The organism is Thalassococcus sp. BH17M4-6 (assembly GCF_049323015.1).
Taxonomy (GTDB): Bacteria; Pseudomonadota; Alphaproteobacteria; order Rhodobacterales; family Rhodobacteraceae; genus Puniceibacterium.
This window is the reverse complement of the sequence record NZ_JBMPGU010000014.1, coordinates 56,026-111,787: the sequence shown is the minus strand read 5'-3', so window position 1 is coordinate 111,787 and position 55,762 is coordinate 56,026. Positions and strand designations below refer to the sequence as shown.

Here is a 55,762-nt window from a genome sequence, read left to right as displayed (position 1 = left end):
TCACCCACGATCAGGTCGAGGCGATGACCATGGCCGACAAGATCGCCGTGCTGCGGCTGGGGGCGCTGGAACAGTTCGGCCGCCCGCTCGACCTCTACAACCGGCCGCGCAACCTGTTTGTCGCGGGCTTCATCGGGTCGCCCAAGATGAACTTTCTCGCGGGGCGCGTGTCGACGCAGGATGCGCGCCTGCTCGAGCTTGAGGGCGGAGAGACGGTGCCGCTGCCCGCTGACGGTTTTGCCCAGCGCCCGGGCGAGGCTGTGACGCTGGGCGTGAGGCCCAACCACATGACGATGGCCGAAGACGGCCCGGCCGGCATGACCGTGCGCAGCGTCGAACAGCTGGGCGGTGAATCCTACATTTACGGCACGCTGGCCAATGGCACCGCCCTGACGCTGCACCTGCCCGGCCAGATCGGCGCCACGATCGGAGAGACGCTGCGCGTCGCCCCGAAAACCGAAGAGGTGCACCTTTTCGACACCGACACGGGGCTGTCGCTGCGCCGGGACTGATGGGGCAGACCCCCGCTGGTCAGCCCCCGGACACCCCCGCCTCGGCAAAGGTGGCCATGCCGTTGTGACACTCCAACGCCGCGCGCAGCACCCCCAGCGCCAGCGCCGCGCCCGACCCTTCGCCCAGCGCCATGTCGAGCGACAGGATCGGGTCTTTCCCCATCGCCTCGAGCAGCCGGGCGTGGCCCGGCTCGGCGCTGCGGTGACCGACGAGGCAGTGCTCCAGCAATGCGGCATCCGCATCGAACAATGGCACCGCGGCCGCCGTGCAGATGTATCCGTCGAGGATGACCGGAATGCTCAGTGCGCGGGCCTGCAGCACCGCGCCGCAAATCGCCGCCTGTTCGCGACCGCCCAGCGCCTGCAACAGCGCCAGCCCGCGCTGGCCTGCGTGACGCGCCACGCCTTTCGCGACCACCTGCGCCTTCCGTTCGACCCCCTGGGCATCCGAGCCGGTGCCGCGCCCGACCCAGTCCTGCGCGGCGCCGCCAAAGCCTGCATGGGCCAGCGCCGCCGCGACGGTCGAATTGCCGATGCCCATTTCGCCAAGGATCAGCACCTGCGCCTCGGGGTCCACCGCTTCGGCCCCACGGCGCAGTGCCGCCAGCACCTCGGCCTCGTCCATCGCGTCGGCGGTGGTGAAGTCGCGGGTGGGCCGGTCAAGATCCAGCGCCACCACCGACAGATCCGCCCCGGCCGCCCGGCACAGCTGGTTGATCGCGGCGCCGCCGGCCTCGAAATTCGCGACCATCTGCGCCGTCACCTCTTGCGGAAAGGGGTTCACACCCTGCGCACAGATGCCGTGATTGCCGGCAAAGACCAGCGCCTGCGCCCGGGTGATCCGCGGCCTGTCGGTGCGCTGCCACCCGGACATGAACACCGCCAGTTCCTCCAGCCGCCCCAGCGCGCCGGGCGGCTTGGTCAGGCTGTCCTGCCGCGCCCGCGCGGCGGCGGTCGCTTCGGCGTCCGCCTGCGGCAGGGTTTCGGCAAGGCCTGCAATCTGCGCCAGCGCCGTGATCTCAGAAAGGATGGTCATTCGGTTTCACCTTCACCGGATAGCCCGCCACGCACAGCCAGACAGCTTCAGCCGCCTCCGCAACGGTTTGATTGAGCCAGCCCGCCGCGTCGCGAAACTCGCGGGCGAGGCGGTTTTCGGGCACGATGCCGGCCCCCACCTCGTTGGTGACGAACACCACCGGTGCGCGCTGCGCGGCCAGCGCATCGGCCAGGTCCTGCCCCGCCGCGCGCCAGTCAGCGCCAGACAGCATAAGGTTGCTGAGCCAGAGAGTCAGGCAATCCACCAGTCTGGGATCGCCAGCCTCATTGTCGCTTTCGCGCAAGGCGCCGAGCAGATCCAGCGGCACCTGCAGCGTCGTCCATTCCGCCCCCCGCCGGGCGCGGTGCGCGGCGATGCGTTCCGACATCTCGTCATCCTGCGCCTCTGCCGTGGCGATATAGACCGCGCGGCCCGTGGCGCGGAGGGCCAGCCTCTCTGCCAGGGCGGATTTGCCAGAGCGCGCGCCGCCCGTGATCAGTATCGACTTTTCCATGGCTCCGTGAGAAAGCAAATTTCAACCGGAATGGAAAGCGCGAAAGCGGAAGGACGGAAGGCCCGTGTCACAGCCAGGCAATACCGGCGCGCAACTGGTGCTGATCCGGCATGCGCCGGTCGCGCAAGCCGGTCGCCTGGTCGGGCGCACCGATGCCGACGCGCGCATCGACGCCAAGGCCGTCGCCGCGCTGGCAGAGGGGCTGGGCCGCGTCGCCGGGGTCGTCACCAGCCCGGCCCGGCGCTGCCGCCAGACCGCTGCAGCGCTTTGGCCAAAGGTCGATGCCCCCACGGATGCGCGGCTGTGGGAACAGGATTTCGGCGCGCATGACGGGCTGGCGTTGGCCGACCTGCCCGACCTTGGCCCGATGAGCAGCGCCGAGATCGCGGCCTATCGCCCGCCGGGCGGCGAAAGCTTTGACGACCTGTGCACCCGGGCCTTTCCGGCCCTGTCGGACTGTGCGGCCCGGGCGCATGCGCTGAGCGCGCCGCTGGCGCTGGTGGTGCATGCGGGCATCGTGCGCGCGGCGCTGGCGCAGGTTCTGGCGCACCGCCCCGCCGCCATGGCGTTCGAGGTCTCGAACCTGTCGGTCACACGGTTGCGGGTCGGGGCCAAGGGCGCCTTTTCCGTGATCGAGGCCAACCGCACATGGCCGTGACCGGGGTCGCCGTGGCCGGGCATTTCGGTGAATGGCTGCAAGGGCGTCTGGGCGCCGACGGGCCGCTGGCGCTGGTCACCGTTGCCTGCCCCGCCTTGCAGGTGCGCACCGGGCCCGGACCTGCCTCCGTGCCGCTGTTCGACGCGGCACAGCTGGCGCGCTTTGCGGCGGACCTTGGCCTGCGCGACCCGGCCTGGCCAACGCTGCAATACGACATGCCCTTCGGCTGCGGCGCCGGTGCCTCCACCGCGACACTGGTCGCGCTGGCCCGCTGGGCCAGCTTTTCAGGAACGGACGCAGAGCTGGCGCGCGCCTGCGTCAGGGTCGAGGGCGCGACCGACCCCCTGATGCTGCCCGCTCCCGACAGCGTGCTTTGGGCCCCGCGCGAGGGCCGGAGCCTACAAGCCCTGCCCCCGCCACCGGGGGCGGTGATCGTCGGCGGCTACTGGGGCGCACCGCAGCGCACCGACCCGGCGGACACCGCCTTTGATGATATCGCGGACCTGATCCCGGACTGGGACGCCGCCTGCCGCGACGGCGATCTGGCGCGCGCCGCAGCACTGGCCGCGACCTCGGCCCGCCGATGCACCGCGTCACGCGGCCCACAGGATCCGATGCCCGAACTGGCCCGCGACCTGGGCGCCCTGGGGCATCTGCGCGCGCATACCGGATCGGCGCGCGGCCTGATCTTCGCCCCCGGCGACGTGCCGGAGCATGCCGCCACAGCGCTGACCGAGGCCGGGCTGACCGGCGTGCTGCACTTCCCCACGGGCGGCAGCGCATGAGCTTTGCCGCGATGATGCTGATCGGCCTGTGCCTCGACGCGGCCCTGGGCTGGCCCGCCGCGGTCTATGCGCGCATCGGCCATCCGGTGACCTGGCTGGGAAAGCTCGTGAGCTCTTGCGAGAGGCGCTGGAACCACGGCCCCCGCGACCGGCGGCTGAGGATGGGCGCGGTGACCCTGTCGGTCTGCGTGATCGCGGTGATCCTGCCCGCGCGTCTGGTGCAGGCGGCCCTGCCCGACGGCGCGGTGGGGCTGATCCTGACCGGCGTGCTGGCCTGGCCGCTGATCGCAGTGCGGTCGATGCACGACCATGTCCGGCACGTGGCGTTGCCGCTGGCCGCTGGCGATCTGACGGCCGCGCGGCAGGCCGTGGCGATGATCGTCGGGCGCGATCCCGGGCAGCTTGATGACGCAGGCGTGGCGCGGGCGGCGACCGAGAGCCTCGCGGAAAACACCAGCGATGGCATCGTCGCGCCGATCTTTTGGGGCTGCGTCGCGGGCCTGCCGGGGATCGCGGCCTACAAGGCGATCAACACGCTTGATTCGATGATCGGCCACCGGTCGGACCGGTACGAGGCGTTCGGCAAGTTCGCCGCCCGGATGGACGATGTGGTGAACTGGGCGCCCGCGCGGCTGACGGCGCTGCTTTTTGCTTTGACCTCGGGCCGGGCGGCGGGCCGGGCGCTGCGCGTTGTGCTGGCGGATGCGCGCCATCACCGCTCTCCCAACGCGGGCTGGCCCGAGGCGGCGATGGCCGGCGCATTGAACGTGCGGCTGTCGGGCCCCCGGCTTTACGGCGACGTCATCGCAGAAGAGCCGTTTGTCAACGCAGCCGCCCCCGATCCCTCCCCATCGGACGTGGCGCGGGGCCTTGCACTTTACCGCCGGTCCATGGTCTTGCTGGCCGCGGGGCTGGCGGTCATCGCACTGGCCTGAGGCACGGGAGGCAGCGATGCAGATACACGGCGGCGATCTGGACCGCGCGCGGCGGGACTATGGCGGGTCCGACTGGCTCGACCTGTCGACCGGCATCAACCCCCGGCCCTATCCGATGCCGGACCTCGGGCCAGAGGTGCTGGGCGCGCTGCCGCTTGCCGATGATGTCGCGGCGCTGGAACGCACCGCGCGCGACAGCTTTGGCGCCCGCGACGAATGCGGTTGCCTGGCGCTCGCGGGGGCGTCGGCGGCGATCCAGATCATCCCGCGCCTGAGCCGCCGCCCGGGCACCGCGCGCATCCTCTCGCCCACCTATGGCGGCCATGCCGAGGCGCTGCGCGCCGCGCGCTGGACGGTCGAGGAGGTGGAGACGCCCGAGGCGCTGGCGGATGCCAACATCGCGGTCGTGGTGACTCCGAACAATCCCGACGGCAGGCGGTACAGCCCCGAGGAACTGATCACGATCGCGACCTCCACCGGTCTGCTGGTGATCGACGAAAGCTTTGCCGATGCCGCGCCGGAAGAGTCGTTCCTGCCGCACTGGCACCGGTTGCCGCAGGGCGCGGTTGTGGTCGTGCTGCGCAGCTTTGGCAAATTTTACGGTCTGGCCGGGCTGCGGCTGGGCTTTGCGCTGTCGGATACGCCGATCCTGCGGGACATGCGCGACAGGGCCGGCCCCTGGGCCGTCAGCGGACCGGCCATCGCTGCGGGCCGCGCGGCCTATGCGGACCGTGACTGGCAGCAGGCCACCGCCGCCCGGCTTCAGGACGACGCCGCGCGGCTGGACGCGCTGACGGCGGCGGCCGGCTGGACGCTGGTCGGCGGCACGCCGCTTTTTCGCACCTATGCCACGCCCGATGCCGCCGCCGCGCAGGACAAGCTGGCGCGCGCCCGAGTCTGGAGCCGGATCTTTCCCTACTCGTCGATCTGGCTGCGCCTTGGCCTGCCCGGCACCGAAGCGGGCTGGGACCGGCTGAGTGCAGCGCTCTTGCCATGAAGATGGACGACGGGCACGCCGCCGCGCTGCTGGACCTGATGACCTGGCGGCGCGACACCCGGCATTTCCGCCGCGATCCGCTGACGCCCGATCAGCTGGACCGGTTGCGCGCCGCGCTGGACATGGCGCCGTCGGTCGGCAACGCCCGGCCCTGGCGGGTGATCCGGGTGCGGGACGCCGATCTGCGCGCCAGGGTCCGGGCGGAGTTCGACCGCTGCAACGCCGCGGCGGCCGAGCGATATGACGACGCGACCCGCGCCGAGTATGCGCAACTCAAGCTCGCGGGCCTCGACCGCGCACCCGAACAGTTCGCCGTCTTCACCGACACCGCGCCCGACGCCGGGCGCGCGCTGGGGCGGCGGACCATGCCTCAAACGCTCGAACAATCGACCGCCATGGCGGTCCACGGCCTTTGGCTGACCGCGCGGGCGATGAATCTGGGGCTTGGCATGGTGTCGATCCTTGATCCCGGCCGGATGCGCGCGCTGTTCGACGTGCCCGATGACTGGCGGTTCACGGCCTATCTCTGCATCGGCCATACGGAGTTCGAGGATGACACCCCGCTGCTGCACCGCGCCGACTGGCAGGCCAATCTGCGGACCGAGTGGGACGAACGTTAGCCCGCCAGCGCCAGCAGCCCCGCGACATCAAGATGCGCCTCAAGATGGTCTGTCAGCGCGTCCAGTGTCGCCTCCACCGTTGCGGCATACCCCTGCTCCGACGGCACCGCACCCATTTCGGCAAGCCATGCGGCGCGAAAACCATCGTCGGCGAACATCCCGTGCAGATAACTGCCTGCGACCCGTCCGTCGGCGGAAACCGCCCCTTCGGGCCGCCCGTCGATCTGGGCAAAGGGTCGGGCGCGGTCGGGGCCATCGGACTGGCCGATGTGAATCTCGTAGCCCGAAAACGCCTGCTCCAGCCGCGCATGCCGCGCGCTGACCTCGCGCAGGCTCTTGTCACCGCCCATGACCGTGCGGATGTCCAGCAGCCCAAGCCCCGGCGTTTCGCCCGCGGGCCCCTCGATCCCGTCCGGGTCGGCCACCACCTGCCCCAGCATCTGGTAGCCGCCGCAAATGCCCAGCACCCGCCCGCCGCGCCGGTAATGCGCCAACAGGTCGATGTCCCAGCCTTGCGCGCGCAGAAACGCCAGATCACCACGCGTGGATTTGGAGCCGGGCAGGATCACCAGATCGGCATCCGCCGGGATCGGCTGGCCGGGGGGCAGCATCGTCACCCGCACGCCCGGTTCCTGCGACAGCGGGTCGAGGTCGTCGAAATTGGCGATGCGCGACAGGCGCAGACAGACCACGTGCAGCCCCTGACCTCGGGGGGCCGCCGCGATATCAAGCGCATCTTCGGCGGGCAGTTTCCAGGCCTCGGCGAACCAGGGGGCGACCCCGTAGCCGCGCCAGCCGGTGTGCTGCGCGATCAGCGCATAGCCATCGTCGAACAGCGACGGATCGCCCCGGAACTTGTTGATCAGAAAGCCCTTGATCCGCGCCGCATCTTCCGCAGGCATGACGGCCTGAGTGCCGACGATCTGCGCGATCACCCCGCCCCGGTCGATGTCACCGCAAAGCACCACCGGCAGCCCTGCCGCCTCGGCAAAGCCCATGTTGGCGATGTCGCCCTTTCGCAGGTTGACCTCGGCCGGGCTGCCAGCGCCTTCGACGATGACCAGATCGTGACGGGACTTGAGCCGCTCAAAGCTTTGCTGCACCGCGCCCATCAACGTCGGCTTGAGCCTGGCATAGTCGCGCGCCTTGGCGGTCGTGAGCCGCCTGCCCTGCACCACCACCTGCGCGCCCACATCGGTTTCGGGTTTGAGCAGCACGGGGTTCATATCCGTATGCGCCGCCAGCCCGCAGGCCAGCGCCTGCAACGCCTGCGCGCGCCCGATTTCGCCCCCATCGGCGGTGACGGCGGCATTGTTGGACATGTTCTGCGGCTTGAACGGCGCGACGCTGAGGCCCCGCCGCAGCGCCGCCCGACACAACCCCGCCACCAGCATCGACTTGCCGACATTGGACCCCGTGCCCTGGATCATCAGCGCTCGGGTCATGCCAGCCCCAGTACGCGCGGCAGGTCAGCGCGGGTCTGATCGGTGAAGTGAAACCCCCGCCAGCCGCGCGCGGTACAGGCGGCGATATTGGCGGCGGTGTCGTCGATCAGCAGGATGTCGCGCGGCGGCAGACCGGCCCATCGCTCTATCTGCGCAAAAAAGCCCGGATCGGGTTTTGCCACCCCCATCCGGCCCGAAGCGAAGATATGATCGACCCGCGCGCCGAACCCCATCGGCCCTTCGATGAATGCCGCCCGGTGGCGTTCGTTGTTGGTGCCGATCACGTGACGCGCGGGATGCGCCGTCAGCCAGCCCAGCACCTGCGCGTCGGGGTGGACATCGCGGGTGAACCAATAGTCCAGGAAGGCCTCTGCCGAAAGATCGTGGCCCTGCGCCGCCAGCCAATCGGCCACGAATTTCCGCAGGTCGATCTGCCCGCGCATGACCCGACGTGCCACGCCCGATCCGAAAAGGGCCGATGAAAACGCCTTTGGATCGATGCCCAGATCGGCCTGCAGCCGGTCAGCCCAGACGAACCGGCCCTGCACCACATTGGCGTTGAGCACGCCGTCGAAATCCCAGACGATCAGCGCAGGTGTCACCAGCCTGGCCCCTTATCCGACATGGTAGGGCTTGCGCTGTGTTACCGCGCCCATCGCATCGCGGTAGACCTTTTCGCCATCTTTCACTGTTACCGTGCCGCCCTCTGCATCGGTGTAGGTCACCTCGTCATCGCCCGACCGGGTGCCAACCACCAGATAGCGCACCGGGGCTGCGCCGCGGTTTTCCAGACAGTGCCCCACCGCCACCCCGGCCTTGAAACAGGCGGCCTGCCCCGGGGTCAGTGGCGTCGCCATGCCATCCTCGATCAGCGTGACCTCGCCCTGCAGGACATAGACCATCTCGTCCTCGCTGCGGTGCCAGTGCGGCCGCGACGACCGCCCACCGGGCCAGAGCGTTTCAACAAAGGCGCCGAACTGTGTCAGGCCGCCGCTGTCGCTGAGCAGATCGGCCTGCCAGCGGCCTATCTTATCCTCGCCCGCCTCGGTACGGATAGTGTCGACCCTGGGCATGGCCCTAGAACTCCACGCCCTTCTGCGCCTTCACGCCGTCGCGGAACGGATGCTTGCTCAGGGCCATCTCGGTCACCAGGTCCGCCGCCTCGATCAGTTCCGGCTTGGCGTTGCGGCCGGTCAGGCAGACATGCGTCATGAAGGGCTTTTGCGTCAGCAGGAAATCCACGACCTCGTCGATGTCGAGGTAGTCGTATCGCAGGGCGATGTTGATCTCGTCCAGCAGCACGAACTGGATCTCGGGGTCGAGGATCTGTTCCTGCGCGATCTTCCAGCCGTTCTGCGCGGCGGCGATGTCGCGTTCGCGGTCCTGGGTTTCCCAGGTAAAGCCTTCGCCCGACACGAAGAACCGGCACTCATCGGCAAAGCGTGTCCGAAGAAAGGTTTTTTCGCCGGTGTCCCAGTTGCCCTTGATGAACTGCACCACGGCGCAGGGCATGCCATGCGCGATGCAGCGCATGATCATCCCGAACCCGGCCGACGATTTGCCCTTTCCCGAACCGGTATGGACCATGATCAGGCCCTTTTCCTCGGTCTTGGTCTCCATCATCCTGTCGCGGGCCGCCTTGATCTTGCGCATTTTCTCGGCGTGGCGGGCGTTCACGTCTTCGGTCATCTGGCGATCCTCATTCTTGACAAGCGGGGCGGATTCGGCGCATCTGCCATTCTGCTGGTGCCTGTGTAAACAGGTGAAAAGGGAATGTGCAGCCGGGAAATGCCCGGCCAGGTACAGCCGCCCCCGCGACCGTCACCGGAAAGGTCGTCCCATGCCACTGGCGCGTTCGCCGGGAAGGCCGGACAACCGCGGGCCGCCCGACCGACCGGGCCGCCGTGATCCGCAAGCCGGGAGACCTGCCAGCGCAGAAACGACGAAGACCGGACGGGGTGTTCCGGTGTCGGGGTCAGCCCGCGCACGACCATGGGCCCCTCGCCATCTGACCCGCGTCCCATGACCCATGGGACCGAGGATATGACCGAAACGGCGCAACCGCCCGAACTGCCGCAGGCCGAGCTTCTGGTCTGCGTGAAATGCCGTCGCGGTCGGGAAATTCCCGCCGATGAACGCCGCCCCGGCCAGCGGCTCTTCGAGGCGCTGACCGCGACCCAGGCGCCCCACGGCCTGCGTGTCACCCCAGTCGACTGTCTGCAGAACTGCGATTTTGGCTGCACCGTGGCGCTGCGCGGCGGCGCGCGCTGGACCTACGTGTTCGCCAATGTCGACGAGGTGTCGCATCCGGACATGATCCTTGACGGCGCGCGGCGCTATCAGCAGACCCAGGACGGGCTGATCCCCTGGCGCGAACGGCCCGAACATTTCAAGCGCAACTGTGTTGCCCGTATTCCCCCGCAGGAGAGCGAACATGACTGATCTGGCAAAACTCCCCGTAACCGTCGTCACCGGCTTTCTGGGATCGGGCAAGACCACGCTGATCCGGTCGCTGATGCAAAACCCGGGGGGCAAGCGGCTGGCCGTTGTGGTCAACGAATTCGGCGATGTCGGCGTCGATGGCGAGATCCTGAAAAGCTGTGCGATCCCCGACTGCCCGGCGGAAAACATCATGGAACTGGCCAACGGCTGCATCTGCTGCACCGTGGCCGACGATTTCATTCCCACGATCGAGGCGCTGATGAAGCTGGACCCGCGCCCCGATCACATCCTGATCGAAACCAGCGGCCTGGCGCTGCCGAAACCGCTGCTCAAGGCCTTCGACTGGCCCGACATCCGGTCGCGCATCACCGTCGACGGCGTCATTGCGCTGGCCGATGCCGAGGCGGTGGCGGCGGGCCGGTTCGCGCCCAACGTGGCAGCGGTGGACGCGCAGCGTCTGGCCGATGACAGCATCGACCACGAAACGCCCCTGTCCGAGGTCTTCGAGGATCAGATCTCCTGCGCCGACATCATCCTGCTGACCAAACCCGACCTGGCCGGTCCCGAAGGCGTGGCCAAAGCGCGCGAGATAATCGCGGCCGAGGCCCCCCGCCCCCTGCCGGTGATCGAGGTGGCCGAAGGCGTGATCGATCCGCGCGTGATCCTGGGCCTCGAGGCCGCGGCCGAGGATGACATGGACGCGCGCCCCAGCCATCACGACACGCCGCATGATCACGACCATGACGATTTCGAAAGCATCGTTGTGGACATCCCCGAACAGGCCGACCCCGCGCATCTGGTCGCGGCGATCGAGGCACTGGCCCGCGATCACAACATCCTGCGCGTCAAGGGCTATGCCGCGGTCGCGGGCAAGCCGATGCGCCTGCTGGTGCAGGCCGTCGGCGCGCGGGTGCGTCACCAGTTCGACCGGCCCTGGAAACCGGACGAGGCGCGTCAGGGCCGGCTTGTGGTCATCGCCGAACATGACGACATCGACACGCGCGCGATCCAGGCGGCGCTCGGTGCGGTCAGCGAACCGGCGGAATAGGTGTAGGGTGGGTTTGTAACCCACCGCAGGTGGACCCCGGCAATGCATGTCATCTTTCGCGAAAGCCACGGGCTGGACGAGGCCGAGACCCCGAGCGATCTGGGCCAAAGCCCGGCGGAACTGGTGGTGCTGTCGTTTTCCGACAGCGACCTTGGCGCGTTCAGCGAAGGCTGGCATCGCGGCGGCGGGCCGCAGGGGCGCATGCCGACGCTGCGGCTGGCGAACCTTACCGCACTCAAGCATCCGCTGTCGGTCGACACCTATGTCGACCAGACGCTGGCGGGGGCCAAGGGCATTCTGATCCGCCTGATCGGCGGCGTGTCCTACTGGGCCTACGGGCTGCAGCAGGTGCAGGCGCTGGCCGCCGCGCGCGGCATTGCGCTGGCCGTACTGCCCGCTGACGGGCGGCCGGATGCGCGGCTGGACGACGCCTCGACCCTGCCCGCATCGACGCTGCGGCGGCTCGCGCATCTGTGCGACACTGGCGGGGTCGTTGCGGCGCAGGCAGCACTGGCACAGATGGCGCTGGCGGCGGGGCTTTACGCGGGGCCAGTCATCGGATCGAAGGTTCTGCCGCAGGTCGGCGCCTGGACGCCCGAGGATGGCGTCTGCTGCCCTTTGCGCGCACTCGATCAGACAAAGCCGCGTCTGATCGTCACCTTCTACCGGTCCTATCTCGTTTCTGCGGATCTCGCCCCGATCGCCGCCCTTTTCGACGCTTTCCGCGCACGCGGTTACGACGTGCTGGGGCTTCTTGCACCGTCGCTCAAGGCCCCGGATGCGGCGGGCTGGCTGCGCCGCCAGATCCGCCACCTCGCCCCGCGCGCCATAATCAACGCCACCGCTTTTTCGGGTCGTGGGGACGACGCGACCTCGCCGCTCGATGCGGGCGAGGTGCCGGTGTTTCAGGTGGCGCTGGCCACCTCGACCCGCAAGGCCTGGGACGAGGCCGACCGCGGCCTGTCGCCCGCCGATCTGGCCATGCATGTGGTCCTGCCAGAAGTCGATGGCCGCATCATGGGCGGCGTCGCGTCGTTCAAGGAACCGGGTCGGCGCGACGATCACCTGCAGTTTTCGCGCTTCTCGCACGTGCCGCAGACGGACCGGATTGACGCCATCGCCGACCGGGTACACGGCTGGCTGACGCTCGCCGCAACCCCCGCCGCGCATCGCCGCCCAGCGCTGGTGCTGTCGACCTATCCGGGCAAGGACTGGCAGATGGGCCATGCCGTGGGTCTGGACGCGCCCGCCTCCTGCGCCGCGATCCTGCAGGATCTGGCAGAGGCGGGCTATGACATCCCCGCCCCGCCCGCCGATCTTGGCGCGGCGCTGCAGGCGCGCAGTCTGGCGTGGCCGCTGGCCGAGTATCGCGCCGCGCTGGACGGGCTGCCGCAAACCCTGCGCGACGATCTTCACACCGCCTGGGGGGCGCCCGAAGACGATCCCGATCAGCACGACGGCGCGTTCCATTTCTCCGCGCTGAAGCTTGGCCAGGCTTTCATTGCCCTGCAGCCGGAACGCGGCACGCCGCGCACACGCGACGACGATTATCACGACCTGTCCCGCGTGCCCCGGCACGGCTATGTCGCCTTCTATCTGTGGCTGCAGCAGCGCGCGCAGGCGCTGGTGCACATCGGCGCGCACGGCACGCTGGAATGGCTGCCGGGCAAATCCGTGGCCCTGTCGCGCAACTGCTGGCCCGATGCGCTTACCGGCGCGCTGCCGGTCATCTACCCCTTCATCGTCAATGACCCCGGAGAGGCCGCTCAGGCCAAACGCCGCATCGGCGCGGTGACGCTGGGCCACATCCCGCCGCCGCTGCGCGCCAGCGGTACGCCCGACCGGCTGGCCCGGCTCGAGGCGCTGCTGGACGAATTTTCCAACGCCGACGGGCTCGACCCGCGCCGCCGCGACCGGCTGCAGACCGACATCCGGGACGAGGCGCAGGCGCTGGGGGTCGAGGAGGATCTGGGCCTGGACCGCGCCGCCTGCAGCGCCGAGGCGATCACCCGCATCGACCGCTTCGTCTGCGATATCAAGGAAAGCCAGTTCGGCGACGGGCTGCACGTCTGGGGCCGCCCGCCCGCCGTGCCCGGCAGCTTTGACACCGCCGCGTCGGTCATCGCCGAACGCGACGCCCTTCTTGGCGCGCTCGACGGGCGGCGCATCGTGTCTGGCCCGTCCGGCTCGCCCTATCGCGGGCGCGCTGACGTGCTGCCCACGGGCCGCAACCTCTTCACCACCGATCCCCGGTCGGTCCCGACCCGCGCGGCCTATGCGCAGGGCGAACGGCTTGCGGCCGAGTTGATCCGCCGCCACCTGCAGGACGAAGGCGACTGGCCGCGCGGCTTGATCGTCGATCTTTGGGGGTCCGCCACGATGCGCACCGCGGGCGAGGAATTCGCCATGGCGCTGGCGCTTCTGGGCGTCCGCCCGGTCTGGGATGCCGGGTCAGAACGGGTGTCGGGCATCGAGGTCCTGCCGGTGGCCGAGCTCGATCGCCCCCGCATCGACGTGACGCTGCGTGTTTCGGGCCTGTTCCGCGATGTTTTTCCGACGCTCTCGACCCTCTTTGGTCAGGCCGTGCGGGCGCTTGCGGCGCGGGACGAGGCGGCGGACTGGAACCCCTACGCGGGCCGAAGCGATCTGGCGCGGGTCTACGGCCCCGCGCCGGGGCAATTCGGACTGGGCATGGGTGCGGCGCTCGACAGCTATGACGCGGACAGCAGGAGGGCGGCGGGCGAGGCCTGGCTCAAGGCCAGCGCCTGGGCGCTCGACGGCGATGCGGCCACGCAGGATGCGACCGGTCTGCGTGCCCGGGTAGCGGGAGCGGAGGCCTTTGTGCATCCGCAGGACCTGCCAGAAACCGATCTGCTGCTGGCCGAGGATTACGCCGCGCATGAGGCCGGGTTCGCCGCCGCACAGGCCATGACAGGCGGCAAGGCCGCGCTCTATCACCTTGACAACACCGACCCCGCCCGCCCCCGCGCAAGAGGCTTGAGCGAGGAAATCGCGCGCGTCGTGCAGGCCCGTGCCGCCAACCCCGGATGGATCGCAGGCATGCGGCGGCACGATTTTCGCGGTGCCGCCGAAATTGCCGCGACGCTGGATCATATGGCCGCCTTCGCGCATCTGGCGGGCGCGGTCAGCCCGCATCTTTTCGACCTTTACCACGACGCCACGCTGGGCGATCCGCAGACCGATGCCTTCCTGCGCGAGGCCAACCCGCAGGCCCATGCGGCGATGCAGGCGCGCTTTGCCGCCCTGCTAGAGGCGGGGCTGTGGCAGACCCGCCGCAATTCGGTGCTGGCCGGTCTGGGGGCGGCGGAATGAGCGTGCCACAGATCAAGGGCTGGTGCCCCGGCGCGCATCGCCCCATGCTGTCGGGCGATGGGCTGGTGGTCCGCGTCCGCCCGTTTTTCGCAGAACTGACGGCGGCGCAGGTTCTGGGCCTCTGCGCGCTGGCCGAACGGTTCGGCAACGGCACGATTGATCTTACGTCACGCGCCAATCTGCAAATTCGCGGCGTGGCAGAGGCGGATCATGCAGAGCTGCTGCACGGGCTGGAAGAGCTGGGGCTGATCGACGTCGACCCGGCGGTCGAGGGCCACCGCAACATCCTCATCGCACCTGACTGGACGCGGGGTGATCAGACCCACCGGCTGTGCACGGCGCTGCTGCGGGCGCTGCCGGATCTGCCCGATCTGCCGCAAAAGATGGGCTTTGCCATCGACACCGGTGCCGCTGGTCACCTGGCCGCAGGGTCGGCGGATGTGCGGTTTGAACGCGACGCCGACGGCGCGCTGATCCTGCGCGCGGACGGCGCGGCATTGGGCACACGGATCACCGAGGCCGATGCGATGCCGACGCTCAGGACGCTGATGGACTGGTTCATCGACACCGGCGGCGCGGCCTCTGGCCGGATGGCACGGCATCTGAAAACCACAAAGCTGCCTGCCCGGTGGCAAGAGGTGCCGCCGCGTTCGCAGGGCGATCCCTGTCAGCCCGGCCCGACCCCGGAAGGGGCGATCATCGGCCTGCCCTTCGGCCACGTGACCGCTGCCGATCTCTCGGCGCTGATGCGCGACAGCGGGGCGGGCAGCTTGCGGATCATGCTTGGCCGAATGCTCTGGCTGCGCGGCGCGGGCAAGGTAAAGGCCAAGGGCTTTGTCACCCGATCCGGCGACCCGCTGCTGACCGCCCACGCCTGCCCCGGCGCGCCCTTCTGCCCGCAGGCCAGCGTTGCCACCCGCGACCTGGCCCGCACGCTGGCCCCGCGCCTGCCCCGCGGCGAAACCTTGCACGTGTCGGGCTGCGTCAAGGGCTGCGCCCACCCCCGCGCGGCGGACCTGACGCTCGTCGGACGCGACGGCGCTTTCGACCTTGTCAGGCAAGGGTCCCCGTGGGATGAGCCGGAGCGCCGCGGCCAAACCGCCCAAGACCTTCTGGACCTGATGACCTGACCATGCCTTACGAATACGAAACCGACGGTGCCGCGATCTACACGCAGTCCTTTGCCACAATCCGGGCCGAGGCGGATCTGGCCCGGTTCGATCCCGACGAAGAACCCATCGCCGTGCGGATGATCCACGCCGCCGGCATGGTCGGGCTTGAGGAATTCATCCACTTCTCCCCCGGTTTCGCGACCGCCGCCCGGGCCGCGCTGGCATCTGGTGCGCCGATCCTGTGCGATGCGCATATGGTCAGCGAAGGCGTGACACGCCCCCGTCTGCCCGCCGACAACCGGGTGATCTGCACCCTGCGCGACGACGGCGTGCGCGATCTGGCGGCGAAGATGTCCAACACCCGCTCTGCCGCCGCGCTGGAGTTGTGGCGCCCGCATCTGGCAGGTGCACTGGTGGCCATCGGCAACGCGCCGACCGCGCTTTTCCACCTGCTCAACATGCTCGAAGATCCCGATTGCCCGCGCCCCGCCGCCATCATCGGCTGCCCGGTGGGCTTTGTCGGGGCGATGGAAAGCAAGGACGCCCTGTGGGCCGATCAGCCGGTGCCCTGCTGCATCGTCAAGGGGCGTCTGGGCGGCAGCGCCATCACCGTCGCCGCTATCAACGCCATCGCGAGCCGCGCGGAATGACCGACCGCACGCCCCCCGGCACGGTCCACGGCGTCGGCCTTGGCACCGGCGATCCCGACCTGATGACCCTGCGCGCGCATCGGCTGCTGACCAATGCCCGCCACGTGGCGTTCTTCCGCAAGGCCGGGCGCAGCGGCCAGGCGCGCCGGATCGTCGATGGGCTGCTGCCCGAAGGCGTGACCGAGTTCGCGATGGAATATCCCGTCACCACGGAAATTCCCCTGTCCGATCCGCGCTACAACGAGATCCTGTCGGCCTTTTACGCCGACTGCACCACCCATCTTCGGCAATTGGCGCAGGCGGGCGAGGACATCGTGGTGCTCTGCGAGGGCGATCCGTTCTTCTACGGCTCCTTCATGCACCTTTATACCCGGCTCAAGGACCACGTGCCGGTGCAGGTGGTGCCCGCGATCACCGGTATGTCGGCCGCCTGGACCGCCACCGGCCAGCCGATTACCTGGGGCGACGATGTGCTGACGGTGCTGATGGGCACCCTGCCCGAGGACGAGCTGGCCACCCGCATGGCCATTACCGACGCGCTGGTCGTCATGAAGATCGGGCGCAACATCGACAAGATACGCGGCGCGCTGAAGACCGCAGGCAAATACGATGCCGCCTGGCTCGTGGAATTCGCCAGCATGCCGAACCAGACGGTGCAAAAGCTGGCCGAGGCCGAGGGCAAGGTCACCCCCTATTTCTCGATCGTGATCGTGCACGGTCAGGGGCGCAGGCCGTGACCGGGTCGCTGATTATTGCGGGGCTTGGCCCGGGGGCCGACCACCTTGTCACGCCCGAGGTGACGGAGGCGCTGGCCCAGGCGACCGACATCGTGGGCTACATTCCCTACGTCGCGCGGGTAGCCGAACGTCCGGGCCTGACCCTGCATCCCAGCGACAACCGGGTCGAGATCGACCGGTCACGCCACGCCTTGGAAATGGCCGCGGATGGCCGCCAAGTCGTTGTGGTTTCGTCTGGCGATCCCGGTGTGTTCGCCATGGCCGCCGCCGTGTTCGAGGCGGTCGAGGCGGGGCCGGACCATTGGCGCGATCTCGACATCCGCGTCGCCCCCGGCATCACCGCAATGCTGGCCGCCGCCGCACGCGCGGGCGCGCCCCTGGGCCATGATTTCTGCGCCATCAACCTCAGCGACAACCTCAAACCCTGGGCGTTGATCGAACGGCGGCTGCGGCTGGCGGCAGAGGCGGATTTCGCCATGGCGTTCTACAATCCCCGGTCGAAATCCCGGCCCGAAGGTTTTGCCCGCACTTTGGATGTGCTCAACGACGCCTGCGGCGACGCGCGCCCGGTGATCTTTGCCCGCGCGGTCAGCACGCCCGAAGAGGCGATCCGCGTCGTGCCCCTGCCCGACGCCCGCCCCGAGATGGCGGATATGCGCACCATGGTGATCGTCGGATCCTCGACCACCCGCATCATCACCCGCGACGGCGCGCCCTTCGTTTACACACCCCGGTCGGTGGCATGACCCTGCGCCCAGGCCAGAACCTGCGCGACGTCATGCGCCTCGGCCCGCGCGGGCAAAGCGGGGCGGTCGATCATGATGACCGGCAGGCCCAGATCCCGCGCCGCGATGAGCTTGGCCTTGGCCCCCGTGCCGCCGGAGTTTTTCGAGACGACCAGATCAATGCGGTGTTCCTGCATCAGAGCCAGATCACCCGCCGTGGTGAACGGCCCACGATCCACGACGATGGCGTGGTCGGGAAATGGCGGCGGATCTTTCGGCGGATCGACCAGCCTCAGAAGGTAGAAGTGCTGTGGGTTTGGGGCAAACTCAAGCAGATGCATGCGCCCCACGGCCAGCATCACTCGCCGGGCATGGCAGTTCAGCGCCGCCACCGCACCGGGGATATCCGGCACGTGACTCCAATGATCGCCGTCCTGCGGCTGCCAGGGCGCGCGGGTCAGGGCGATCAGCGGAACGCCGGTCAGCGCGCTGGCGGTCACGGCATTGTGGCTCATCTGCGCGGCGAAGGGATGTGTGGCATCGACCAGATGGGTGATCCTGTGATCACGCAGATAGGCCGCCAGCCCCTCGGCCCCGCCGAACCCACCCACCCGCTGCGGCAGCGGCTGGCGCACCGGCCGATCCACCCGACCGGCAAAGGAAATGGTGCCGTGAAGGCCTGCCTCGGCCATCGCGCGGCAAAGTGCCGTCGCCTCGGTCGTGCCTCCGAGGACAAGCAGGTTTGGTGTCATGGCTGATCGTCCCTGGCTGACCCTGATCGGGCTGGGCGAAGATGCCCCGGACGGGCTGTCGCCTGCAAGCAGATCGGCGCTTGAGGCGGCGGAAATCGTCATGGGGCCGCCGCGGCATCTGTCGCTCTTGCCTGGGATCGCGGCGCGACAGGTCGAGTGGCCGGTGCCCTTCGCCGACGGCATCCCGCAGCTTCTGGCGCTGCGCGGGCAGCGCGTGGCGGTGCTGGCGTCGGGCGATCCGTTCTGGTTCGGGGCGGGCACGACGCTGGCCCGGCATCTGGAACCCGGCGAATGGCACGCCCTGCCCGGCCCGTCGACCTTTTCGCTGGCCGCGTCGCGCATGGTCTGGCCGCTGGAAGCGACCTCCTGTTTCGGCCTGCATGCCGCCCCGCTGACCCGGCTGCGGCCTGTGCTGGCGAAAGGGCTGCGCGCCATCGTGCTGCTGCGCGACGGCGACGCTGTGCGCGACCTCGCGACCTACCTCACCGACTGCGGGTTTGGCGCATCGACGCTCACCGTGCTCGAGGCGCTTGGCGGACCGCGCGAACGCCGCACCGAGGCGCGCGCCGACGCGATGCCCGTGCAGGACTTCGCCCACCCGGTCTGCGCCGCCGTGCACGTGGCAGGCCGTGGTGCGGCGCTGCCGCTGGCGTCGGGGCGGCCGGACGACTGGTTTGAAAGCGACGGCCAGATGACCAAGCGCCCGGTGCGCGCGCTGACACTGTCGGCATTGGCCCCGCGCCCCTTCGAGCATCTGTGGGACATCGGCGGCGGATCGGGGTCCGTCGCGATCGAATGGCTGCTCAGCCACCCGACCCTGACGGCCACCAGCATCGAACCACGCGCCGAGCGTGCGGCCAATATCAGCGCCAATGCCGCGCGGCTGGGGGTGGACCGGCTGAACGTGGTGACTGGCGCGGCCCCCGCCGCGCTGGCGGGGCTCGACGTGCCCGATGCGATCTTTGTCGGCGGAGGCCTCTGTGACGACCTGCTGGGCTGGCTCACGGCCAACCTGCGCCCTAGCACGCGGATCGTGGCCAATGCTGTCACGCTTGAGACAGAGGCGCTGCTGACCCGCGCGCAGGCGGATCACGGCGGCGAGCTGCTGCGCGTTGAGCTGGCGCAGGCCGCCCCCCTGGGGCCGCGCCGGGGCTGGAAATCCAGCTATCCGATCGTACAATGGAGCGTCACGCTATGATCGTTGCGGGCTTCGGATTTCGCGCCGCGGCCAGCGCCGCCAGCCTGCGCAATGCCTATGACCTGGCCTGCGGCGCGCATCGGCCGCAGTGCCTTGCCACCGCCGCCGACAAGGCGCAAAGCCCGGCGTTCGTCGCCCTCTCGCGCGCGCTTGGCCTGCCCATCCGCGCGGTGCCGCCGCAGCGCCTGGCACAGCAAGGCACGGCCACACGCTCGGCCACGTCCATGGCCGCGCGCGGCACCGGCAGCGTGGCAGAAGCGGCGGCGCTGGCCGCCGCGGGTGCAGGCGCGACGCTGCTGCAGCCGCGCCGCATATCGACCGACCGCATGGCCACCTGCGCATTGGCCGAAGGAGAGAATGAATGACCGTGCATTTCATCGGCGCCGGCCCCGGCGCGCCCGATCTTCTGACCCTGCGCGGGCGCGACCTGATCGCCGCCTGCCCGGTGTGCCTTTATGCCGGATCGCTGGTGCCCGAGGCGGTTCTGGCCCATTGCCCGCCCGACGCGCGCATCGTCAACACCGCGTCGATGGACCTTGACGCGATCATCGCCGAGGTCAAGGCCGCCCATGCCGCTGGACAGGATGTGGCCCGGCTGCATTCCGGCGACCTGTCGGTCTGGTCGGCCATGGGTGAACAGATGCGACGGCTGCGCGCGTTGGATATCCCCGTGTCGGTTACCCCCGGGGTGCCATCCTTTTCCGCCGCCGCTGCGGCGCTGGGGGCCGAACTGACCCTGCCCGGGCTGGCGCAATCGGTGGTGCTGACCCGCACACCGGGGCGCGCATCGTCCATGCCGGAGGGTGAAACGCTCACGAATTTCGCCGCCACCGGCGCGACGCTGGCGATCCACCTTTCGGTGCAGAACCTCACCAGCGTCGTGGCGGACCTCACACCGCAATACGGCGCCGATTGCCCGGTCGCCGTGGTCTACCGCGCCAGCTGGCCGGACCAGCAGATCATCCGCAGCACTTTGTCGGGGATCGAGGCCGCAGTGGACAGCGGCATTTCCCGCACGGCGCTGATCCTCGTGGGGCCCGCGCTTGCAGGCGAGGGGTTCGATGAAAGCTGCCTCTATGCGGCGGATTACGACCGCCGCTATCGCCCGCAAAGCGCCGAAAGCCCCTGGGCCAGCTGGACCCCGGAAAGCGAGCAAAGCCATGACTGACCCGCGCGGCATCCTTGTTTCGGCACCTGCGTCGGGCACCGGCAAGACCACGGTGATGCTGGGCCTGCTCCGGGCACTGGCCGATGACGGGGTGAAGGTGCAGCCTTACAAATCCGGGCCGGATTATATCGACCCGGCCTTTCACCTTGCCGCCTGCGGGCGCGCGTCCTTCAACATCGACAGCTGGGCCATGGGTCCAGAGCTTTTGTCCGCCATCGCGGCGCAGGCGACGGGCGCGGATATCTGCGTCGCCGAAGGGTCCATGGGCCTGTATGACGGGGTCGCCACGCGCGGGCAAAGCGGGTTCGGCAGCAGCGCTGAAACCGCACAGCGCATGGGCTGGCCGGTGGTTCTGGTCGTCGATGTCAGCGGTCAGGCGCAGTCGGCGGCGGCCACAGCACTTGGGTTCCGGCAGTACAATCCCGACCTGCCCTTCGCGGGCGTGATCCTGAACCGCGTCGCCTCGCCCCGGCACGAACGGCTGGCGCGGCTGGGGATGGACCGCGCGGGCCTGCCGGTGCTGGGCGTGCTGCCCCGGCGCGGCGATCTGGCCCTGCCGGAACGGCACCTGGGGCTGATCCAGGCGGTCGAGCATCCGGACCTCAACGCCGCCATCGCAGGCTATGCCGAGTTTCTGCGCGCGCACGTGGATCTGGGCGCCATCCGCGAAGCCGCGCGCGGCGTGCCGCTGCCTGCCACGCCCGCGACGCTGCCGCCGCCACCCGCGCAACGCATCGCGCTGGCCCGCGATGCCGCGTTTTCCTTCACCTATCCGCATCTGATCGAAGGCTGGCGCGCCGCGGGGGCCGAAATCCTGCCGTTTTCACCGCTCGCCGACGAAGCGCCCGACCCATCGGCCGACCTGGTCTGGCTGCCGGGGGGATACCCCGAATTGCACGCGGGCAAGATCGCGGCGGCGGAAACCTATCGCGCGGGGCTGTGCAAACACGCAGAAACCCGGCCCGTACACGGCGAATGCGGCGGCTACATGGCCCTGGGCGAGGCGCTGATCGACAAGGACGGCACGCGCCACGCCATGGCCGGGCTGCTGGGGCTGGTCACCAGCTATGAAAAGCGGAAATTCCATCTGGGCTATCGCCGCGCCGTCCTGCGCAGCGCCCTGCCCGGTCACGCCCCGGGCGCGGCCCTGCGCGGGCACGAGTTTCATTATTCGACCATCCTCGACCAGCCCGACGCGGCGCTGGCGGATGTGGCCGATGCCGATGGCAACGCGGTGACTGAGACCGGATCCTTCCGGGGCCATGTCACCGGCACGTTCTTTCACCTCATCACCGCAGAGGAGCCTGCCGCATGACCGGTTTCGTGAGCTTCGTCGGCTCCGGCCCCGGCGATCCAGAGCTTTTGACGCTCAAGGCGGTGGACCGGTTGAAACGCGCCGATGCCGTGCTCTTTGACGATCTGTCGTCGGGGCCGATCCTGACCCACGCGCGGTCCGGCGCGGATCTGGTCGGGGTGGGCAAACGCGCCGGGCGCGCCTCGCCCAAGCAGCACCATGTCAGCCGTTTGCTGGTGGATTACGCGCAGATCGACCAGCGCGTGGTGCGGCTCAAATCCGGGGACAGCGGCCTGTTCGGGCGGCTGGAGGAAGAGCTGACCGCCTTGCGTGCGGCGGGTATCCCCTACGAGATCATTCCCGGCGTGCCCTCGGCCTGCGCGGCGGCGGCGGCGGCGGGCATCCCGCTCACGCGTCGGCTGACCGCGCGGCGCGTGCAGTTCGTGACCGGGCATGACGTGACCGGGCAACTGCCCGAGGATATCAACCTCGACGCTCTGGCCGACCCGACGGCCTCGACCGTGGTTTTCATGGGCAAACGCACCTTTCCGCGGCTGTTGGCGGCGCTGACCGCCCGTGGCCTGCCCGCCGATACGCCGGCGATCCTGGCCGAAGGCGTGAGCGGACCGGAACAACGCATCCTGCGTACCACCGTCATCGCCCTTGCCGATACGCTGGCCCAGGAGGTCGGCAACCAGCCCGCGCTGATCCTCTACGGCCCGCTGGCCGAGGGGTAGCGCCATGATCCGCGACCTTTGGCTTGTCGGGATCGGAACGGGCAGCCCCGCGCATGTCACCATTGAGGGGATGCAGGCACTGCGCGACGCGGCGCTGATCCTGATCCCGCACAAGGGTGCCGGCAAGGATGATCTGGCCGGAATGCGGCACGCGATCCTGCAAGCGAGCGGCAGCACGGCCCACGTCGTTCCCTTCGACTATCCGGTGCGCGACCCGGCGCTGCCCTATCAGGCGCGTGTCGCCGCCTGGCATGACGAGATCGCGCGCCGCTGGCAGGCCGCCGTCACCGACGCGGCACCCGACGGGCCGGTGGCGCTGCTGGTCTGGGGCGATCCGTCGCTTTACGACAGCACCATGCGCATCGCCACGCGGCTGGACCCCGCGCCGCGCCTGCGCGTGGTGCCCGGGATCACCGCCATCCAGGCGCTGACGGCGGCGCATGCCATCCCGCTCAACACCGTGAACGGGCCGGTGCAGATCACCACCGGGCGGCGGCTGCATGACGCAGGCTGGCCCGAGGGCACCGATACGCTGGTGGTGATGCTGGACGGAGAGGCGCGGTTCATGGATCTTCCACCCGACGGCGTGACCATCTGGTGGGGTGCGTTTCTGGGGATGCCGGAACAGATCCTCGACAGCGGTCCGCTGACAGAAGTCCGCGACCGCATCCTTGCCACCCGCAAAGACGCTCGCGCGCGTCATGGCTGGATCATGGACACGTATCTTTTGCAACGCTGAGGCGCGGCCCGCCACTTCAGATCGCGACCGCCTGCCCGGTCAGCGCCGACTGCTGCGCCGCCAGCCCCATGCGTACCGCCATCAGCCCGTCGTGCAACGTGACCTCTGTCCCGCCCTGCCCGCGCAGCATCCGCAGGAATCGCTGGTGCTGGTAATAGGTCGATCCGTTGTGATCCCCCGCCGCCAGCAGCGCGGGATCCACAGGGATATCCACTGCCACCGGACCCTTGGGCGCGCGCGGGCTGACGATGACCTGCGGCACCGGCGGCGCGCCCAGATCGGCGGGCCAGAACCGGCCCGGCCCGGGCACAAGGGCCTCGATCTTGCCCAAGGGGCCGACGGCGCTGATCTCTTCCTGATAGCGGCTGCCTTCGGCGAACATGCAAAGCTCCAGCATGGCGCGGGCGCCGCTGGCGAACTCCACGATGACATAGCCATGGTCCCAGATATCCGGCACCTCGCCATCATAGGATTCATCACGGTGGTTGACCGCCTGACCGGCGCTGGCCATGACCCGCACCGGATCGGACCGCAGCACCAGCCGCATCAGGTCAAAGAAGTGGCAGCACTTTTCCACCAGCGTCCCGCCGGTGTTGCGGTTGAACCGGTTCCAGTGCCCGACCTTGGGCAGGAACGGAAACCGGTGTTCGCGGATGGTCAGCATCTGCACCCCGCCGGTCGCCGCGTGCGCCTGGTCGATCAGCGCCGCAACCGGGGGCATATAGCGATATTCCATCGCCACCCAGACCGGCGCCGGGTATCGGGCCAGAAAGTCGGCCATCCGGGCGTCATCCTCGGGCGCGGTGTAAAGCGGCTTTTCCACCAACACCGGCAAAGGGTTGCTTTGCGCGATCAGCTCCATCTGCGGGACGTGCAGGTGGTTGGGTGACACGATCACCAGCGCGTCCAGACCGGGATGCGCCAGCAGCGCCTCGACCGACGCGGCGGCCACGGCCGCCGGGGCCAGATCCAGTGCCGCTGCACGCATCGCCGCGTCGGGTTCAAAGATCACCGCCACCTCGGCCCCGTCCAGCAAGGCGATGTTGCGCAGATGCTCCTGCCCCATCATGCCGCAGCCGATGATCCCGTAACGCAGGGTCCCCATGCCAGTCATCCTTAGGTCAGCCGCGCGACGTAGGTCGCGACGGTCGTGTCGATCCAGTTGCGCGACACCTCGGCCCGCGCGCCGTCCTGCGCCCAGCTGATCCGTTCCACCATGACGCAAGGCGTCCCGGAGGCGTTGCCGAACGCCGGATCGGCCCAATCCGGCACCGGGGCCAGTCCGACACGATCCTCGACCCGGCTGATCCAGAGGCCCAGCTTTTCGCGGTAGTAAAGATAAAGCGACTCTGACAGGTCATCCGCGTCGATCCGGGGCGTGTAGGCCGCATCAAGCCAGATCTCCTCAAGCACCGCGGGCGTACCGCTCAGACTGCGCAGGCGGCGAATTCGGTGGCCCGCGTCGCTGGTGCCAAAGGCGGGCAGACCGGCCGGCTTGGCGTGCCGCCCGACATCCAGCAATCGCGCGGTCGGCAACCCGCCACCCTGCAAAAGCTCAACCCGGAAAAACGCATATACGCTCTGCGTGTCCGTGCGCGCCCGCACATAATTTCCGGACCCCTGCACTCGCTCCAGCAGGCCCTTTTCAGTGAGTGTCGCAAGCGCCTTGCGCAACGTCCCGACCGAGGTGCCAAGCTGCGCCGCCAGCACGCGCTCTGGCGGCAGCCGGTCGCCGTCCACATAGCGCCCGGCGGTGATCTCACGGATCAGAAGCTCGCTCAGCTGCACGTGCAGCGGCAGGGCATGGCGGTCGGTCACGGCGGCGGGCACCTTTGAAATTGATGCATTATTGATTTACATTAGATGCGGTGCTACGCAAGCGCAATTGATGCACTCCGGGGGGCTGCGCATGACCATCGTTCCGATCACCTCACCCGATCTTGGCGCGGCAGAGGTGTCGTGGTTTTCCGCCCTCTGTTCAGACGATTACGCCTATCTGGGCGTGCCCGACGGCAGCCTGCGATCCAGTTGGGACCATTGTTCCGCCATCGTGAAAGAGGCCGAGCGTCAAGGCTTTCGCAACATCCTGTGTCCGTCGTCGTATCAGGTCGGTCAGGACACGCTGAGCTTTGTCGCGGGCTGCGCCCCGATCACCGACAAGATCAACATGCTGGCCGCCGTCCGCTGCGGTGAGATGCAGCCCATCATGCTGGCGCGCACCATCGCGACGCTGGATCACATGCTCGAGGGTCGGCTGACGGTAAACATCATCAGCAGCGATTTTCCGGGGCAGAAGGAACCTTCGCCCTATCGCTACCAACGCTCGTGCGAGGTGGTCGAGATCCTCAAACAGGCCTGGACGCAGGACGAGATTGATTATCAGGGCGAGGTCTATCAGTTCGAGGGGCTGACGACCGACCCCGCCAAACCTTACCAGACCGGCGGGCCGCTTCTCTATTTCGGCGGCTATTCTCCGGACGCGCTGGAGCTTTGCGGGCAGCATTGCGACGTTTACCTGATGTGGCCCGAAACCAGGGATGCTCTGGCGCAGCGGATGCGCGACGTGCATGCGGTGGCCGAAAGATACGACCGCACGCTGGATTACGGCTTGCGGGTGCACGTGATCGTCCGGGACACCGAGGCCGAGGCCCGCGAATACGCCCAACATCTGGTCAGCCAGCTTGACGACGACGCGGGCAAGACGATCCGCGATCGCGCGCTTGACGCCACATCGCTGGGCGTGGCCCATCAGGCGAAAAACCGCGAACTGGCGGATATGGAAGGCTTTATCGAACCGCACCTTTGGACGGGCGTCGGGCGCGCGCGGTCGGGCTGCGGCGCGGCCATCGTCGGCAGCACCGATCAGGTGTTGTCAGAGCTGGAAAGCTATCAGAAGATGGGCATTCGCGCGTTTATCCTTTCCGGCTATCCGCATATCGACGAATGCCGCCATTTCGGGTCGCGGGTGCTGCCGCAGATGAACACCTGCTCCTTGCCCCACGCCTATGGCCGCGTGCCGCAATCCACACCAGCCACGCCCCTGGGCGTAGGAGTCCGCCGCTGATGAACCGAGTTTCCCTGTCCAACGATGTCAGCCTGTCGCGCCTTGTCTATGGCATGTGGCGGCTGGGTGACGACGACGACACCCGCCCCGAACACGTCCGCGCCAAGATCGACGCCTGTCTTGATCAGGGCATCACCACGATGGATCAGGCCGATATCTACGGCGGCTACATGGCCGAAGAGATCCTGGGCAACGCGCTGACACCTGAGCTGCGCGCGAAGATCGAGATCGTGACGAAATGCGATATCGTCGCGCCCGCAGGACGCCACGCGGGCGCGCGGGTCAAGCATTACGACACCAGCCGGGCGCATATCCACGCCTCGGTCGACCAGTCGCTGAAGCTGATGAAGACCGAGGTGATCGATCTTTTGCTGATCCACCGCCCCGATCCGCTGATGGATCATCTGGAAACCGGCGCGGCGCTTGATGAGCTTGTGACCGCCGGAAAGGTCCGTGCGGTGGGGGTGTCGAACTTCAAACCCTGGGACTGGTCGCTGCTGCAATCGGGGATGACGACGCCGCTTGCCACCAACCAGATCGAGATTTCGCTGCTGGAACATTCCGCGCTGACCAATGGCGACCTCGCCTTTTTGCAGGAACGCGGTATCCCGCCGATGGCCTGGTCGCCGCTGGGGGGTGGTGCGCTGTTCTTTGACACGCGGCATGCGGAATTGCGGCGGGCGCTGGAACGGGTAGCCGAAGAGAATGACGTCGACGAAACCGCCGTCGCTATCGCCTGGCTCTTGGCCCATCCCTCCGGCATCCTACCTGTCCTCGGGACCAACAATCTGGACCGCATCGCCCGGATCGGCGATGCTGCAAACATCCGGATGGATCGGGAGACATGGTTTGAACTATACACCCTCGCCCTTGGCCACGAGGTCGCCTGAGGCATGCCCGACCCCGCCCGCGGGCAAAGGGAGCCTTTGATGAGCGCACCCGAGCATGATTTCGACCCCGCCACGGAAAACAGCCGCGCCTTTCGCGATGCCCTGGGCCGGTTCGGCACCGGCGTGACGGTGATCACCTGCGCAACCCCCGACGGGCCGCTGGGGATCACCGCCAACAGCTTTGCCTCCGTGTCGCTCGACCCGCCGCTGGTGCTTTGGGCACCCGCCAAGGGATCAAGCCGCTATCCGTTCTACGCCGCCGCCGATCATTTCGCGATCCACGTCATGGGGGCCGAACAAAGCGCGCTTTGCGACGGCTTTGCCCGCAGCGGCGATGCCTTCGACCGCTTCGACTGGCACGAAAGCGCGAAGGGTGTGCCGCTGCTGGGGGGCTGCCTGTCGCGGTTCGAATGCACGAAAACGGCGGAGCATGACGGCGGCGATCACACGATCATCGTGGCACGTGTCACCCGGGTGGCCACACGCGACGGCGATCCGCTGCTGTTCTTCGGGGGTGGTTACGGCGGGTTCGCCGCGGCGTCCTGACCTTGGGCCGCGCAGACCGGCGCCCGGAAAATTCAAATTTTCCGGCCCGTTTTCTTCGAAGAAAACGGTGCAGCACTCTGCTCTGGCCCCTATACATTCGCCGCCAGAGCGGATAGGGCGGCGCCTTGGCCGGGCGCATCCGGCCCGACAATTCGCAAGGCCGCCATGATCCAGACCCTCGCCGACGCCCTGGCCGAAAAAGGCTATGACACCCTCACCCCCGTGCAAGAAGCGGTGACCGACCCGGCGCTTCAGGGGCGCGACATGCTCGTGTCGGCGCAGACCGGGTCGGGCAAGACCGTGGGCTTTGGCCTCGCCATCGCCGAAACCCTGCTGCAGGGGGCCGACCGCATGGGCCCCGCCGCGACGCCGCTGGCGCTGATCGTCGCCCCCACCCGCGAACTGGCCTTTCAGGTCATGCGCGAGATCACCTGGCTTTACGCGCGCACCGGCGCAGTCGTCGCCACCTGCGTCGGCGGCATGGACATGCGTACCGAAAAGCGCAGCCTGGAACGCGGTGCGCATATCGTCGTGGGCACGCCGGGCCGCTTGCGCGACCATATCCAGCGCGGATCGCTGGACCTGTCGGGCATCCGTGCCGTGGTATTGGACGAGGCGGACGAAATGCTCGACCTCGGGTTCCGCGAAGACCTGGAGTTCATGTTGGGTGAGGCGCCGGCAGACCGCCGCACGCTGATGTTCTCGGCCACCGTGCCCAAGATGATCGCGACGCTGGCGCAGACCTACCAGACCGACGCGGCGCGGGTGAACACCACGACCGGCGCCAGCCAGCACGCCGACATCACCTATCAGGCGCTGGGTGTGGCGCAGCACGATGCCGAACATGCGGTGATCAACCTGCTGCTCTTTCACGACGCGCAGAACGCCATCGTCTTTGCCAACACCCGCGCCATGGTCGCACGCCTGACCGCCCGGCTGTCGAACCGCGGCTTTGCCGTCGTGTCGCTCTCGGGCGAGTTGAGCCAGACCGAGCGCACCCACGCCCTGCAAGCGATGCGCGACGGGCGTGCGCGGGTCTGCGTGGCGACGGACGTGGCGGCGCGCGGCATCGACCTGCCCAACCTGGATCTGGTGATCCACGCCGAACTGCCCAGCAATTCCGAAACGCTGCTGCACCGGTCAGGCCGCACCGGCCGGGCCGGGCGCAAGGGCTTGTCGGCACTGATCGTACTGCCAAAGGTCCGGTCCAAGGCGACACGGCTTTTGAAATTCGCCAAACTGCAGGCCGAATGGACCACCCCGCCGTCTGCCGACGACATCGCCGCGCGCGAGGAAGAGCGGCTTTTGACCGATCCCGCATGGTCCGAAGCGCCGAGCGAGGCTGAGGCTGCTTTTGCCGCCAAACTGACGGCACAGTTCACGCCCGACCAGATTGCCGCCGCCTATTTGCGGCTTTACCAGTCCCGCCGGTCGGCCCCCGAAGACCTGTCACCCCCCGACGCCAAGCCCGAGCGCAAGCCACGCGAATTCGGCCCGTCGGTCTGGTTCAAACTGTCCGTGGGCCGCAACGAGCGGGCAGAGCCGCGCTGGCTGTTGCCGCTGCTTTGCCGCGCGGGCAATATCGACAAGGATGCGCTTGGAGCGATCCGCATTCAGGAAAGCGAAAGCTATGTCGAAATCGCGACCTCTGCGGTGGATGGCTTTGTCAGCGCGGTCGGCCCCGATGGCGCGCTGGAAGACGGCATTCGCCTGACCCGGCTGGACGCCGCGCCGGACCTGGCCCCGGCCCCGCGCCGCGATGCGAAACCCGGCAAACCGCGCCGACCGCGCCCGGCGGACGATGCCCCGCGCGCGGCACCTGCGCGGACACCGCGCCCGACACCAGCCGAGCCGCGCCCCCCGCGGGACGAGGCCGTGCACAGCGCCATCACTCCGAAACCCGCCGCGAAGCCCGCGCCGAAGTCAGAGCGCAAGCCTGCGAAATACGAGGCGAAACCGTGGTCAGCGAAAGACAAGGGCAAACCGGCGGCAAAGGGAAAGGGCGGCGGCAAACCGTTCGGAAAGCCCGCGGGCAAGGATGGCAAACCCTCGGCCAAAGCCGCGGCGCCGGGGAAACCCAAAGCCAAGGCATCGGACACCAGCAAGCGGTTCACCCCCCCGGGCAAAGGCGCGAAAAAGCCCGCCGGGCGTCCCGGCGGCCACGACGCGCCCCGCCGCAAGCCCTGAGGCGCGGTGGCTACATCAGCGGCCGGATCGGCAATTCCGAATGATCCATCATCGCCACGTCTTCGAGTTCTTCAAGGTCGGGCACCGTCAGCGTGCCATCGGTCCAGCTCGATAGCTGCCGTTCGCGCAGCTTGGCCAAAGTCTTGTTGGTATGCACAAGCGACAGGCCAAGCCCATCCGCCAGATCCTGCTGCCGGTAGGGCAAGGGCACACTCTTGCCCCGTGCCAGTCCGGTTTCGCTGAGCCTGCGGAAAATCCGCGCCATCGCCCAGGCCACCCGTTCGATGGCGCTGCGCTGGCCAAGCGATGTCAGCGCCTCGCCCAGAAACCGCTCTTCACTGGCGGCGAGCCATGTCAGGGCAAAGCCGCGCTCGGGCAGGCTGCGGTACAGCGTCCAAAGCTCGGAGCGGTCGAAGACACATAGTTTCATGCTGGTCGTCGCCTCGACCGAGTGTGTCATTTCTTTCATCACTCCGGCCTGTAAACCGATGAAATCGCCGGGCAGGACCAGCGAAATAACCTGTCTGCGCCCGTTCGGCAAAAGCTTGTACCGCAGCCCCATTCCGGACAGCGCAGTGAATAGCTGCGGCGCATTCGCGCCTTCTGACATGAGCGGCGTTCGCGGTTCGACTTCAAGTTCGCCGACCTTGAAACGCTGCATGAACTCCAGCGTTTCACGGCCCATGGGCTGAAAAATCTCTGCCTTGCGGATCGGGCAGTTTATACATTTGATGGACATCTTTTTCTCCGCCTATGTCGTAGTTTAATGCGCAAGATCCCAGACATGTTCCATATGCGCCATGGAAAGAATCCCCGAACCGATGAGTCCCGGGTCGAAATCGGTGATGCTGACGCCGGAGCACTTGTATGTCGTGATCTGCACCGACGCCTTCGTGGCGGAGGATGCGGTCGATGTCGTGCGCGCGTTCGATCCCAAAGCCACAATCGAAGCGCTCGCGACCGAAGCAGAGGCGGTTTCTCTGATCAGGGCGCGTGACAGGGTCACGGCCGCCATCGCGATCGGCCCGCGCAAGTTTCCGGCGATCATGGCCGTGGGCGAAGCTCTGGTCGCGCATGACGCGCCGCTTCTGGCGCTGGTCAGCAGCACGACGCTGGATTTGACGCAGATGCCGTGCCGGGTGCATGTCGGCGATCTGCCTTTCACGAACGAAACGATCATCGAAATGCTGAAACTGGTGCACCGCGAAGAGCGCTGAACGCGTTCGACGGGGGATGTGCTGAACGCGCGGCGGGCAAGCCACCCGCGCACCATGTCAGGACGCCTTCAGAAGGCTCTGGATCACCGGCTGTTTCTTAGGATTCTTTGAAAGCGTTTTCAAAAGGTCGGCAAGGTCCGGCTCGTTGACAAGCGCTGCGGCGGCCTTGGGCGAAAACCACCGGCGTCGGCGTTCGTCCCGCTCTTTCCAGTTCTTCTTGAGCCTTTCGACGATCATCGGATACACCCGCACGCGGCAGGGGATGATACGCCCGTCGTCAAGGATCTTGGGATATCGGTAGACGCCGATCCGGTCCTTGGAAATATAGCCCTTGGCGCCCGCCTCCTCCAGCGCCTCGATCTCGGCCGCGGCCCAGGGCTTGAACCCGTTCATCGTCCAACCCTTCGGCATCACCCACCGCCCCGTGTCGCGCGAGGTGATCAGAAGCACCTTGAGATTTCCGGACTTGTCCCAACGCATTGGAAGGGCTGCAATCTGTTCGCCTATATCGGGCATCGTACACCACTAAATTTTTGTTCTTATACTGCCACGTCAACAGTAAGGGTTATGTAAAGAAATTCAACAACTTTGACGAAACGTGATCGAACAATCGTGACTTGGGCACTATGCGATGTCGGGCTGTCGTGCCACATGCAGATCGCCCGGTCCGGCCCTGCCCGAACGGCGCCCCGGAATGGCGATTGAAGGGCCAGATCCGTGTTGCGCAGGCCCTCACCGCCCCTTCTCGGACAGCCTGCCAGGACAGATGCCACGGGGATGAAACCCGCCCCCCGGCCCTGGATCGCAGCGCCCCGCCCAAGAAGCGCCGCAACCTATGCGAGCCGTTGCGTACCAGGCCACCACCACAAAACTCTTGAAAGAAAACGACTCCTGTGGGACAGTTCCAGGATAGTCGCGGATCGATTGGCTGGTCTGCATCTCGATAGATATGTTTCGTTAAGATTTCAGTGTCGCATTTTTCTTTCTGAACGGCACCACCAGAAACCAGACTGATTGATTATCGTCCGTTGTGACGATTGCCCGGGATATTCGCATTGAATCCCGACAATGGAGATTTTTATGGCTGACAATTCCAAGAACACCACATCCGCGTCTTCCGGGTCAGCGAAATCCAGCAAACCCGAGGAGAAGAAAATGACGCCAGCCGAACGTGCCGCGAAGGCCGCAGAGGATGCCGCCAAGGCCGAAGACAAGCAAAAGCGCCAGGAGGCCAAGGTCGCCTATGAAAAGGCCCTTGCCGCCAACACCGCCGCCTATCGCGAGGCGCTGGAAAAAGCCAAGCCCTATGAAACCGCCGCGACCAAGGCGGCCACCGCCAAGACCATCGCCGACGCGACGCTCGAGGCGACGGACAAACTGGTCACCGACGACAAGAAGAAGTTCAACGACACCAGCGACACGCTGAACACGCTCACCCTTCAGCTCACCGATCTGCAGCGCCAACAGAAGCAGGCCGCCGATGCGGTCAAGGCGGCGCAGGGCAACCTTGACGCCGCGACCAAGGCGCAGGGCGACGCCAAGGCCCAGGTCATCGCCGCGGAAAAGGCCAAGAAAGAGGCCGATGCCGCCCTCGCCGCCTACCGCGAGCACGAGACCGAAGAGGAAAAGCAAATCGTGCAATCCGAGATCGAGCTGGCCAAGCTGACCAAGGCCGCCGACGATGCCGAGGCGCTGGCGGCCTATGACAAGAAGATCGACGAGATCGACAAGGCCGAGGCCTGCCGCGCCGCGCAGCGCGTCTGACCGCCGACTTCCCCTTTCCGACCCCGGTAGACCCTCGCCCGCCGGCGCCACCCCAGAACGGAGATCCTCATGGCCGACTACAAAACCCCCGGCGTCTATATCGTTGAAAAACCCGCCTTTCCGAATTCCGTCGTCGAGGTGGCCACCGCCGTTCCCGCGTTCATCGGTTACACCCAGAAGGCGGCGCGCGGCACCACGCCACTTACCAACGTGCCCACCCGCCTGACCACGATGACCGAATTTGAAGACCTGTTCGGCGGCCCCCCGGATCGGCTGTTCAACCGCACGGTGAACGACGACGAAACCGTCGATTTCACCGAGGACGGGCAGGCCTTCTACCTCTACAACTCCATGCGCATCTTCTTCAACAACGGCGGCGGGCCCTGCTGGATCGTGTCGATCGGCGGATACGCGGCGGATCAGTACGGCCAGGGCGATTTCACCGACGCGATGTGGCAGGCCCTCGCGAAAGAGCAGGAGCCGACGATGTACGTCGTGCCCGACGCGGTCGCGCTGAACCAGGCTGACTACAACACGATTTCGGGCCGGATGGTGAAGGAATGCACCGACCTGCAAAGCCGGGTTGCGATCCTCGACATCTATGACGGGGCCAACCCGGACATCGACACCGTGATCAACGGTGAAGACGGCTTTCGCCAGAAGGTCGTGCTGGGCGACAAGCCCAGCTACGGCATGGTCTACTATCCCTGGCTCAACTCCACCGTGACCTCGGAAACGGATGTGATGTACACCAACCTGACCGAGGACAGCCGGGGCGCGCTCAAGGAAGAGATCGACGCCGAACAGGCGGCCCTTGCCAGCGCGGCGGGCAAGACGGTTCCGCCTGCCGTGACCGCGCTCATCGCGCGCCTGACCGAGGCGCCTTCGGAACAATATCCAGCCCTGCAGACGCATCTGTCGCTCAAGGCGATCAGCCCGACCTATGTCGAGGTGATGAAAGGCCTTCTGAAGGCGATGAACGTGCTGCCGCCCAGCGGCGCGATGGCGGGCGTCTATACCCGCACCGACAATACCTTTGGCGTGTTCAAGGCGCCGGCCAACACCGGGATCATGTCGTGCGATTCGCCCACCGTGGCGATTTCCAGCGAACAGCAGCAGGACCTGAACGTGCCGCTGGACGGCAAGGCGGTGAATGCGATCCGCACCTTCATGGGACGCGGCGTCCTGGTCTGGGGCGCGCGCACGCTGGACGGCAATTCGCAGGACTTCCGCTACATCAACGTGCGCCGCACACTGATCATGCTGGAACAGTCGGTCTATTACGCGGCGCTGGCATACGTGTTTGCGCCCAACGACGCGGGCACTTGGCAGACCGTCAAGACGATGCTGGAAAACTTCCTCAACAACCAGTGGAAGGCGGGCGCACTGGCGGGCAGCAAACCGGCCGACGCCTATGACGTCAGCGTCGGGCTGGGATCGACGATGACCGGCAACGATATCCTGGATGGATACATGCGGGTGACCGTACGGGTGGCGATCACGCGCCCGGCGGAATTCATCGTTATCACGTTCCAGCAGAAAATGCAGACCTCCTGAGAATTATTAAAGGACTTTTCCAATGGCAGGTGAAGAACAGAACGATATCTGGCCCCTTCCGAAATTCTATTTCAGTGTCGAGATTACCGACGTCGGCAAAATCGCCTTTCAGGAAGTTTCGGGCCTGGATACCGAAGCGCAGCCAATCGAATACCGCGCCGGCGACAATAAGGTCTTTTCCACGATCAAGATGCCGGGATTGATAAAGACCGGAAATGTGACGATGAAAAAGGGCGTATTCGTCAACGACAATAAATTCTGGGATTGGTATTCGCAGATTTCGATGAACACGATCAAGCGGCAGGCCGTCACCATCAGCCTGCTGGATCAGGCGGCCGCACCCACGATGGTCTGGAAACTGGCCAACGCCTGGCCCACCAAGATCACCGGCACCGACCTCAAATCGGACGGCAACGAGGTGGCTGTCGAAACGCTCGAGATCGCACACGAAGGGCTGACCATCGCGAACGGCGGCTAGGGCCATGGCCAACTATTACCCGCCCGTCGCCTTCGCGTTTTCGGTCCGCATCGCGGGCAATCGCGCCGGTGTCGACAGCGCCTTTCAGGAGGTCAGCGGCCTGACCGCCGAACGCACCCTGGAAGATGTGCCCGAGGGTGGCGAAAACCGCTTTGTCCATCGCGTGCCGGGCCAGGTCAAACAGCAGAACCTCGTGCTCAAGCGCGGCATGGTGCTGACCGCATCGCCGCTTTTCGATTGGTGCAAGACCACGCTGGAATCCGATCTGGCGTCGCGCATCCAGGTCAAGGACCTGACCGTTGCGCTGCTGGATCAGAAACAAAAGCCGGTCATCGGCTGGTCGGTGGTCCGGGCCTGGCCGGTGAAATGGCAGGTGGGCAATTTCGACGCCAAGGAAAACGCCGTGCTGATCGAAACCATTGAACTGTCGTTCCAGCGCATCGAACGCAAGCTGGAGCGTCAACTGGGCCCCGAAGGCTTTTTTGCCTGACACCGCGGCCCGCCGCCCTGAAAGGATCACACCATGCCCGTCGAAATCCGCGAGATCGTGTTGCAGGCCCGCGTGGTCGAGGACCCCCGCCCCGACGCCGCCCGCGCCTTTGATCGCGACAGCGACGAGCTGGGCGATCATCTGGCCGACCTGCGCCACCAGATCATGGCCGAATGCGAACAGATGATCCGCACCGCGCTGGACCGCCGGTCCGGGCGCTAGGGGGCGGTCATGCTCAACAAGGTTCGCATTCTGGGGTTCAGCGACAAGGAACTGCACACCAAGGTCGGCGAATACAGCCTGCAAGTGAACCCGCAGACCTACAACCACGTGTCGCAAAGCCTGTTTTCCCGCGCGCGGGGCAGCGATACGGCGGGCACGATCCAGAAATTCCGCACCCTGTCGCCGCAGACCGTCACATTCGACTTCATCCTCGACGCAACCGGTGTCATCGCCGGGATCAGGGACGTCGCGACCGAGATCAAGAAGTTCCGCGATGTCGCCTATGACTATCACGGGTCGATCCACAGCCCCTATTACCTCAAGATGCTGTGGGGCGGGCTGGCGTTCAAATGCGTGCTGACCGACCTCAAGGTCGAATACCAGCTGTTCAATCCCTCGGGCAAACCGCTGCGGGCCAAGCTGTCGGTCACCTTGCGCGAACACCAGACGCCGCAGGATCTGGCGCGCAAGGCCGACAAGAAATCCGCCGATCTGACCCATGCCGAAACCGTCTTTGACGGGGCGACGCTGCCGCTGATCACCAACCGTGTCTACGACCGGCCCGATCTTTATATCAACGTGGCGCGCGCCAACGACCTCAACAACATCATGCATCTGCAGGCGGGCGACCGCCTGCGGTGCCCGCCAGTCAAGGAAAGCTGATGGTCCAGTCCGTTCGATCCGCAGATGCCGATCTTGTCACCTACGAGCTTCTGATCGGGGGCAAGGCCGCGCCCGACGCGACCATCGTGAAGCATATCGACGTCGACCTGGCGCTGAACCGGTTGCCGCGGGCGCGCGTCGCCATCGACGACGGCAGCCCCGCGGCCGAGGATTTTCCGCAAAGCGCGTCCTCGGTCTTTGTTCCGGGGCAGGAGATCGAGATCAAGCTGGGCTATCATTCCAAGAACGCATCGGTCTTCAAGGGCGTCATCCTGGGCCAGACCATTCGCATGGATGCCGAAGGCGGCACCGAACTGGTGCTCAACTGCGGCGACAAGGCCGCGAAACTGGCGCTGGCGCGGGTGTCGGCGCAGTTTCACGATGCCAAGGACAGCGACGTGATGGCCAAGATAATCACCGACGCGGGCCTCACGTCGGATGTGGCCGCAACGTCGGCCAAGGTGGCGCAGCAGGTCCAGAGTGCGTCCAGCGCGTGGGATTTCATCCTTTCCCGGGCCGAGGCGAACGGCATGGTCGTCAACGTCGCGGGCGGCAAGGTCAGCATCGCCAAACCGTCCATGGACAGCCCCACGCTGCGCGCCGAATTCGGCGATACCATCGCTACGCTGAACCTGGAACTGGACGCGACCCAGCAGCTTAGCGCCGTGACCGCCGATGCCTGGGCGCCCAAGGATCAGAAAAAGCTCGAGGCCGCGGCGTCAGAGCCGTCGGTGAACAAACAGGGCAACCTGAGCGGCAAAACCCTGTCGGACGTGCTGGGCGTGTCGTTGGCGCTGCAGACCGATGCGGCGCTGGATCAGGATGCGCTCAGGCAATGGGCGGATGCGCAGATGCTGAAATCGCGGCTGGCGCGCATCCGCGGCGAGGTCGGATTTCAGGGCAATGCCGGGGTGAAGCCGGGCACCCTGCTGGATCTTGCGGGCCTTGGCGCGCGGTTCAACGGCGCGGGCTATGTGTCGGGCGTGCGCCACACGCTCGAGGCGGGCGACTGGGAAACCGAAGCGACGCTGGGCCTGCACCGCGACTGGTTCGCAGACAGCCACCGCGACGTGACCGCCGCCAGCGCCGCGGCGCTCAAACCCGGGGTCGAGGGGCTGCAGATCGCCAAGGTGCTCAAGACCCACGAGGATCCGGGCAAGGAATTTCGCATCCAGGTCAACATGCCGCTGCAAAAGGACGGGGCCGAGGGGGTCTGGGTCCGGCTGGCCGCGCCCTATGCCAGTGAAAAATGTGGGGTCGAATTCCTGCCCGAGGTCGGCGACGAGGTGGTGCTGGGCTTTCTGGGCGGCGATCCCGACGCGGGTGTCGTGCTGGGCGCGCTGCATTCCAGCGCCCGGCCCCCGCCCATCACCCCGGTTGAAAAGAACAGCGTCAAGGCGGTGGTCACCAAGTCGCAGATCAAGATGAGCTTTGACGACGACAAGAAGAGCTTTCAGGTCGAAACGCCCGGCGGACAGGTCGTGACCCTGTCGGACGAGGGAAAATCGATCACCCTCAAGGACAGCACCGGCAACAGCGTCGAGTTGTCGGAAAGCGGGATCAAGATGTCGTCGCCCAAGGACGTGTCGATCACCGCCACCGGCAAGGTCAGCATCAAGGGCACAGGCGGCGTCACCGTCGAAAGCCCGGCGGACGTGGGGATCAAGGGGCTGAACGCCACGCTCAACGGCGATGTCGCGGCCAAGGTCAAGGGCGGGGCCAGCGCCGAACTTTCTGCCGGGGCCGAGGCCAAGGTGCAGGCCGCCATGGTGATGATCAACTGAAAGGAGCCGCCCCATGCCCCCAGCCGCGAGACTGACCGACATGCATACCTGCCCGATGGTCACGCCCGGCGTGCCGCCGGTGCCGCATGTGGGCGGGCCGATCATCGGCCCCGGCGTGCCCAACGTGCTGATCGTCAAGTTGCCCGCGTCGGTCGTGGGTGACATGCTGACCTGCGTCGGACCGCCCGACAGCGTGGTCAAGGGATCGGCCACGGTGATGATCGGCGGCAGGCCCGCCGCGCGCATGGGCGACACCACCGCGCATGGCGGCAGCATCGTGCTGGGCGCGCCCACCGTGATGATCGGAGGGTAAGGGACGTGGAACGCAAGGCTCCGGATTTTCTGGGACGCGGCTGGGGTTTTCCGCCCCGGTTCGATCTGGGCACGGGCCTGTCGGGCCAGCCGGTCGGGCAGGTCGCCATGGTGGCCAATGACACCGACATCCAGCAAAGCCTGCGCGTGCTGATGTCGACCGCGCGCGGCGAACGGATCATGCGCCCGGGCTATGGTGTGGGACTCTTTGCGCAGGTCTTCGACCCAACGGACGAGACTTCGCTGGGCGAATTCCGCAGCCAGATCGAGGATGCGGTGCTGTTCTTCGAGCCGCGCATCAAGGTCGAAAGCGTCGAGATCGACACCGCGCGCGCACCCGACGGGGTGCTGATGATCACGCTGAGCTATTACGTGCCGCTGGTGAATTCGCGCAGCAACATGGTCTTTCCCTTCTACCTTCAGGAGGGCACGAACGTCAGCGACCACAGCGGCACCGGGCCGCTTCTGACATGAGCGCCGCGCCCGATCCCCCACCGGCGGGCACGCTGTGGCAGGCCGGGCGCTGGATGCCCGCGCTCGATCCGGATTTCTACCGTCTGGATGACCGCAGTACCGCCGATCTGGCCCACTGGGCCGTGGGCTTTGCCGGGCTGCTGACCTATTTCGATGCCCAAAACGCCGCCGTCCCGGCCCAGAAGGGCCAGCCCGCACCCTGGGCCGCGTTCTTTCACAACGACGTCAGCTTCCTTCTGGCGCGGATCAGCGTGCACGATCCGCAACGCGCCTACAGCGAGGGGCTGAACAACCCCGGCACCATAGAAAAGGCGATCCAGACCTACGTCAGCCTGCTGGCCGACTGGACCCGCCGGGCCGAGGAACTGGCGGTGGTGGCCCCCGAGGGCAGCATCGAGGCTGCGCTTTACGGCACGCTGAAACGCGCGTCGGAAAACGAACTTGCCCGCACCCTTCCCGAGTGCGAACGCCCCGGGCTGGAGCGCAGCCACAAGGCGGCCCTGCCCGACGTGTGGTTCGATCGCCGGGTGCACTATTCCGACCGCCGAACGCTCTTCAGTCTGCTCAACCGCGTGATGGGCCAGATCGTCGACCGCGCGCGCGGGTATCTGGACGCCTCGCTCAGCCAGAAGCACGACCACCCGGCGCAAACCGGGCTTTTCCTGGCCTTCCTGCACCTGCTGCGGCGCAATCAGGCCGACCTCAACACCCTGACGGAACGGCACCTGCGGTTCTATTATGAAACCGTTCTGCGGTTGCATCCCCGGCCCGCGCAGCCCGACCGCGCGCATGTGGCCTTTGACCTTGCCCCCGACAGCGCCGACGTGATCCTGCCGCGGGGCACACGGCTGGTGGCGGGCAGCGCGGCGGTGCCCGATCCGACGATTTTTCTGACCGATGAGCAGGTCACGCTGAACCGGATCACGATCGGCGCGGTGCGGTCCGTGCAGGTGGTCCGCAGCGGGGGCAAGCCCGCCCGCGTGACGGCGATCCGCGCCTTTCCCGATGCCGCCTCGGCCGACGGGTTCGGCCTGCCCTTTCCACCGGGCGAGGCCGGCTGGCCCCCCTTCGGACCGCAGACCGAGGCCGACCGCGCCAATGCCCGGCTGGGTGTGGCGTTCGAGGCAGAGATTCTGGCGCTGAGCGAAGGCACGCGGCGCATCACCCTGACCCTGACCTTCGACGCGGGCCACGACTGGACGCTGACCCGCGCGATCCAGGGCTTTCGCGATCAGGTCGCCGACTTCTTTCACGGCAAGGGCAAGGCAAAGGTCCGCCCCACCCTCGTACGAAACTATCTGGCGCGGGCCTGGGACATGGTTCTGCAGGGCGAGGCGGGCACGACACCGCTGACCGGCGTGACCGCCGATCTGTCGCAGGTCGCCGAAAACCGCCTGATCCTAACCGGCGTGCTGTCGTCCGAGGTGCCCGCCATCGCCGCCGCAGCGGGTCACGCTGCGCCCTTGCTGAGCCTCACCCTGAATCCGGACGCGCCGATCTATGGCTATGACACATTTGTCGGTGCCGTGATCGCAGCGGCGCGCATCGACGTGGCGGTTGACGGGCTGCGGACGCTGGGCCTCGCCGGGCCGTTCGGGCCGATCGATCCCACGAAACCCTTTCCGCCGTTCGGAGATATCCCCCTGCCCGGCGATGCCTTCTACCTCGATGCGCCAGAGCTCACACAGGACGCGCTGACCGATCTGGAACTGACGCTGGACTGGACCGACCTGCCCGTGCCGCCCGACAGCTTTGCCAAGCATTACAAGGATTACGGGCTCGATCTGTCAGCGCAAAGCTTCACCGTCGCGATCAGCCGGAGCGACGGCACGGCCTGGCATCCGCTGCAGAGCCAGGGCGCCAGCGATCCCGCCGCCGGAGCGGTGCTGCCGATGTTCGCCCTCCTGCCACTGCCGGAAAACGGCGTCAGCCCCCGGTCGGTCTATGCCGTGCAGCGGGTGCCGCCGTCCCCCCAAGCGCCCCCCCCCGCCATCGGCGCGGCGCAGCGTCCGGGCGCGCTGCGGGTGGTGCTGGTGTCCCCGCCCGAAGGCTTCGGTCAGGCGATGTACCCCGCGCTGGTCACCAGGATCGCGCTCAACAATGCGCAAAAGGCCGAACGCAGCCCCTGGCGGTTCTGGGCCTCGGGCGACAAGCTTGCCGAACCGCCCCCGCCGCCGCTGCTGCCGCAGGTCGCGGGCATCAGCGCCAGCTACCGCGCGCATGCAACAAGCGATCTGCCGCGCCAAGGCGCGGCGCCGATCCGGCTCTATCAGATCAACCCGCTGGGCGGCCCCACGATCAGCCCGGACGGACGGATGATCGGCGTCAGCTATGATTACGACGGCATGTTGCAGATCGGACTGCGCCAGGCCAACCCGCCCGAGACGCTGACGCTGCTTTTCGACATTGACGATCTGGTAGCGCGCAGCTGGACCAAGGCCGATGTCATGATCAGCCCGACGCTGGGCTGGCATTATTTCAACGGCAGGCGGTGGGTGCCGCTGGATCCCGACGCGGTGCAGATGGACCAGACCGACGGGCTGGTCACCCGTGGCATCGTGCGGCTGGCCCTTCCCGCCGATCTGCAGCCCAGCCCGCAATATCCCGGCGGCCTGACGTGGATCGCCCTCACGCTGGCGGGCGACGTGCAGCGCTATGGCACGGTGCGCCAGATCCTGCCGCAGGCGGTGGCGGCGACCCGCCGGATCGACCCGGACGCGCCGCCCAAAGGCATCCCCTCGGAACCGGCGGGCGCGATTCAGCGGCTGGCAGATCCGCTGCCGCAGATCAAGGCGGTCCTGCAACCCTACGCCACACAAGGCGGACGCGCCGCCGAGGACCGGCGCGGCTTTCAGCAGCGGGTGAGCGAACGGCTCAGCCACAAGCGCCGGGCCATCGTGGCGCGCGACTACACCCGCCTGGTGCTCGAGGCGTTTCCGCAGATCGCGCAGGTGACCTGCCTGAACCTCGCGCCGGGGCGGGTCGAGGTCATCGTGACACCGCGGCGCGACCCGCCCGGCCCCGACACCGCCGCGCTGATCCCGCAGCGCGTGCCGCTGCACGTCCGGATCGCCATCGCCGAATTCCTGCAAGGTCTGAATGGCGCGGGCGCGGCGCTGCCGCTGGTGCGCAATCCCGCATACGAGCCGCTGCGCGTCACGGCGCAGATCGCCCCGGCCCCCACCGCCACCAGCGCCCTGCTGCATCAGATCGAGGCGGCGGTGCACCGGCTGATCGCGCCGTGGCTTTTCGATCCCGATGCGCCGCTGCCCATCGGGCAGGCCCGACTGGACCCGTCGACCTTGCGCGCCCGGATCGAACAGATCCCCGACGTGGCGCTGATCGCGTCGCTGTCGGTGGTGCAGATCTACCGGCAGACCGGCACCGGCAACGAGCGGCTTTACGGGCTGAAGGACACCGCGCGCTCCGCCACGCTGCACGGGCGGCGGTCACTTTTGCGCGGCGCGTCCCCCTGGTCGGTCTTCGTGCCGGACGCGGCGCATGGCATCACCTTTCTCGGGCCGCGCCATGGTATCGGCACGCTGCGCGTCGGGCGCGATCTGTACCTGACCCCGCCCAGCGACATCGCCGCGTTCACCGCCCATCCGGCGCGGATACCGACGCTGCCCGCGCCCTTGGGCATCGGCGGCATGACCATCGGGCAGGATTTCATCCCCACCGACCCCGAAGACGTGATCGCCCCGCCCGATGCGGCGATCACCCCCTATCCGCTGCCAGAAACGCCACTTCCGGCGCCTTCAGAACTGGACTGAGCCATGACGACAACCGATGCGCAACTGATCAAGCTCTTTGAAGACGGCAAGCTGCCCACCGGCGCAAACTTCCGCGACCTGATCCTGTCCAAGGTCAATGTCGCCGACTTCGATGATCTCAAGGCCGAGATCGACGCCTGGGAACACCGCACCGACGTGCAGATCGGCCCCGATGGCGCCGGCTGGGATCTGCTGCTGGGCGGTCCGGGACAACTCGACTTTGCGCCCAATGACGGCAACGCGGTGCCCGCTGCGCAGGCCACCGTCGACCTTTACGGCTGGAGCAGGGCCTTTGGCCGGATCGGCCGGGTCGAAGGGGCCAAGGCCTTTGCCGCCGAGACACCCGATCTGGATCTGGACACCCTGCAAAGCGTGGGCTCGGACGGGCGCTGGAAGGTGCTGATGGATATGCCCGGCCGCGTCGCCGCCTTCGAGGTGACCGCGGCCACCGCCTATCCTGTGGAACGCAAGACGCGCGGCGTGGGGGACGTGCTGCGCTGGCTGGTCGGATATATCTCGCCCGCCAACGCCGTCGTGCGCGTCACCGCGACCGCGACCGGGCTCGATGCCGAACCGCGCTTGTCCTGCCAGACCACGACGACCGCGTCGCGGATGACGGCAAGGTTCGGCGCGCTGGTCGTGGGCGCGTTGATCCTTGCCGCGCTCGTGACCTCGGGCGTTGTGTCGGACCTTTGGCAGGCACTCCCGACCGGAGCGGAAGACGGCGTCTGGGAAACGCTCAAGGGCCTTCCGTCGCAGATCGCCAACACGCCGTTCGTCAGTTCTGGCGCATTCTGGCTCGCGCTCGGTTATTTCATCCGAAGCTTCGTCCAGATGGTGTCGGCCCAGCACAACGGCCTGCGGCTGCGCTGGAAGAGCGAAGGCGGGTCCTGGTTCAGGGCCAACCGCACCTGGCGGCTCGAGGTGAAGGGGCCGGACCTGGGCAAGAACGGCGAGGCGCGGCTTTACTATCACATCACGGCGTTCTGGGGCTGATCCGCCCATGAAACCGGACCGTCAGCTGACCATCCCCGACAGCCCGCCCGACCGGGTCACGCTGAACTTTGCCAAACTCCTGAAGGACGGCATCGAGGCGGCGCAAGAGCTGTCGCACGACGTCTGGACCGATTACAACGAACACGATCCGGGCGTCACCATGCTCGAGGCGCTGTGCTACGGGCTGACCGACATGGCCTACCGCACCGATCATCCGGTCGCCGATATCCTGTCCTCCTCGGCCAAGGTGACGGGCGTGCCGATGCGCGATCAGCCGCTGATCACCGGCGACCGGATGCTGACCAACGCGCCGCTGACCGAGATGGATTTCCGCAAGCTGGCCTATGACGAGGTGCGCGGCCTGCGCAACCTCTGGCTCGATCCGGTCCCGAAGGACAGCGCCGGGTTCGACGGGCTGCTGCGGGTCTACGTGCAGGCCTATCCGCAGCCGCCCGACACCCGGCCCGCCAGCATCGCGCCGCAGTCGGACCATGTGGATTTCCTGGGCAGGGTGCAGCGCCTGCTCGAATCGAACCGCAACCTGGGCCAGGATTTCGCCCGCATCGCGATGGTGCACGAGGTGCCGCACAAGCTGAAGGTCACGCTCACGGTCGAGCCGGACAAATCCACCGAAACGGTGCTGTCCCACCTGCTTTACCGGGTCCAGAACCGGATGAACCCGGCCCCGGTCCTGCGCGAGGTCAGTGCCGACATGGCCGCGGGGGTGCCGCCCACGACGATCTTTCAGGGCCCGCGCCTGTCGCATGGCTGGATCGCCGACGACAGCCTTGCCCCGCTCGACGCCAGCATCCGCTTCGACGCGATCCTCGACGCCATCGCGCAGACCCCCGGAGTGGGGGATGTCGGACGGCTCGAGGTGGTGCCGGTCACGGCCTTGCGCGCGGTCGATCCGGCGGGCGACCCGGTGCCCAGCATCAACGTGCTGTCGCGCGACATCGGCGATCTGAAAAGCATCGTGGTCATTCGCGATGGCGTGCCGCAGTCACCCAATCTTGAGCGGGTGCTGTCGCAATGGCACCACCTGCAGGAACAGGCGCGCTGGCACGCGGGCTATGCTACAGCCAAGACCGACGATCTGGCCTACACGCGTGTGCCGCAGGGCAATCCGAACCGGCAGCTGGGCCGCTACCGGTCGATCCAGCACCTGTTTCCGGGGGTCTACAACCTGGCCGAACAGGGCCCGCCGATGAACGTCGTCTCGGCCTATCAGCGCGATATCGGCGACGCGGCGGCCCGCAGCGGGCTGCGCAAGCAGCTCAAGGCCTATCTGCTTTTTTTCGAGCAGTTGATGACCGATTACCTGGCGCAGCTTGAGCATACCAGCGTGCTGCTGTCCTTTGCCGAACAGGACCGCACCTACTACACCCAGCCGCTGCTGGTGCTGGACCGGCCCGATCCCGGCGCGCCGCCCGACATCGCGAAGGTTTTGGGCAAGGGCACGGTGCCGGACAGCAAGGGGCCGGACACATGGTACACTGACTACCTGGCCGGCCTGAACCATCTGCGCGCCGAAAGCGATCCGGTGCAGCTTCGGATCAACCGCACGCTCAGCGCCTTTCTGGCGCGATTCAACGAACCGTTCCCGGACCGCCGCCTGCGCCGCATCCCAGCCCCAGACCCCGGACCCTGCCCCGTCCAGCCGTTCGAGGAACAGCTCGCCGCGCAGAAACGCAGCTTTCTGCGCCAGATCGGCCCGCTGACCTATAGCCGCGGGACCGGGGTCAATCTAGCCATGCCGGCCGTGACCGAGATGGAAAAGGCAGTGCGCGCCAAGACCGGCCATCGCGGCCGCCTTGCGGTGATCGAACACCTGCTCTTGCGTCCGCAATCCGATCACGATCTGATCCCGTATCTCGAGATCGACAAGACCTTTCGCATCGAGCGCGATCCGCCGGTCCGCGCCGTGCGGCTGGCAACCGACCGCTTCCAGGTCGCCCTTGTGCTGGATCTTTCGGACGACCGCGCCGCCTGGCCGCAGCTTGCCGCGCGCATCGCCCGGCTGGGGGCCGACCCCGAAAACTACAGCCGGTCGCCGCGCGGCGGCTATACCGTACGCGTGCGCCTGCGCGCCGGGGCCGGCGAAAGCGCCGAGGTGCTTGAGGGCTTTCCCTCGCATCACGCCGCCAAGGCCGCGATCCGGGAAATGGTGATCCTGTGCCAGGACATCGTGGACGGGAGGTGCCCGGTCGATGCGCTGCTGACGCCGGTCCTCGTGCCGCTCGATTTCTGCCAGCAGCGGGTGTCGGTCTTCCTCGACCTCGATCCGCACGATCCCGGCGGACGCGAATACGTCAACCTGCTGGAAGACATCATCGCAGAGCAGATGCCCGCGCATCTGACCCATGACTGCTACTGGCTCCGGTCCCACCGTGAGCAGCACCGGCTTCGCCATCTGCGTGCGCATTGGATGGCCGCGCTCGGGCCGCTGGCGATGACGCCCGACCCGACGCCCGCGCAAAAGCTGGCCGTCACCCGCGCCGCACGTCCGCTGAGGCTGTTCATCCAGCGCTATTATGTGCGCGGGCTGCTGCATGAGCGCAGGCACGCGCGGCGGCTGGCGCTTTTACAGGATGCGGGGCGCCGATGACCGCGCACCGTCTGGGCCGTTTCCGCACCGAGGTCGAGGTGACCACCCAACCGCATGCCGCCCTGCTGCAGGACCGGCTGTCGGATTTCGCCCGACACAGGCTGCCGCTGGTCATTGACGATTGCTTTGCCGGATTGGATGCCGACAGGCATATCGACCTGGGCCGCGTCATCGTCGATCTGGGCATGGTGGCCGACGCGGATTTCGAAGACCGGGCCGAGGCCGCGCTGCGCGAGGCACTTTGGCTGCAGGTGCACCGGCGCGAGCAGAGCGCAGACGCCGCGCCCGCGACCCCTGCCGCCGCGGCGCTCGATGCGCTGTCCTATTACCTCACCCATGGGCTGGCGTCCTGGCGCAGCCCGGCCAAATCGCTCAACCAGTTGCTGCAAGAGGCGCTGGAGCTTGCCCCGGGCCAGACGGCGGACCTGTTGCGGGCGGTCTGGGGCCAGCGCGCCATGCGCCAGCGACTGCTGTGGCAGGCCCGGCCTTCGACCCTTCTCAAGGTCACGACCGCCATCAGCCCCGACCTGGGCAAGGCGGCCCGGACAGCGGCGCGCCACCGCCCACAGGGCCAGTCCGCCCTGATCGCCGCGACGCTGGACCTGCTGCTGTCCCGCCCGGCCGAAGCCGAACTGCCGCGTCCCGCGGACTGGCCCGCGCTATTGCAAGAGGCGCTGGCGGGGCCTCGGCCGAAGCAGGATCCGGACGCCGACAGCGCGGGGCAACAGGTCGGATCAGGGGCGACCATCCAGCCCACTGCGACGGGCTTGGGAAACGCGGCATCACACAGACCGACAGTGGCACGCGGTGGCCGCGCCGCGCCGCCGCACAAACGCCATCCCGACCCGGACCGCGGACCCCGCTCAGACGAGGACGCGATGCCCCGTCAGCGTGTGGCAACGGGAAACGGCCGTCAGCACGATCACCTGCCCGCCCCTTCCGACGGCCGCGCTGTTTCTGCCAGTGCAGCCGACCTGTCCAGCACCACCCCACTGCCCCCGCGCTCCGGGGCCAATCCGCATCCGATCGAAGATGGCGTGGCGCTGTTGGCCGGGTTGCTGACCGGAACGCTGGGGCCCGAAGCGCAGGAGCGGCTGGCGCGCCGCGACATGGGCGCGTGGTTCGCGGAACTACTGACGACCGACGCGGCGGCGCTGACCCGCGCAATCACCGCGACCGGCCCGCCCGACCGGGTTGCCGACAGCCTGGTTGCCCATGTCCCGCCGACACTGCTGATCGACTGGATTGCGCAGGCGCGGCCCGGCCTTGGCGGCTTTGCCGCGACGTTGCTGCATCTAGGCGCGGGCTTTAGCCACCGCGCGCAGGCCGGGCTGGTGCGGCAGGCCCTGCGCGACGTGCTGGCCGCCGACACAGGCCCCCCGTCCGCCGCAGCAGAGCTGCGCCAGACCGTGCGGCGTCTGGCCAACCTGACGAACGGCTCCGAACCGCAGGTGCGCGCAAGACTGCTTATCGAAGCGACGGCCAAGGCCCGGCAAAGCCCCGACTGGGCCACACGGCTGAACCCGGTGATCGAGATGCTGGACCATCCCGCTCCGATCCTGCCCGCCTCGCAAGCGGCCAGTCCCGCCGCACCCTGGCCCGGCCTGCCGCGCGACCTGGCGCTCTGGCTGCGCTTTGGCACGCCAGCCGACCGCGATCTGCGCCCCGCGATGCAGCTGACGCTGCAAAGCGCCGTCGCCGCCCTGCCCGCGCCCACGCCGCCTGTCGTCGCCTTGCTGACCGAGGCGCGCGCAGATCCGATCCTGCGGCGGCGCGTCGCCAGCCTGACGCAGTCAACTGTCAGTCAAAGCGCATTGAAAACCGTATTGGCCACCCTGCCAGGCGCCAACCCCGAGCCTGATGCGGCAAAACCAAACCGGTCGGCGCAACCAGCCAAACCCATCGCCCCCAAGGCCACGCCCCCACCGCGCCAACCCCGGCCCGTCGCGCCGCCCGCCGATCTTGCCGTGGATCCGATCCCGGTCGAAAACGCCGGGCTGGTGATCCTTTGGCCTTTCATTGAGCCCCTCTGCGCACGGCTGGCGCTGACCGAGGGCGCGGCCTTTGTCAGCGAGGCGGCACAACAGCGCGCCGTGCATCTGACGCAGGCGCTGGTGACGGACGCGGCCCAGACCGACGAACATCTTCTGCCACTCAACAAACTGCTTTGCGGCCTGCCCACCGACGCGCCGGTGCCGCACGAGATCACGCTTGGCGAAGACGAGGCCGACCTGATCGACAGCCTGCTGCGCGCCGTCTGCGCCGCCTGGCCGCCGTTGATCAACACCTCGGCCCAGGGCCTGCAAGAGACCTTTCTGGCGCGACCGGGCCTTCTGTCCCGGGCCGATCGCGACGGGCCGCTGCTGCTGACGATTGAGACCAGAGCCTTTGACGTGCTGCTGGACCAACTGCCGTGGATCCTCACCCCGATCAAGCTGCCTTGGATGCAGGAGGCGCTGCATGTGAAATGGCGATGACCTCCTCTCTGCTGGTGCAGGATTTTGAATGGCTGACGGTGGTGATCGACACCGCGCTGCGCCGCTATTTCGACGCCACGCCCTTTGATCTTGCCGACCTGCCGCCGCCCGATCCGGGCGACGATCCGTCACCCTATGCCGGCGCGATCCGCGATGCGAAGCTTGCCACGGACGCACGGCTTGTGCTGATCCTGGCCTTGGCGCCCGAGCTGCAACCGCAAAGCCTTGATCCCTTCCTGATCCGCAATCCCGCCACCGACCGGCCGTTCAGCGAATTCGGCGGCGTGCACGAACCTGCGGGGCCGTTCCGGCCGACGGTCGATACCGCGCTTCTCCTGCTGTCGGGCGGCGATCTTGCGCGCAGGCTGGCGGCCTTTGCGACCTTTGCCGCCGATGCGCCGCTGCTGGAGCACGGGTTGCTTGAACCGCCGCGCCCCGCCGGACCGCATGGACGCCTGCGCGTGCCTGCCGCCCGGTCCGAGCTTTTCCTGACCGGGCGCGCCCAGCCCATCGCGCTTGGCCCCGACTTTCCCGCGCAGCGCCTCACAACCCGGCTGGATTGGGACGATCTGGTGCTCCCCCCCCGCACCCTGCGCGACGTAAGCGAGGTGCTGGCCTGGATCGAACATCGCCACGACCTGCTGGCCGATCCGCATATCGCGCGACTTTTCAGCCCCGGCTATCGCTGCCTGTTCACCGGCCCCTCGGGCACCGGCAAGACCCTGACGGCGACGCTGCTGGGTCAGCGGTCGGGGCGCGATGTCTACCGCATCGACCTTGCGCAGGTGGTGTCCAAATGGGTGGGCGAGACAGAAAAGAACCTCTCGGCCGTCTTCGATCAGGCCGAAGGGCGCGACTGGATCCTGTTCTTCGACGAGGCCGACGCGCTGTTCGGCAAGCGCACGGACGTGAGCCACGCTAACGACCGCTATGCCAATCAGGAGGTCGCGTTCATCCTGCAGCGGATCGAGGTCTTTGCCGGCGTCGTGATCCTGGCCAGCAACCTCAAAGGCAATATCGACGCGGCCTTCATGCGGCGCTTTCAGGCGGTCGTGCGGTTTGTCGAACCCGGCGTGGCAGAGCGCAAGCGCCTGTGGCGGCAGGCCTTCGGCGGCACCGACCTGCTGGAGCAAGATGTCGATCTGGACCGGCTTGCCACCGAGCACGAGATCACCGGCGGTGCAATCCTCAATGTCCTGCGCTACGCTTTGCTGGCCAGCCGCAGGCGCGGGGCCGACAAGGTGGCGCAGATCGACCTGCGCGACGGCATCGCGCGCGAACTGGCCAAGCTGGGCCGGATCTGAATCGGCATCGAAAGGGACCGAATGATCGACACCACCATGGAATTCCTCGTGAGGGCGCTCAACGCCTACCTGCGCCAGCGGCTGTCGGCCGAAGAGGACCTGGCCCGCCTTGCAAGCCCCGCGCCGCTGCAGGGCGGCAGCACCGAAGAGATCGAGGACAAGCTGCTGATCACGCTGGTCAACCTTGAACGCGAAGGCATCGCGCGCAATGCCAGTCAGACCACGCGCCCCCAGGGCGACGGCTATGTGCGGGTGCCGCAGCCGCTGAACATCAACCTGATCTTCATGGCCTCGGCCCGGTTTCAGGACAAATACGCCACCGGGCTCAAGGTGCTTGGCAACGTCGTCGGCTTCTTTCAGGCCAATCCGCTCTTCACCCCGCAAAGCCATCCCGAACTGCCGCCGCATCTGCAGCGGCTGTCGGTCGAATGGCGCGAGATGGACCTTCAGGCGATGCACAACCTGTGGTCCGCGATGGGCAGCAACTACATGCCGTCAGCGGTCTACAAGGCCCGCATGCTGGTGGTCGAGGATTACCTGACCGGGCCGGAGGTGACCGACATCACCGGCATCGCGACAGAGGCCGCGCAATGACCCGGCAGGTCAGCTATGCACCGCTTCTGACCGTCGATCTGAGGCACCGCTACTATACCGGCGGCACCGCGCGCAGCCTGTCGATGAGACCGACCCATGCCACGCAGCAGGTGCTGTCGGGCAACCTGTGCCGGGCCCGCGTGACGCCCGGCCGGTTCGAGCTGTGGTACGCAGATCAGGATGGCCATGCCCCGGCCCGGTCGATGCCCGCCGACACGATCCTGGGCTTTACCCTGCAAAGCGCGGCGCCCGATTTCGACATTGTGACCCAGCCCGACTGGGGCGATGGCGACCTGATCAATCACGTGCTCTATTTCAGCAACAAGGGGGAAACCGGAAGCTCGCCACTGACGCTGGCGTCTCAGGACGCGGTGCTGCTGCCGGTGCGGCCGCGCGGCTTTGCCCGTCCAAAGGATGCGCCGCCGCTGACCCTGTGGCGCTGGTTCGACGATGCCGAGGTCTGGACCGAACCCGAGGATGGCCCCAAGACCGGCCATATCAACCTGATGGACGTGTCCGAGGATGGGCGATACGTGCTGAAGGCGGGATCGGAGGTGGTGCTGGATTTCTACCTCGGCAGCCTGTCCGCCGGTCAGATCCTGGGGGCGGTCGAACTGGGCTGGACGGATGTGTCGTTTGACACGAAGGGCGACCTGCCCCGCGCCGTGACGCTGCAGTTCCTGGCCCGCACGGCGCCCTGGCTCTACATGATCTTGCCCGGCAAGGATCAATCGCTTGACGGCGCGACGATCACCGATCCCGAGGGCGTGCCCCAGTTTGGCGCGGGCGTCCGGTCCGATGATATCAGGGGGCGCGCCGGCTGGATCTTCCGCTCCGACACCGCGCGGGCGCTGGCCGAACGCTCTGCCCCCGACGGCAAGCTGGTGCTGCATCCCGCCGCCGTGGGCCTGCAGGAACCGGACCCCGTGACTCTGCCGCTCCCTGCCCCCGACGGGCTGCAGATGGATCCCGACGGCGCCGGGCTGGTCTTTGTCGTCTATGTCTCACTCTGACGGGCCGCGCGGCGCGTCCAACGCAGGCTGCCCTTGGCAAGCCGGGGCGCGACCGGATAACGTGCGGGCGCCCCGGCCTGGCCGGACCCTGAGGACAAACCGGACCGCCTGACCATGCCCGACAAGGACCTTGTGATTTTCGATTGCGATGGCGTGCTGGCCGACAGCGAGGTCATCAGCGCCGACACGATCATCAGCGAACTGGCGCGCGTCGGCATCGACCTCGATCACGACTATGTCTTTCGCCATTTCATCGGCAAGAGCTTTCCCGGCGTCGCCGCCAATATTCGCGCCTCGTTCGACGTGGCCCTGCCCGAGGATTTCGAGGAACGCTACCGCGCCGCACTTGCCGACCGGTTCGCCACGCAACTGCGCGCCACGCCGGGGCTGCACGCGATGATCGCCCGGCTGGGTTGCCGGTCCTGCGTCGCCACAAGCTCCAGCCCCCGTCGGGTGGCGGTGACGCTGCGGCTGCTGGGGCTGACCGGGCATTTCGGCCCGCATGTCTTTACCGCGTCCGAAGTGACCCACGGCAAACCCGCGCCCGATCTGTTCCTGCTCGCCGCCCGGCGGATGGGCACAGAGCCAGAGCGCTGCCTGGTGATCGAGGACAGCGCGGCCGGAATCGCCGCGGGCATCGCGGCGGGCATGCAGGTCTGGCACTACACCGGCGGCGGACATTTCCGGCATCGCGACGCCGGGTCCTTTGCCAGGCCGACGGGGGTGCGCCGCTTTGACAACTGGGCGGCATTCTATCAGATTGACGCTTCCTTGAACCTCGACAGGACACGGCATGGGCAAGACACCGGGTGACGCGACACGGCTGGACGACGCGGCGCGGGCGGGATGGCTCTATTACGTCGCGGGCAACACGCAGGATGAAATCGCCCGCAAGCTGGGGGTGTCGCGCCAGTCGGCGCAGCGGCTGGTGTCGCTGGCGGTCAGCGAACAGCTGATCAAGTTCCGGCTCGATCACCCGATCGCGCGATGCATGGACCTCGCTGCGCGGCTCAAGGACCGCTACGGGCTCAAATTCTGCGAAATCGTCCCCTCCGATCCCGAGGCGCCGTCGCTCTTGTCGGGCATCGCCGCAGCCGGCGCAGCCGAGCTTGAGCGCCATCTCAAGCGGACCGAACCGCTGATCATCGCGATGGGCACGGGCCGGGCGCTGCGGGCCTGCGTCGAACATCTGCCGATCATGAACTGCCCGCAGCATTCCATCGTCTCGCTGCTGGGCAACATGATGTCGGACGGGTCGGCCACCCCTTACAACGTCGTCATCCGGCTGGCCGACCGGGTGAAGGCGCGGCATTATCCGATGCCGCTGCCGGTCTTTGCCCGCTCGCCCGAGGAACTGTCGATCCTGCATTCGCAGGAACCGGTGCACAACACTCTGGAGTTGTGCCGTCGCGCCGATGTGACGTTCGTGGGAATCGGCCAGATGGACAGCGCGTCCTCTGCCCCCGTGGCGGTCGACGGCTTTGTCACTTCGGAAGAACTGCGCGGATTCCAGGCCGCGGGCGCGGTGGGCGAGATCACGAGCTGGGCCTATGACGCCGACGGCCGCCTGATCGGCGGCAAGATGAACGAACTCGTCGCCTCTGCCCCGCTGGTCGTGGACAGCCCCAAGCCCATCGTGGGCATCGGATCGGGCACCGCGAAGGTGCCGGCGATTCTCGGGGCGCTGCGCGGGAAACTCATCAACGCGCTGATTTCCAACGAGGTCACGGCGCTAGAGCTTCTCGATGCACAGGACCGCTGACCGAACAAGCTGTTGAAAATTATTGGCTAATAGTGTAGCAAAAAAGTCCCACAAAGACGGCGGTTGACAGGTTGCACCGCGATCTGCGAACATCCGCCCACGCTGTTAGCAAATGCCCAAAAAGGGCATAGGGAGGAAATCTATGAAGACGACTATGCGCGCCCTTATGGGCGCATCGTTGCTATGCACCACCGCCTTGACCGCGGCACACGCGCAATCCACGACCTTGACCATCGCGACCGTGAACAACGGCGACATGATCCGCATGCAGGGTCTGACCGACGATTTCACCGAGGCAAACCCCGACATCGCGCTCGAGTGGGTGACGCTCGAAGAGAACGTGCTGCGCCAGCGTGTGACGCAGGACATCGCCGCCAACGGCGGTCAGTTCGACGTGATGACCATCGGCATGTACGAGACCCCGATCTGGGCAGCCAACGACTGGCTGGTGGCGCTCGATGACATGGGCGACGACTATGACACCGACGACATCATGCCCGCCATGCGTGCAGGCCTGTCGCACGACGGCACCCTTTACGCGGCGCCGTTCTACGGCGAATCGTCGATGGTGATGTACCGCACCGACCTGATGGAAGCGGCAGGCATGGAGATGCCCGAAGCCCCCACCTGGGAATTCATCGGTGAGGCCGCTCGTGCAATGACCGACAAGGAAAACGAGATCTACGGCATCTGCCTGCGCGGCAAGGCCGGCTGGGGCGAGAACATGGCGTTCCTGACCACGGTCGCGAACTCGTTCGGCGCGCGCTGGTTCGACGAGAACTGGGTGCCGCAGGTGGATTCGCCGGAATGGGCGGAGGCCATCAACTTTTACAACGACCTGATGACCGACGCGGGCCCTCCGGGTGCCTCGACCAACGGCTTCAACGAGAACCTGAGCCTGTTCCAGCAGGGCAAGTGCGGCATGTGGATCGACGCCACGGTGGCGGCGTCCTTCGTGACCAACCCCAACGATTCGACAGTCGCGGACAAGGTCGGCTTTGCGCTGGCGCCCGACACCGGTCTTGGCAAGCGCGCCAACTGGCTCTGGGCATGGGCGCTCGCGGTTCCGGCATCGTCTGACGCACCCGAAGCGGCCAAGAAGTTCGTCGCCTGGGCAACCTCGAAGGACTATCTTGCGCTGGTCGCGGAAAACGAAGGCTGGGCCAACGTTCCCCCGGGCACGCGGACCTCGCTCTATGAGAATCCCGAGTACACGTCGGTGCCCTTCGCGGACATGACGCTGCAGTCGATCAACGCAGCCGACCCGAACAACCCGACCGTCGATCCGGTGCCTTACGTCGGCATCCAGTACGTCGCCATCCCGGAATGGGCCGGCATCGGTACGGCAGCGGGCCAGGAATTCTCGGCCATGCTGGCGGGACAGCAGTCGCCCGAGGAAGCGCTTGAAAAGGTGCAGACCCTCGTCACCGACGAAATGGAAGCCGCAGGTTACTGAGGCATCCTCCCAGACCGGAGGGCGACACCGCCCTCCGGTTTTTTTTCCGAATGACATCTGTTCCCGGCCGCCCCTCGCGGCCCATTCTGGAGACACGTCATGGCCACCCAAAGCTCCCGTTCCGCCGCACGCATCATGCTCGCACCCGCTGTCATCCTGCTTTTGGGATGGATGCTGGTTCCGCTGACCATGACGCTGTACTTTTCTTTCAAGCGCTATCTGCCCTTGCGCGGCGGCGATCAGGGCTGGGTCGGTTTCGAAAACTACGTGCGCTTCGTCACTTCTAGCGCCTTCTGGCCCAGTGTGGTGACGACGCTGGTGATCGTCGGCGGCGTTCTGGTCATCACCATCTGTTTGGGCGTTCTGCTGGCGATGCTGCTGGACCAGCCCATGTGGGGCCAGGGGATCGTGCGGATCCTGGTCATCGCCCCGTTCTTCGTCATGCCGACGGTGTCGGCGCTGGTCTGGAAGAACATGTTCATGGACCCGGTGAACGGGCTTTTCGCGCATTTATGGAAATTCTTCGGGGCAGCGCCGGTCGAATGGCTGTCGCAGGCCTCCATGACCTCGATCGTGATGATCGTGTCCTGGCAGTGGCTGCCCTTTGCGACGCTGATTCTGCTGACCGCGATCCAGTCGCTAGACGGTGAACAGCTCGAAGCTTCTGAAATGGACGGCGCGCCGTTCCTGTCGC

Annotated in this window: 55 protein-coding genes and 1 riboswitch (2 of these 56 running past the window's edge); of the genes, 44 read left to right on the top strand and 11 right to left on the bottom strand. The window is 67.3% G+C overall.

The window, feature by feature from the left end; translation table 11 throughout:
- On the top strand, positions 1 to 512 hold the final stretch of the coding sequence (locus ACOXXX_RS17960; protein ID WP_422827987.1) for an ABC transporter ATP-binding protein. 568 nt of this gene lie to the left of the window's left edge; the window shows 512 of its 1,080 coding nt (coding positions 569–1,080); the start codon falls outside the window, past its left edge; the stop codon is at positions 510 to 512.
- Between the two features lie 19 nt (positions 513 to 531).
- Here the strand turns inward: ACOXXX_RS17960 and cobT are convergent, their stop codons facing one another.
- Positions 532 to 1,548, bottom strand: coding sequence for a nicotinate-nucleotide--dimethylbenzimidazole phosphoribosyltransferase (cobT, locus tag ACOXXX_RS17955; protein ID WP_422827986.1), 1,017 nt, complete (start codon positions 1,546 to 1,548; stop codon positions 532 to 534).
- Positions 1,532 to 2,062 (bottom strand): bifunctional adenosylcobinamide kinase/adenosylcobinamide-phosphate guanylyltransferase, encoded by a 531-nt coding sequence (cobU, locus tag ACOXXX_RS17950; RefSeq protein ID WP_422827985.1) that lies wholly within the window; start codon positions 2,060 to 2,062, stop codon positions 1,532 to 1,534. Before cobU ends, cobT begins: the two co-directional genes overlap by 17 nt.
- Before the next feature lie 64 nt (positions 2,063 to 2,126).
- Between cobU and ACOXXX_RS17945 the strand changes: the two genes are divergently transcribed.
- From ACOXXX_RS17945 to bluB, 5 genes are read left to right on the top strand one after another with little or no spacing between them, the layout of a single operon-like run.
- On the top strand, positions 2,127 to 2,720 hold the full coding sequence (locus tag ACOXXX_RS17945; protein WP_422827984.1) for a histidine phosphatase family protein: 594 nt from the start codon (positions 2,127 to 2,129) through the stop codon (positions 2,718 to 2,720).
- Positions 2,711 to 3,505: a hypothetical protein gene (locus ACOXXX_RS17940; protein WP_422827983.1), complete on the top strand. Its 795-nt coding sequence runs from the start codon at positions 2,711 to 2,713 to the stop codon at positions 3,503 to 3,505. The genes ACOXXX_RS17945 and ACOXXX_RS17940 overlap by 10 nt, the downstream gene beginning before the upstream one ends.
- The gene (gene cbiB / locus ACOXXX_RS17935; RefSeq protein WP_422827982.1) at positions 3,502 to 4,440 is read left to right on the top strand and encodes an adenosylcobinamide-phosphate synthase CbiB; all 939 of its coding nucleotides are present in this window, start codon (positions 3,502 to 3,504) and stop codon (positions 4,438 to 4,440) included. The genes ACOXXX_RS17940 and cbiB overlap by 4 nt, the downstream gene beginning before the upstream one ends.
- A 16-nt stretch (positions 4,441 to 4,456) precedes the next feature.
- Entirely contained in the window at positions 4,457 to 5,437 is a 981-nt protein-coding gene (cobD, locus tag ACOXXX_RS17930) for a threonine-phosphate decarboxylase CobD (RefSeq protein ID WP_422827981.1), read from the top strand.
- A gap of 2 nt (positions 5,438 to 5,439) precedes the next feature.
- A complete protein-coding gene (gene bluB, locus ACOXXX_RS17925) occupies positions 5,440 to 6,057 on the top strand; it encodes a 5,6-dimethylbenzimidazole synthase (RefSeq protein ID WP_422827980.1) in 618 nt (205 codons plus the stop codon).
- Here the strand turns inward: bluB and ACOXXX_RS17920 are convergent.
- Genes ACOXXX_RS17920 through cobO form a run of 4 tightly spaced genes read right to left on the bottom strand, consistent with a single transcriptional unit; the run spans position 6,054 to position 9,191 of the window.
- Positions 6,054 to 7,502: a cobyric acid synthase gene (locus ACOXXX_RS17920; protein ID WP_422827979.1), complete on the bottom strand. Its 1,449-nt coding sequence runs from the start codon at positions 7,500 to 7,502 to the stop codon at positions 6,054 to 6,056. The two genes, bluB and ACOXXX_RS17920, sit on opposite strands and share 4 nt — an antisense overlap.
- Complete coding sequence (locus tag ACOXXX_RS17915; RefSeq protein WP_422827978.1) at positions 7,499 to 8,104, bottom strand: HAD family hydrolase; 606 nt, start codon at positions 8,102 to 8,104, stop codon at positions 7,499 to 7,501. The genes ACOXXX_RS17920 and ACOXXX_RS17915 overlap by 4 nt, the downstream gene beginning before the upstream one ends.
- Positions 8,105 to 8,116: 12 nt before the next feature.
- The gene (locus ACOXXX_RS17910) at positions 8,117 to 8,575 is read right to left on the bottom strand and encodes a cupin domain-containing protein (RefSeq protein WP_422827977.1); all 459 of its coding nucleotides are present in this window, start codon (positions 8,573 to 8,575) and stop codon (positions 8,117 to 8,119) included.
- Positions 8,576 to 8,579: 4 nt separating this feature from the next.
- The gene (gene cobO / locus ACOXXX_RS17905; protein ID WP_422827976.1) at positions 8,580 to 9,191 is read right to left on the bottom strand and encodes a cob(I)yrinic acid a,c-diamide adenosyltransferase; all 612 of its coding nucleotides are present in this window, start codon (positions 9,189 to 9,191) and stop codon (positions 8,580 to 8,582) included.
- A 40-nt stretch (positions 9,192 to 9,231) separates the two neighbouring features.
- A riboswitch (cobalamin riboswitch) is annotated at positions 9,232 to 9,449 on the top strand.
- Between the two features lie 75 nt (positions 9,450 to 9,524).
- Between cobO and ACOXXX_RS17900 the strand changes: the two genes are divergently transcribed.
- From ACOXXX_RS17900 to cobJ, 7 genes are read left to right on the top strand one after another with little or no spacing between them, the layout of a single operon-like run.
- The gene (locus tag ACOXXX_RS17900) at positions 9,525 to 9,944 is read left to right on the top strand and encodes a DUF1636 family protein (protein WP_422827975.1); all 420 of its coding nucleotides are present in this window, start codon (positions 9,525 to 9,527) and stop codon (positions 9,942 to 9,944) included.
- The gene (cobW, locus tag ACOXXX_RS17895; protein ID WP_422827974.1) at positions 9,937 to 10,992 is read left to right on the top strand and encodes a cobalamin biosynthesis protein CobW; all 1,056 of its coding nucleotides are present in this window, start codon (positions 9,937 to 9,939) and stop codon (positions 10,990 to 10,992) included. The genes ACOXXX_RS17900 and cobW overlap by 8 nt, the downstream gene beginning before the upstream one ends.
- Before the next feature lie 42 nt (positions 10,993 to 11,034).
- Complete coding sequence (gene cobN / locus ACOXXX_RS17890) at positions 11,035 to 14,325, top strand: cobaltochelatase subunit CobN (RefSeq protein WP_422827973.1); 3,291 nt, start codon at positions 11,035 to 11,037, stop codon at positions 14,323 to 14,325.
- The gene (locus ACOXXX_RS17885; RefSeq protein WP_422827972.1) at positions 14,322 to 15,455 is read left to right on the top strand and encodes a cobalamin biosynthesis protein CobG; all 1,134 of its coding nucleotides are present in this window, start codon (positions 14,322 to 14,324) and stop codon (positions 15,453 to 15,455) included. The genes cobN and ACOXXX_RS17885 overlap by 4 nt, the downstream gene beginning before the upstream one ends.
- A gap of 2 nt (positions 15,456 to 15,457) precedes the next feature.
- Positions 15,458 to 16,087, top strand: coding sequence for a precorrin-8X methylmutase (locus tag ACOXXX_RS17880; protein WP_422827971.1), 630 nt, complete (start codon positions 15,458 to 15,460; stop codon positions 16,085 to 16,087).
- Positions 16,084 to 16,824, top strand: a complete 741-nt coding sequence (locus ACOXXX_RS17875) for a precorrin-2 C(20)-methyltransferase (RefSeq protein WP_422827970.1) — start codon at positions 16,084 to 16,086, stop codon at positions 16,822 to 16,824. Before ACOXXX_RS17880 ends, ACOXXX_RS17875 begins: the two co-directional genes overlap by 4 nt.
- Entirely contained in the window at positions 16,821 to 17,570 is a 750-nt protein-coding gene (gene cobJ / locus ACOXXX_RS17870; RefSeq protein ID WP_422827969.1) for a precorrin-3B C(17)-methyltransferase, read from the top strand. The genes ACOXXX_RS17875 and cobJ overlap by 4 nt, the downstream gene beginning before the upstream one ends.
- On the opposite strand, the gene ACOXXX_RS17865 is transcribed toward cobJ, so the two are convergent.
- Entirely contained in the window at positions 17,546 to 18,301 is a 756-nt protein-coding gene (locus tag ACOXXX_RS17865) for a cobalt-precorrin-6A reductase (RefSeq protein WP_422827968.1), read from the bottom strand. The genes cobJ and ACOXXX_RS17865 overlap by 25 nt on opposite strands.
- Between ACOXXX_RS17865 and cbiE the strand changes: the two genes are divergently transcribed.
- Genes cbiE through cobF form a run of 6 tightly spaced genes read left to right on the top strand, consistent with a single transcriptional unit; the run spans position 18,300 to position 23,437 of the window.
- Positions 18,300 to 19,499, top strand: a complete 1,200-nt coding sequence (gene cbiE, locus ACOXXX_RS17860; protein ID WP_422827967.1) for a precorrin-6y C5,15-methyltransferase (decarboxylating) subunit CbiE — start codon at positions 18,300 to 18,302, stop codon at positions 19,497 to 19,499. The genes ACOXXX_RS17865 and cbiE overlap by 2 nt on opposite strands.
- Entirely contained in the window at positions 19,496 to 19,864 is a 369-nt protein-coding gene (locus ACOXXX_RS17855) for a cobalamin biosynthesis protein (protein WP_422827998.1), read from the top strand. The genes cbiE and ACOXXX_RS17855 overlap by 4 nt, the downstream gene beginning before the upstream one ends.
- On the top strand, positions 19,861 to 20,667 hold the full coding sequence (gene cobM / locus ACOXXX_RS17850; RefSeq protein ID WP_422827966.1) for a precorrin-4 C(11)-methyltransferase: 807 nt from the start codon (positions 19,861 to 19,863) through the stop codon (positions 20,665 to 20,667). Before ACOXXX_RS17855 ends, cobM begins: the two co-directional genes overlap by 4 nt.
- Complete coding sequence (locus tag ACOXXX_RS17845) at positions 20,660 to 21,982, top strand: cobyrinate a,c-diamide synthase (RefSeq protein WP_422827965.1); 1,323 nt, start codon at positions 20,660 to 20,662, stop codon at positions 21,980 to 21,982. Before cobM ends, ACOXXX_RS17845 begins: the two co-directional genes overlap by 8 nt.
- Entirely contained in the window at positions 21,979 to 22,698 is a 720-nt protein-coding gene (cobA, locus tag ACOXXX_RS17840; protein ID WP_422827964.1) for a uroporphyrinogen-III C-methyltransferase, read from the top strand. The genes ACOXXX_RS17845 and cobA overlap by 4 nt, the downstream gene beginning before the upstream one ends.
- Before the next feature lie 4 nt (positions 22,699 to 22,702).
- The gene (gene cobF / locus ACOXXX_RS17835; protein WP_422827963.1) at positions 22,703 to 23,437 is read left to right on the top strand and encodes a precorrin-6A synthase (deacetylating); all 735 of its coding nucleotides are present in this window, start codon (positions 22,703 to 22,705) and stop codon (positions 23,435 to 23,437) included.
- Between the two features lie 16 nt (positions 23,438 to 23,453).
- On the opposite strand, the gene ACOXXX_RS17830 is transcribed toward cobF, so the two are convergent.
- Both ACOXXX_RS17830 and ACOXXX_RS17825 read right to left on the bottom strand, forming a co-directional pair.
- Complete coding sequence (locus tag ACOXXX_RS17830; RefSeq protein ID WP_422827962.1) at positions 23,454 to 24,542, bottom strand: Gfo/Idh/MocA family protein; 1,089 nt, start codon at positions 24,540 to 24,542, stop codon at positions 23,454 to 23,456.
- 11 nt (positions 24,543 to 24,553) lie between these two features.
- Entirely contained in the window at positions 24,554 to 25,255 is a 702-nt protein-coding gene (locus ACOXXX_RS17825; protein WP_422827961.1) for a GntR family transcriptional regulator, read from the bottom strand.
- Between the two features lie 91 nt (positions 25,256 to 25,346).
- Here ACOXXX_RS17825 and ACOXXX_RS17820 point away from each other — a divergent pair, with 91 nt between their 5' ends.
- The 4 genes from ACOXXX_RS17820 (at position 25,347) to ACOXXX_RS17805 (ending at position 30,124) form a co-directional block, all read left to right on the top strand.
- A complete protein-coding gene (locus ACOXXX_RS17820) occupies positions 25,347 to 26,501 on the top strand; it encodes an LLM class flavin-dependent oxidoreductase (RefSeq protein ID WP_422827960.1) in 1,155 nt (384 codons plus the stop codon).
- Positions 26,501 to 27,391 carry an aldo/keto reductase gene (locus ACOXXX_RS17815; protein ID WP_422827959.1) on the top strand — a complete coding sequence of 297 codons (891 nt, stop codon included), beginning with the start codon at positions 26,501 to 26,503 and terminating at the stop codon, positions 27,389 to 27,391. The genes ACOXXX_RS17820 and ACOXXX_RS17815 overlap by 1 nt, the downstream gene beginning before the upstream one ends.
- A 39-nt stretch (positions 27,392 to 27,430) precedes the next feature.
- On the top strand, positions 27,431 to 27,937 hold the full coding sequence (locus tag ACOXXX_RS17810; protein ID WP_422827958.1) for a flavin reductase family protein: 507 nt from the start codon (positions 27,431 to 27,433) through the stop codon (positions 27,935 to 27,937).
- Positions 27,938 to 28,102: 165 nt separating this feature from the next.
- Positions 28,103 to 30,124, top strand: a complete 2,022-nt coding sequence (locus tag ACOXXX_RS17805; RefSeq protein ID WP_422827957.1) for a DEAD/DEAH box helicase — start codon at positions 28,103 to 28,105, stop codon at positions 30,122 to 30,124.
- 10 nt (positions 30,125 to 30,134) lie between these two features.
- On the opposite strand, the gene ACOXXX_RS17800 is transcribed toward ACOXXX_RS17805, so the two are convergent.
- Positions 30,135 to 30,863 carry a Crp/Fnr family transcriptional regulator gene (locus tag ACOXXX_RS17800; protein WP_422827956.1) on the bottom strand — a complete coding sequence of 243 codons (729 nt, stop codon included), beginning with the start codon at positions 30,861 to 30,863 and terminating at the stop codon, positions 30,135 to 30,137.
- A gap of 61 nt (positions 30,864 to 30,924) precedes the next feature.
- Between ACOXXX_RS17800 and ACOXXX_RS17795 the strand changes: the two genes are divergently transcribed.
- Positions 30,925 to 31,341, top strand: a complete 417-nt coding sequence (locus tag ACOXXX_RS17795) for a hypothetical protein (protein WP_422827955.1) — start codon at positions 30,925 to 30,927, stop codon at positions 31,339 to 31,341.
- Positions 31,342 to 31,398: 57 nt separating this feature from the next.
- On the opposite strand, the gene ACOXXX_RS17790 is transcribed toward ACOXXX_RS17795, so the two are convergent.
- Positions 31,399 to 31,821 carry an NUDIX hydrolase gene (locus ACOXXX_RS17790; RefSeq protein WP_422827954.1) on the bottom strand — a complete coding sequence of 141 codons (423 nt, stop codon included), beginning with the start codon at positions 31,819 to 31,821 and terminating at the stop codon, positions 31,399 to 31,401.
- Between the two features lie 675 nt (positions 31,822 to 32,496).
- Here ACOXXX_RS17790 and ACOXXX_RS17785 point away from each other — a divergent pair.
- The 20 genes from ACOXXX_RS17785 to ACOXXX_RS17690 all read left to right on the top strand — a co-directional run.
- Positions 32,497 to 33,105 (top strand): hypothetical protein, encoded by a 609-nt coding sequence (locus tag ACOXXX_RS17785; protein ID WP_422827953.1) that lies wholly within the window; start codon positions 32,497 to 32,499, stop codon positions 33,103 to 33,105.
- A 69-nt stretch (positions 33,106 to 33,174) separates the two neighbouring features.
- Positions 33,175 to 34,662 carry a phage tail sheath family protein gene (locus tag ACOXXX_RS17780; RefSeq protein ID WP_422827952.1) on the top strand — a complete coding sequence of 496 codons (1,488 nt, stop codon included), beginning with the start codon at positions 33,175 to 33,177 and terminating at the stop codon, positions 34,660 to 34,662.
- A 22-nt stretch (positions 34,663 to 34,684) separates the two neighbouring features.
- The gene (locus tag ACOXXX_RS17775) at positions 34,685 to 35,140 is read left to right on the top strand and encodes a phage tail protein (RefSeq protein WP_422827951.1); all 456 of its coding nucleotides are present in this window, start codon (positions 34,685 to 34,687) and stop codon (positions 35,138 to 35,140) included.
- 4 nt (positions 35,141 to 35,144) lie between these two features.
- Complete coding sequence (locus ACOXXX_RS17770) at positions 35,145 to 35,630, top strand: phage tail protein (protein WP_422827950.1); 486 nt, start codon at positions 35,145 to 35,147, stop codon at positions 35,628 to 35,630.
- A 33-nt stretch (positions 35,631 to 35,663) separates the two neighbouring features.
- Positions 35,664 to 35,852 carry a DUF5908 family protein gene (locus tag ACOXXX_RS17765; protein ID WP_422827949.1) on the top strand — a complete coding sequence of 63 codons (189 nt, stop codon included), beginning with the start codon at positions 35,664 to 35,666 and terminating at the stop codon, positions 35,850 to 35,852.
- 9 nt (positions 35,853 to 35,861) lie between these two features.
- Positions 35,862 to 36,515, top strand: a complete 654-nt coding sequence (locus tag ACOXXX_RS17760; RefSeq protein WP_422827948.1) for a hypothetical protein — start codon at positions 35,862 to 35,864, stop codon at positions 36,513 to 36,515.
- Complete coding sequence (gene vgrG, locus ACOXXX_RS17755; protein WP_422827947.1) at positions 36,515 to 38,299, top strand: type VI secretion system tip protein VgrG; 1,785 nt, start codon at positions 36,515 to 36,517, stop codon at positions 38,297 to 38,299. Before ACOXXX_RS17760 ends, vgrG begins: the two co-directional genes overlap by 1 nt.
- Positions 38,300 to 38,312: 13 nt before the next feature.
- Positions 38,313 to 38,612: a PAAR domain-containing protein gene (locus tag ACOXXX_RS17750; protein ID WP_422827946.1), complete on the top strand. Its 300-nt coding sequence runs from the start codon at positions 38,313 to 38,315 to the stop codon at positions 38,610 to 38,612.
- 5 nt (positions 38,613 to 38,617) lie between these two features.
- Positions 38,618 to 39,085, top strand: a complete 468-nt coding sequence (locus tag ACOXXX_RS17745; RefSeq protein WP_422827945.1) for a GPW/gp25 family protein — start codon at positions 38,618 to 38,620, stop codon at positions 39,083 to 39,085.
- Complete coding sequence (locus ACOXXX_RS17740; protein WP_422827944.1) at positions 39,082 to 42,858, top strand: baseplate J/gp47 family protein; 3,777 nt, start codon at positions 39,082 to 39,084, stop codon at positions 42,856 to 42,858. Before ACOXXX_RS17745 ends, ACOXXX_RS17740 begins: the two co-directional genes overlap by 4 nt.
- A gap of 3 nt (positions 42,859 to 42,861) precedes the next feature.
- Positions 42,862 to 43,854 carry a hypothetical protein gene (locus tag ACOXXX_RS17735; protein ID WP_422827943.1) on the top strand — a complete coding sequence of 331 codons (993 nt, stop codon included), beginning with the start codon at positions 42,862 to 42,864 and terminating at the stop codon, positions 43,852 to 43,854.
- Between the two features lie 7 nt (positions 43,855 to 43,861).
- Positions 43,862 to 46,462, top strand: a complete 2,601-nt coding sequence (locus tag ACOXXX_RS17730) for a hypothetical protein (protein WP_422827942.1) — start codon at positions 43,862 to 43,864, stop codon at positions 46,460 to 46,462.
- Positions 46,459 to 48,939 carry a contractile injection system tape measure protein gene (locus ACOXXX_RS17725; RefSeq protein WP_422827941.1) on the top strand — a complete coding sequence of 827 codons (2,481 nt, stop codon included), beginning with the start codon at positions 46,459 to 46,461 and terminating at the stop codon, positions 48,937 to 48,939. Before ACOXXX_RS17730 ends, ACOXXX_RS17725 begins: the two co-directional genes overlap by 4 nt.
- On the top strand, positions 48,936 to 50,243 hold the full coding sequence (locus ACOXXX_RS17720; protein ID WP_422827940.1) for an ATP-binding protein: 1,308 nt from the start codon (positions 48,936 to 48,938) through the stop codon (positions 50,241 to 50,243). Before ACOXXX_RS17725 ends, ACOXXX_RS17720 begins: the two co-directional genes overlap by 4 nt.
- A 21-nt stretch (positions 50,244 to 50,264) precedes the next feature.
- On the top strand, positions 50,265 to 50,837 hold the full coding sequence (locus ACOXXX_RS17715) for a DUF4255 domain-containing protein (protein WP_422827939.1): 573 nt from the start codon (positions 50,265 to 50,267) through the stop codon (positions 50,835 to 50,837).
- Positions 50,834 to 51,850, top strand: coding sequence for a hypothetical protein (locus ACOXXX_RS17710; protein WP_422827938.1), 1,017 nt, complete (start codon positions 50,834 to 50,836; stop codon positions 51,848 to 51,850). The genes ACOXXX_RS17715 and ACOXXX_RS17710 overlap by 4 nt, the downstream gene beginning before the upstream one ends.
- Before the next feature lie 114 nt (positions 51,851 to 51,964).
- Positions 51,965 to 52,663, top strand: coding sequence for an HAD family hydrolase (locus ACOXXX_RS17705; RefSeq protein WP_422827937.1), 699 nt, complete (start codon positions 51,965 to 51,967; stop codon positions 52,661 to 52,663).
- Positions 52,644 to 53,612, top strand: a complete 969-nt coding sequence (locus ACOXXX_RS17700) for a sugar-binding transcriptional regulator (RefSeq protein ID WP_422827936.1) — start codon at positions 52,644 to 52,646, stop codon at positions 53,610 to 53,612. Before ACOXXX_RS17705 ends, ACOXXX_RS17700 begins: the two co-directional genes overlap by 20 nt.
- 142 nt (positions 53,613 to 53,754) lie before the next feature.
- Positions 53,755 to 55,068 (top strand): ABC transporter substrate-binding protein, encoded by a 1,314-nt coding sequence (locus ACOXXX_RS17695; protein ID WP_422827935.1) that lies wholly within the window; start codon positions 53,755 to 53,757, stop codon positions 55,066 to 55,068.
- 99 nt (positions 55,069 to 55,167) lie between these two features.
- Positions 55,168 to 55,762 carry the 5' portion of a carbohydrate ABC transporter permease gene (locus ACOXXX_RS17690; protein WP_422827934.1) on the top strand. The gene runs 272 nt beyond the window's last position, so the window shows 595 of its 867 coding nt (coding positions 1–595); it begins with the start codon at positions 55,168 to 55,170; its stop codon lies off the right edge, out of view.

Bases quoted from the DNA above. Each gene is read 5' to 3' on its own strand.
- cbiE (WP_422827967.1), top strand. From the start codon at position 18,300: ATGGCTGATCGTCCCTGGCTGACCCTGATCGGGCTGGGCGAAGATGCC.
- cobW (WP_422827974.1), top strand. From the start codon at position 9,937: ATGACTGATCTGGCAAAACTCCCCGTAACCGTCGTCACCGGCTTTCTG.
- ACOXXX_RS17705 (WP_422827937.1), top strand. From the start codon at position 51,965: ATGCCCGACAAGGACCTTGTGATTTTCGATTGCGATGGCGTGCTGGCC.
- ACOXXX_RS17820 (WP_422827960.1), top strand. From the start codon at position 25,347: ATGACCATCGTTCCGATCACCTCACCCGATCTTGGCGCGGCAGAGGTG.
- ACOXXX_RS17875 (WP_422827970.1), top strand. From the start codon at position 16,084: ATGACCGACCGCACGCCCCCCGGCACGGTCCACGGCGTCGGCCTTGGC.
- ACOXXX_RS17780 (WP_422827952.1), top strand. From the start codon at position 33,175: ATGGCCGACTACAAAACCCCCGGCGTCTATATCGTTGAAAAACCCGCC.
- ACOXXX_RS17885 (WP_422827972.1), top strand. From the start codon at position 14,322: ATGAGCGTGCCACAGATCAAGGGCTGGTGCCCCGGCGCGCATCGCCCC.
- cobD (WP_422827981.1), top strand. From the start codon at position 4,457: ATGCAGATACACGGCGGCGATCTGGACCGCGCGCGGCGGGACTATGGC.
- ACOXXX_RS17940 (WP_422827983.1), top strand. From the start codon at position 2,711: ATGGCCGTGACCGGGGTCGCCGTGGCCGGGCATTTCGGTGAATGGCTG.
- ACOXXX_RS17815 (WP_422827959.1), top strand. From the start codon at position 26,501: ATGAACCGAGTTTCCCTGTCCAACGATGTCAGCCTGTCGCGCCTTGTC.
- ACOXXX_RS17910 (WP_422827977.1), bottom strand. From the start codon at position 8,575: ATGCCCAGGGTCGACACTATCCGTACCGAGGCGGGCGAGGATAAGATA.
- ACOXXX_RS17695 (WP_422827935.1), top strand. From the start codon at position 53,755: ATGAAGACGACTATGCGCGCCCTTATGGGCGCATCGTTGCTATGCACC.
- cobM (WP_422827966.1), top strand. From the start codon at position 19,861: ATGACCGTGCATTTCATCGGCGCCGGCCCCGGCGCGCCCGATCTTCTG.
- cobA (WP_422827964.1), top strand. From the start codon at position 21,979: ATGACCGGTTTCGTGAGCTTCGTCGGCTCCGGCCCCGGCGATCCAGAG.
- ACOXXX_RS17790 (WP_422827954.1), bottom strand. From the start codon at position 31,821: ATGCGTTGGGACAAGTCCGGAAATCTCAAGGTGCTTCTGATCACCTCG.
- ACOXXX_RS17700 (WP_422827936.1), top strand. From the start codon at position 52,644: ATGGGCAAGACACCGGGTGACGCGACACGGCTGGACGACGCGGCGCGG.
- ACOXXX_RS17865 (WP_422827968.1), bottom strand. From the start codon at position 18,301: ATGACACCAAACCTGCTTGTCCTCGGAGGCACGACCGAGGCGACGGCA.
- ACOXXX_RS17760 (WP_422827948.1), top strand. From the start codon at position 35,862: ATGCTCAACAAGGTTCGCATTCTGGGGTTCAGCGACAAGGAACTGCAC.
- ACOXXX_RS17750 (WP_422827946.1), top strand. From the start codon at position 38,313: ATGCCCCCAGCCGCGAGACTGACCGACATGCATACCTGCCCGATGGTC.
- cobU (WP_422827985.1), bottom strand. From the start codon at position 2,062: ATGGAAAAGTCGATACTGATCACGGGCGGCGCGCGCTCTGGCAAATCC.
- ACOXXX_RS17800 (WP_422827956.1), bottom strand. From the start codon at position 30,863: ATGTCCATCAAATGTATAAACTGCCCGATCCGCAAGGCAGAGATTTTT.
- ACOXXX_RS17765 (WP_422827949.1), top strand. From the start codon at position 35,664: ATGCCCGTCGAAATCCGCGAGATCGTGTTGCAGGCCCGCGTGGTCGAG.
- ACOXXX_RS17805 (WP_422827957.1), top strand. From the start codon at position 28,103: ATGATCCAGACCCTCGCCGACGCCCTGGCCGAAAAAGGCTATGACACC.
- ACOXXX_RS17920 (WP_422827979.1), bottom strand. From the start codon at position 7,502: ATGACCCGAGCGCTGATGATCCAGGGCACGGGGTCCAATGTCGGCAAG.
- vgrG (WP_422827947.1), top strand. From the start codon at position 36,515: ATGGTCCAGTCCGTTCGATCCGCAGATGCCGATCTTGTCACCTACGAG.
- ACOXXX_RS17730 (WP_422827942.1), top strand. From the start codon at position 43,862: ATGAAACCGGACCGTCAGCTGACCATCCCCGACAGCCCGCCCGACCGG.
- ACOXXX_RS17845 (WP_422827965.1), top strand. From the start codon at position 20,660: ATGACTGACCCGCGCGGCATCCTTGTTTCGGCACCTGCGTCGGGCACC.
- bluB (WP_422827980.1), top strand. From the start codon at position 5,440: ATGGACGACGGGCACGCCGCCGCGCTGCTGGACCTGATGACCTGGCGG.
- ACOXXX_RS17770 (WP_422827950.1), top strand. From the start codon at position 35,145: ATGGCCAACTATTACCCGCCCGTCGCCTTCGCGTTTTCGGTCCGCATC.
- ACOXXX_RS17855 (WP_422827998.1), top strand. From the start codon at position 19,496: ATGATCGTTGCGGGCTTCGGATTTCGCGCCGCGGCCAGCGCCGCCAGC.
- cobF (WP_422827963.1), top strand. From the start codon at position 22,703: ATGATCCGCGACCTTTGGCTTGTCGGGATCGGAACGGGCAGCCCCGCG.
- ACOXXX_RS17740 (WP_422827944.1), top strand. From the start codon at position 39,082: ATGAGCGCCGCGCCCGATCCCCCACCGGCGGGCACGCTGTGGCAGGCC.
- cobO (WP_422827976.1), bottom strand. From the start codon at position 9,191: ATGACCGAAGACGTGAACGCCCGCCACGCCGAGAAAATGCGCAAGATC.
- ACOXXX_RS17795 (WP_422827955.1), top strand. From the start codon at position 30,925: ATGGAAAGAATCCCCGAACCGATGAGTCCCGGGTCGAAATCGGTGATG.
- cobN (WP_422827973.1), top strand. From the start codon at position 11,035: ATGCATGTCATCTTTCGCGAAAGCCACGGGCTGGACGAGGCCGAGACC.
- ACOXXX_RS17735 (WP_422827943.1), top strand. From the start codon at position 42,862: ATGACGACAACCGATGCGCAACTGATCAAGCTCTTTGAAGACGGCAAG.
- ACOXXX_RS17900 (WP_422827975.1), top strand. From the start codon at position 9,525: ATGACCCATGGGACCGAGGATATGACCGAAACGGCGCAACCGCCCGAA.
- ACOXXX_RS17775 (WP_422827951.1), top strand. From the start codon at position 34,685: ATGGCAGGTGAAGAACAGAACGATATCTGGCCCCTTCCGAAATTCTAT.
- ACOXXX_RS17715 (WP_422827939.1), top strand. From the start codon at position 50,265: ATGATCGACACCACCATGGAATTCCTCGTGAGGGCGCTCAACGCCTAC.
- ACOXXX_RS17720 (WP_422827940.1), top strand. From the start codon at position 48,936: ATGACCTCCTCTCTGCTGGTGCAGGATTTTGAATGGCTGACGGTGGTG.
- ACOXXX_RS17785 (WP_422827953.1), top strand. From the start codon at position 32,497: ATGACGCCAGCCGAACGTGCCGCGAAGGCCGCAGAGGATGCCGCCAAG.
- ACOXXX_RS17810 (WP_422827958.1), top strand. From the start codon at position 27,431: ATGAGCGCACCCGAGCATGATTTCGACCCCGCCACGGAAAACAGCCGC.
- ACOXXX_RS17710 (WP_422827938.1), top strand. From the start codon at position 50,834: ATGACCCGGCAGGTCAGCTATGCACCGCTTCTGACCGTCGATCTGAGG.
- cobT (WP_422827986.1), bottom strand. From the start codon at position 1,548: ATGACCATCCTTTCTGAGATCACGGCGCTGGCGCAGATTGCAGGCCTT.
- ACOXXX_RS17830 (WP_422827962.1), bottom strand. From the start codon at position 24,542: ATGGGGACCCTGCGTTACGGGATCATCGGCTGCGGCATGATGGGGCAG.
- ACOXXX_RS17880 (WP_422827971.1), top strand. From the start codon at position 15,458: ATGCCTTACGAATACGAAACCGACGGTGCCGCGATCTACACGCAGTCC.
- cbiB (WP_422827982.1), top strand. From the start codon at position 3,502: ATGAGCTTTGCCGCGATGATGCTGATCGGCCTGTGCCTCGACGCGGCC.
- ACOXXX_RS17725 (WP_422827941.1), top strand. From the start codon at position 46,459: ATGACCGCGCACCGTCTGGGCCGTTTCCGCACCGAGGTCGAGGTGACC.